This window comes from Granulicoccus phenolivorans DSM 17626 = NBRC 107789 = JCM 15570 (genome assembly GCF_000423085.1).
GTDB lineage: Bacteria > Actinomycetota > Actinomycetes > Propionibacteriales > Propionibacteriaceae > Granulicoccus > Granulicoccus phenolivorans.
This window is the reverse complement of the sequence record NZ_AUHH01000012.1, coordinates 1-57,671: the sequence shown is the minus strand read 5'-3', so window position 1 is coordinate 57,671 and position 57,671 is coordinate 1. Positions and strand designations below refer to the sequence as shown.

Here is a 57,671-nt window from a genome sequence, read left to right as displayed (position 1 = left end):
CGACGGAGCGGGCGGTGGCCGGCGTACTCACGGCTGGATCCCCTCGACGTGGGTGAGCTGCGGGGCGTACCCCCGGCGCAGCACCACCCCGATCGCGTCCAGCCGGATCCGGCCGTGGGCCTCGTGCTCGGCCAGCCATGCCGCGGCCAGCCGGCGCAGCCGGGTGAGTTTGGCGAAGGTGATCGCCTCCAGCGGTGGTCCATAGCCGAGACCGCTGCGGCACTTGACCTCGCAGAACACGATCAGCGGGTCGGGACCGGTCGAATCGGCGGCGATCAGGTCGATCTCGCCCCATCGGCAGCGCCAGTTGCGCTCCAGAATGGTCAGGCCCTTGCCGGTCAGCAGGTCCGCGGCCAGGTCCTCACCGCGGCTGCCCAGTTGTTGTCTCGTCGGTCGCACGCTCATGTGCGAAGGATGGCCCTGCGGGTCGATTCCGTACGCCGGGCCGCGCGCGCCTGTGGATCACGCTTCGGGGTCCCGCCGGGGTGTGGACAACTCACCCCACCAGCGGGTGTCAGGCCTCGTCGGGGACGGTCAGGTCGTTGTGCGCGATCTCCTCGATGGACACATCGCGGAAGGTGAGCACCTTGGCCGTCTTCACGAACCGGGCCGGGCGATACATGTCCCAGACCCACGCATCGCTCATCGACACCTCGTAGTAGACGTCGGTGCCCTCGGTGCGGACCTTCAGATCCACCGCATTGCACAGGTAGAACCGTCGCTCGGTCTCCACCGCGTAGGTGAAGATCCCCACCACCGACTTGTATTCCTTGTACAGCTGCAGTTCGAGGTCGGACTCGTACTGCTCAAGATCTTCAGCGCTCATCGGGGCCACTGTAGTTCATCGGTCACTGAGTTCAGCACTTCCTCCTGCGCCGGTCGTTGGTACGCCGCTTGCGCCCGGCGAACCGACGCGGATCGGGCCCGGTACTACAGGTATGCGCAGACCTGATCGGGGCGGCACGCGTCCGGTTCGAGGCGATCGGCGGCATCGCGGAGCTGGGCGAGGCTCCGGCGCAGTTCCTGCAACTCGGCGATCTGCTCGTCGATCTCGGCGGTGCGTTCGGTCAGCAGCCCGCGTACGTGCTCGCAGGGAGCCTGCCCGCGGTCACGGATCTGCAGGATCTGCCGGATCTGAGCCAGGGTGAGCCCGGCGGCCCGGCCCCGATGGATGAAGTCGATCCGCGCGAGCGCATCGGCACCGTAGTCGCGATAGCCCGCGGGGGTGCGCTCGGGGGGAGGGAGCAGCCCCTGCTCCTCGTAGAACCGCAGCGTCTTGGCGGTTGTGTCGGCCATTGCGGCGAATTCCCCGATCCGCATGCTGCCCTCCGAGCTCTCGGTTGCCCAGTTTTTGCTTGACCTTCCACTGCACTGGAAGGAACAGAATGACGTTACCAGGCGAGCTGACGAGCGCGGAGGAGACGGGGATGCAGACGACGTATGACCTTGCGGTGATCGGGTCCGGCGGAGCGGCGTTCGCTGCCGCCATCCGGGCGACATCCCTGGGCAGGTCGGTAGTGATGGTCGAGCGGGGCACCTTCGGTGGCACCTGCGTGAACACCGGGTGCGTACCCTCGAAAGCCCTCATCGCGGCGGCCGAGGCGCGCCACGTCGCCGCCGACGCCAGCACCCGGTACCCGGGAATCTCGACCATGGCCGGAGCCGTCGACATGCCCGACCTGATCGGGGGGAAGCAGGCGCTCGTCGAGCGGCTGCGCACCGAGAAGTACGTCGACATCGCCGACCATTACGGATGGCGCGTCGCACGGGGCGAGGCAACGTTCTCCGGTACGCCGGATGCCCCACTGGTGCGGATCACCGACGCCGCGGGAGGCGTCGAGGAAATCACGGCGCAGCACTATCTCATCGCCACCGGCGCTCAACCCTGGGTTCCGCCGATCGAGGGCCTGGCGCAGGCGGGGTATCTGACCTCGACCACGGCCATGGAACTGACCGAGGTGCCCGCCTCACTCATCGTCCTCGGCGGCGGCTACGTCGCACTCGAGCAGGCACAGCTGTTTGCCCGGCTCGGCACGAAGGTCACCCTCCTGGTCCGCTCCCGCCTGACGTCGAAGGAGGAGCCGGAGGTCTCCCGGGCGCTGCAGGAGGTCTTCGCCGACGAGGGCATTCGGGTGGTACGCCGCGCGGTTCCGACCAGGGTCACCCGGGACGCGCCCACCGGCGATGTCATGGTCACTGCGGACGTGTCCGGCGCAGAACAGCAGTTCCGGGCCGAACAGGTCCTCGTCGCGCTCGGCCGGCGCCCGGTCACCGAGGGGCTCGGGCTGACTGCGGTGGGAGTCTCCACCGGCGCGACCGGTCAGGTGGCGGTCACCGACCGGCTGCAGTCGACCAACCCGCGGATCTGGGCCGCCGGCGACGTGACCGGACACCCCGAGTTCGTCTACGTCGCAGCCGCGCACGGCACGCTCGTCGTCGAGAACGCCTTCGCCGGCGCGGACCGGCCGATCGATTACACCCGGCTGCCTCGGGTGACCTTCACCAGCCCCGCGATCGGTGCGGTCGGGATGACCGAGAAGCAGGTCATCGCTGCGGGCATCCCCTGCGACTGCCGCGTCCTGCCCCTGGAATACGTGCCGCGCGCCCTCGTCAACCGCGACACCCGCGGCTTCATCAAGATGGTCGCCAACGCCGAATCCGGAGAGATCCTCGGCATCACCGCCGTGGCCAAGGACGCCGGCGAGCTCGCCGCGGCCGGCGTACATGTGATCGGCAGATCAATCACCGAGGTCGCCGACGCCTGGGCCCCCTACCTGACCATGGCCGAAGGCATCCGCATCGTCGCCCGGGCCTTCACCACCGACATCCGGCTGCTGTCCTGCTGTGCCTGACCTCGCTCCGCCCGATGCTTGTTCGTACGCCTCCCGCACGGACGCGAATCGGCGCCGGTGCTCGACCGAGGGCCCGTATTCGCTCAGGCGCTCGCGGTGCAACCGGGTCTCATACCCCTTGTGCACCTCGAAGGCGTACTCGGGAAACTGCGGCGCGAGTTCGTGGGTCATGATCCGGTCCCGGGTGACCTTCGCGACCACCGACGCGGCGGCGACACAGGCCGCGACCCGGTCCCCCTTCCAGACCGCGAGCCCGGGCGAACCGGTGCCGTCGACGGGGAACCCGTCGGTGAGCACGAACGCCGGCGCCACCGACAGTCGCAGCAGCGCCCGCCGCAGCCCCTGGATGTCGGCCTCGTGCATGCCCAGCCGGTCACACTCGGCCGCTTCGATCCGGACCACCGACCAGGCAACCGCTTTGGTCATAATCTCGGCGTAACACCGTTCCCGGGTCGCTTCGGTCAACAGTTTGGAATCCTGCAGCCCGGCGATCCGGCGCGCCGGCGCATCGGACAGGATCACCGCGGCAGCCACCAGCGGCCCGGCGCTGGCCCCCCGGCCGGCCTCATCGGCGCCGGCCACCGGGGACAGCCCGGCCCGCCCGAGCGCCCGCTCATAGCCGTAGAGCCCCGCATCCCGCCGGACGATGAACCGTCCGGTCTTCACCTGCTCCGACACGCTCAGCACGCGCCGATCGGGTCGGTCACGACCGGTTCCGGCGGTGGCTGTTGCTGGGCCGCCGGGATCGCATCGAAGGTCGCCGGTCGGGCCAGGCGTTGGAATCGGTTGACCGGCAGCACGATCATGACCACCTTGCCGGTGACCCGACTGCGCGGGATGAACGCGGTGTTCCCCCGCGGCTGGCCCCCGTTGAGGTGGCAGCGGGAATCGCCGGAGGCATTGCGATGGTCCCCGAGGACGAACAGGCGATCCTCGGGGACGACCACCTCGAACGGAATCTGCCCGGCCGCGGGCTCCTCGGCGTAGGTGAAGGATTCATCCAGCGGATATCCGTTCACCTCGACGCGGCCGGCGACATCGCAGCAGGTGACCCGGTCCCCCGGCAGGCCGATCACCCGCTTCACCAGATGCCCCTGCCCGGAGTCCGCGGCGAGGCCGACTAACTCCAGCCCCTGCCGCAGCAGGTCCGGGTCCGGCGGCTTGTCGGCCGCCCCGTCGGCGAGCCAGCCGTGGGCGTCCTCGAAGACAACCACGTCACCGCGTTCGTACCCGCCGAACTTCTGGACCGCGATCTTGTCCCCGATCGCCAGGGTGAGCTCCATCGAACCCGACGGCACCTCGAAGACCTGGTACACGAAGCCCCGGAACAGCCCGGAGGCGATCAGGGCCAGAATCACCACGATGACGATCTCCTTGGCGGCACCGAGCACCTTCTGGCCCGCGGTTCGGGGCTCCTCCTCGGGCGTCTGGTCCTCGTGCTGGTTGAGCTTGTTGTCCCGGACCCGGCGGGCGACCCAGCCCTGCCAGCCGCTCAGGTCCTCCGCATGCACCGGCGCCGTCCCGGACGCAGCCGCCCCGGACGCAGCCGACCCGGCCGGGGCCGGCTCGGGCGGGGCCGGCTCGGGCGGCGGGGCCACCCGGCCGACCGGACGCGACGGGGCCGGTTGCCGGGGCGCCGCCGGCGGAGTCGGTTGCCGCGGCGCGGACAGCGGCGGAGGTGCCTCGACTCCGGCCGCGGAGGGGGCGCTGGCCGGCTGATCGGTGACCCGGGGCTCGTACCAGGTCGGCCGGGTGATCCCGGACGCCCCGGAATGCCAGCCACCACCAAGATCGGGTACGCCGTGCTCGGCGATCGGCGGTGCCCCCCGGACCACGGTCGGCGGCCCCGGATCGGGAATCTGCTGCCCCGGCGGTGCCCAGCCGGCGGTCGGATCGATCGGGGCGCCCCGGCCTGCCCCACGCTCGTCGGGTGGGACCGCAGTCCCCGGCTCGGCCGACCCCACTCCGGGCGGCGGCGGCAGGGTGGCGTCCGCCACTGTCCAGCCGGGCGCGGCATGCGGCAACCGGGTCCCAGCGGCCGGCAGCGTCCGGTCATCGGCGGGTTCCCGGACGAGGGTGGTCTCGGTGTCGCTCGGTGGCACCGGCGGCATCCCGCGAGCGTTGGTGATCTCCTCGTCCCGGGCCGTGGTCTGGTCGACTGCTTCGGGACGGAACGGGTGCGCGGCCCGGGGCTCCTGCGGCGACCCGGTGGACTCCGGCTGCGGCGTGTCCCACTCGCCGTATCCGGGCCAAGTGCCGTCCGACCGCTGGCTCACCCACACCCCTCTCGCGCACGACCACCCGGCAGGACCTCCGCCTGCATCGCCCGCCCATCATGCGTCATCGGGAGGTCTCGACAAAAGTCCTGCTCCCAGTCTGCCCGGGGAAGCTCCCGGGCCGGGCCGGTCTCGCGGCCCGAGTGGGCCGCCAGAGCCCGCTCGTCGCAGTCACGAATCCGCCCGGAAACGCAGCAGGGCCCCGCCGAAGCGGGGCCCTGGTGGGTTCGAGGCGCTCAGTTGAAGCGCTTCTCCTTGATCTTGGCAGCCTTGCCGTGCAGGCCACGCAGGTAGTACAGCTTCGCGCGACGCACGTCACCGTGGCGGTCGACCTCGATCTTGTCGATGATCGGGCTGTGCAGCGGGAAGGTACGCTCCACGCCGGTGCCGAAGCTGACCTTGCGGACGGTGAAGGATTCCTGGACACCGCCACCGGTACGCGAGATCACCACACCGGCGAAGACCTGGACACGGGAGCGGTTGCCCTCGATCACCTTGACGTGCACCTTGACGGAGTCGCCGACGCGGAACTCCGGGATGTCGCTGCGCAGGGAGGCCGCGTTCACGGCGTTGATCAGGTTGCTCATGATTCATCCTTGCCGGTGCCACAGGTCACCAGGTGAAAGTCTGTTCGGGAGTGCTCCGCGCGGACGATCCCCCCGTGGCAGGAGCCGCGGCAGAGCAACAGCTGAATATTTTGCCACAGCCGGCCGCCGATTGCGAAATGTGCCGGTTCCGCCCCGGGGCGCCCGCCGCGTACGCCGGACCCCGTACGCTCGGGCCATGCCGAACACACCGATGATCTCCCTCGCCGGGGCCGTGCTGATCGGCGCTGTCGCGCTGAGCGGATGCACCTCCGGGCCGAGCGGCCAGGATACGCCGCCGACCCCGGACCTGTCGCCGCACAGCGCCGAACCCAGCCCCGACCCGAGCACCGCACCCCCGCCCGGGGCGGTCTCGGCCCGGCAGTTGCCCACCGGGCAGCAACTGCCCGGCGGCGGCTGGCAGGACGGCGAGACCTTCGCCGGCTCCGGCTCTGCCCCGGTCTCGGCCTGCCAGCAGAACAAGTTCGAGTCCACTGGGGCGAACTCGATCCAGGTCCGCACCTTCACCAAGAACCGGGACACCGCGGCCGCGGTGGTCCTGAGCTTCTCCGATCCCACGGTCGCCGACATGGCGCAGCAGACCCTCGCCGGCTGGCTGGCCGACTGCGCCCAAACCCTGGAGAGCAACGGGATCAAGAACGCCACCCACAGTGTGAAGGCCCACCCGGTGACGATCCCCGAGGGCACCGCCACCGTGGACGACTGGGCCTGGACCGTCGAGGGTGCCACCCTGGAGTCCACCGCGGTGATCCGCAGCGGCGACCGACTCGCCTGGGTCACCACCCACACCAACGCCTCGCCGCTCCCCGACAACGATCAGCATCCGATGGTACGCGCGGTCCCCGGCCTGGCCACCCAACTGCGGTCCTGACCACCGACCCGCCCCACCGCGACGTCCGCGCCCGGAACAAACGCAACGGCCCGGCTCCCGAGACGGGAGCCGGGCCGCGGCGTGTGGCTAACGGATCACTTGACCTTGCGCAGGCCGGTGAGCAGGTCGCGGTTGAGCCGCGAGATGCTCTCCAGCGGGATGCCCTTCGGGCAGACCGCGGTGCACTCACCGATGTTGGTGCAGTTGCCGAAGCCCTCGTCATCGTGGGCGTCCACCATGCCGAGCACTCGGGTCCAGCGCTCCGGCTGGCCCTGCGGCAGGAGCCCCAGGTGCGAGACCTTGGCCGCGGTGAACAGCATCGCCGAACCGTTGGGGCACGCCGCGACGCAGGCGCCGCAGCCGATGCACACGGCGTTGTCGAACGCGATGTCCGCGTCGGCCTTGTTCACCGGGGTGGCGTGCGCGTCCGGCGCGGTCCCGGTCGGGGCGGAGATGTAGCCGCCGGCCTGGATGATCCGGTCGAACGCGGACCGGTCGACGACCAGGTCACGCAGCACCGGGAAGGGTTCGGCCTTCCACGGCTCGATGGTGATGGTGTCCCCGTCGCGGAACTCACGCATGTGCAGCTGACAGGTGGTCGTCTGGTAGGTGGTCTCACCACGCCCGTGCGGGACGCCGTTGATCACCACACCGCACATACCGCAGATGCCCTCGCGGCAATCGGAGTCGAACGCCACCGGATCGATGCCCTTGGCCGTCAGGTCCTCGTTCAGGACGTCCAGCATCTCCAGGAACGACATCTCCTGGGTGACACCGTCGATCACGTAGCTCTCCAGCTTGCCGACCGCATTGGAATTCTTCTGGCGCCAGATGCGCAGGGTCATCTTCACTTGTAATCCCTCTGCTTCAGTTCGATGTAGTGGTACTCCAGCGGCTCCTTGTGCAGCACGGGCTTGCCCGCGCCGCCGAACTCCCACGCCGCGGAGTAGAGGAACTGGTCGTCGTGACGCAGCGCCTCGCCGTCGGGGGTCTGCGACTCGGCCCGGAAGTGGCCGCCACAGGACTCCCGGCGGTGCAGGGCGTCGATGCACATGAGCTCACCGAGTTCCAGGAAGTCCGCCACGCGTCCGGCGCGCTCCAGCGCCTGGTTCAGCTCCTCGGCCTCCCCGGTGACGTTGACGTCGTTCCAGAACACCTCGCGCAGGTCCCGGATCATCCCGATCGCCTTGCGCAGGCCCTCCTCGGTGCGCTCCATGCCGCAGTACTCCCACATGATGTGGCCGAGTTCCTTGTGGATGGAGTCGACGGTACGCGAGCCCTTGATCGACAGCAGCTTGGTGACCCGATCCCGGACCTCCTGCTCGGCCGCGACGACCTCGGGGTGATCCGCGGCGACCTCGCTGTGCCCGACCTTGGCCAGGTAGTTCGGCAGCGTCGACGGCAGCACGAAGTAGCCGTCGGCCAGGCCCTGCATCAGCGCGGAGGCGCCCAGGCGGTTCGCGCCCTGGTCGGCGAAGTTCGCCTCACCGGCGACGAACAGCCCGTCCAGGTTGCTCATCAGCTCGTAGTCGACCCACAGCCCGCCCATGGTGTAGTGCACCGCCGGGTAGATCCGCATCGGGGAGGTGTAGGGGTCCTCCGCGGTGATCTGGGCGTACATGTCGAACAGGTTGCCGTACTTGGCCTCGACCGCCTTGCGACCCAGCCGCTGGATCGCCTCGGCGAAGTCCAGGTACACCCCGCGACGGCCCTGACCGGCGACCTCCGGACCAACACCGCGGCCCTCGTCACACATGTTCTTGGCCTGCCGGGACGCGATGTCGCGCGGCACCAGGTTGCCGAAGGACGGGTAGATCCGCTCCAGGTAGTAGTCGCGGTCCTCCTCGGGGATCGTGTTCGGATCCTTGTCGCAGTCCTCGGCCCGCTTGGGAACCCAGATCCGGCCGTCGTTGCGCAGCGACTCCGACATCAGGGTCAGCTTCGACTGATGCTCACCGTGCACCGGGATACAGGTGGGGTGGATCTGCGTGTAGCACGGGTTGCCGAAGTAGGCCCCCTTGCGGTGCGCGCGCCAGGCGGCGGTCGCGTTCGCGCCCACCGCGGAGGTGGACAGGAAGAACACGTTGCTGTAGCCACCGGAGGCCAGCACCACCGCGTCGGCGATGTGCGACTGGATCTTGCCGCTGACCATGTCCCGGGTGACGATGCCGCGGGCCCGACCCTCGACCAGGATCAGTTCGAGCATCTCGTGGCGGGTGTGCATGGTGACCGTGCCGGCCGCGATCTGCCGCTCCAGCGCCTGGTACGCACCGATCAGCAACTGCTGACCGGTCTGGCCCCGGGCGTAGAAGGTACGCGAGACCTGCACCCCACCGAAGGAGCGGTTGTCGAGCAGACCGCCGTACTCCCGGGCGAACGGGACGCCCTGGGCGACACACTGGTCGATGATGTTCGCCGACACCTCGGCCAGGCGGTACACGTTCGTCTCGCGCGAGCGGTAGTCGCCGCCCTTGACGGTGTCGTAGAACAGCCGGTGCACCGAGTCACCGTCGTTGCGGTAGTTCTTGGCGGCGTTGATGCCACCCTGCGCGGCGATCGAGTGGGCGCGGCGCGGGGAGTCCTGGTAGCAGAAGGACTCCACCTGGTAGCCCTGCTCACCCAGGGTCGCGGCGGCGGCGCCACCGGCCAGGCCGGTGCCGACGATGATCACCTTGATCTTGCGGCGGTTGGCCGGGTTGACCAGCTTGGCCGACGCCTTCCACTCGCTCCACTTGTCCTTGATGTGCGGCGCGGCGGGGGCGGTGTCATCGCGGAGGGAATCGCCCTCGGTGTACAACGCGTCGGCGTCCGGAGAAATGGTTTCGGTCATGTCAGATCACTCCCAGCAGAATCGCGACCGGCGGCACCATGAAGCCCACAACGATGACCAGGAGCACGATCCAGGCCACGATGTTCCAGTTGCGGCGCACGTTCGGGCTGGTGTTGGCCCCGAGGGTGGCGAAGGCGCTCCACACGCCGTGGCGCAGGTGCAGCCCAACCGCGATCAGCGCGAGGAAGTAGATCAGCACCAGCCACCACTGCTCGAAGCTGTTGTGCACCATCTGGTACGCGTTGGGGACCATCTCACCGGTGCTCAGGCGATACATCAGGTCGTAGTTGCCGGCGGTGTTGGCGATCGTCGGCGTCTGCGTCCGATCGCCGGCCTTGAAGGTGAAGTTGAACAGGTGGAAGATCACGAACAGGGCGATCGCGATGCCGCCCCAGCGCATGGTGAACGACGCACCGGTGCGCTGCACGTTCTTCTTCACGGCATAACGGGTGCCGCCGCCGACCGCCTTGCGGTCGCGGGCCCACAGGGTCATGCCGCAGTAGATATGGATCAGCACCGCCACCAGGAGGACCACGCGGATAATCCACAGCAGTCCCGACTCCGGCAGCAGCGGTTCGAGGATCACCCGCAGGTAGTGGGCGTAATGATTGAACGCCTCCGGCCCTGCGATGATCTTGAGGTTGCCGTACATATGCGCAAGCAAGTACAGGACCATGACCAGTCCGCTGCAAGCCATCCAGACTTTCAGCGCGACAGTCGAGCGGCCTGCTCGCTGCTTCACGGTAAGAGATGATGTCGCCACGGAGGACACCCTATGCCCCTGTACCGACGATTTCTGGAGACTGTTCGAATCTTGTGAGTGAGTTCACAGCCTGCGCCGGGCAATCGTGGTCCCACTGGGAGTCTTGTTGCCAAACCGTGACTTTGGCGGAAATGGGACGGGGTGTCGATGCTCCGGTTTCCCGAAGTATCGACACCCCGTCGTCGGCGTTTCCGCCGTCGTGGTCAGGCGGCGATCAGCCCTTGCAGGCGAAGCCGGTCTGCTTCTCCGCGGTGGTCAGGCAGTAGCCGTGCCCGGCCTCGTAGGTCCCGGAGTTCAGGCTGAGTTCGGACAGGGTGACCATCCGTACGCCCTTGTCCTTCATGCCCTTCACGATCGCCGGCACGGCGTCCACGGTGGTCGGGTGGATGTCGTGCATCAGCACGATCTCCCCGCCCTTGCTGCCGGCCCCCAGCGCCGAGGCCTCGGTCTTCGGGGTCGACTTGGTCTGCCAGTCGAGGGTGTCCACGCTCCACTGCATGACCGATGCACCGTCGTCGCCGATGACCTTGTCGACGCGGTCGTTGTGCGAGCCGAACGGCGGACGGACCAGCATCGGCTTGCGGCCGAAGATGTCATTCATCTGCGCGGAGGTCTTGGTGACCTCGGTGTTCAGCTTGTCCGGGGAGATCCGGGCCAGGTCGGGGTGGGTCCAGCTGTGCGCGGCCATCTCCATGCCCGAGCTGGCGGAGTTCTTGCCGATGGCCTTGTTGGCCTGCAGGCTCTGCCCGATCATGAAGAAGGTGGCGCCGGAGTTCTCCTTGACGAAGGCGTCGACCACCTTGGGCGTCCCGTCACCGGGGCCGTCGTCGAAGGTCAGGGCCACACACTTCACCTTGGTGCAGTCCACGCCGACCGCGGTCGACGGCCGCGGCACCTGGTTGGGGTCGCTGCTGGCGCCGCTGGCGGTGCTGGCCGGGGTCGGGCTGGCCGACTCGGCCGGCTTTGCGGTGCCGTTGAACGCCGACGGTCCGGTGGTGGCGTCCAGGGCCTGCTTGCCGTACGCCGACAGCACCGGCTGCACCTGCCGACCCGGGATCCGCAGGTCGACCGCTTCGGTCTTCAGCGCACCGGAGGGGAACCGGGCGATCATGTCGCCGTTGGAGTCGAACCCGAGCGCGGGCCCGTTGCCTTCCGGCGCGGCGTTGGAGTCCAGCGCCTGGGACAGCTTGGTCGGGTCGATCGACTTGTCCGACTCGGTCGCGTTGGCGACGATCTTCTTGAACGCGCCCCACTGCTTGGCATCGATCAGGATCGGCGAGGAGTAGACGCGCTTGGCCTCGGTGTCGTACCAGACGACCATCGGCATCTCGGTCTTGGCGCCGTCCTTGACGTAGGAGTACGTCACCTCCATCCCGACCGCGTTCGGGGAGGACGCGATGAGCTGCCAGCCGACGTTGGTCTCGGTGGCGCCCTCGTGGGCGGAGTTGCGCAGCGAACGCTCGCGCAGGACTTCCATGGCGCTGGTCAGCGTGCGCGCGGGGCCGATCTCGGGCACTTCCGCGCGAATCTTCTTCTCATCGTCGGTATACGTTACGGTGGTCAGACCGGAGACATTTCCCCCGTCGACCCGGGAGAACTCCGGCGGCGGGGGCGGGGCATCCTTGCTCTGACTGGGGTTGCTGCCCTTGGCGCCCTGACTGGGATCGGTGCCACATCCCGCCAGCGCGACGGCGGCCACCAGGGCGACCGCGGCCGTCTTGACGGTTCGGGAAAATGCCATGAATTCCTCCTGCTGACAGGCATGTACGCGCTACATGCTAGGCCGCCGCAAGGGCCAACAGAAATCGCCGAGCCGGTGTCCCCCGAACCGATGACAGAGGTAGGTGAACCTTAGTTCAACAGGTCCGGCCGGCGGTTGCGGGTGAGCTCCTCGGCCTGTTCCCGCCGCCACTCGGCGATCCGGGCGTGGTGCCCGGAGAACAGCACCTCGGGCACCTCGAGGCCGCGCCACAGTGGCGGTTTGGTGTACACGGGGTACTCCAGCAGGCCGTCCTGACCTGCCGAATGGGACTCCTCGGCCAGCGACTCCGGATTGCCGATAACCCCCGGAATCAGCCGCACCACCGCTTCCAGCATCGCCAGCACCGCGACCTCTCCCCCGTTCAGGACGTAGTCGCCGATGCTGATCTCCTCCACCGGCACCCGCTGGCGGGCGTACGCCGCCACCCGCGCGTCGATCCCCTCGTAGCGACCGCACGCGAACACCAGATGCTCCGCCTCGGCGAGTTCGTACGCCTTGGCCTGGCTGAAGGGAATCCCGCTCGGGGTCGGGATCACCAATCGAGACTGTGGTCTGATCAGCTCGTCCAGCGCCTCCCCCCACGGTTCGGGTTTCATCACCATTCCGGCACCACCGCCGTAGGGGGTATCGTCCACGGTCCGATGCCGATCGTGGGTCCAGGTGCGCAGGTCGTGCACCGCCACGTCGATCAGGCCGTTCTCGATGGCCTTGCCGACCAGGGACAACTGCAGCGGAGCGAAGTAGTCCGGGAAGATGGAGACGATATCGAACTTCATGCCGGCGCGTCCCCGTCCCCGGGCTCATCGGGTTCGTCGGCCAGCAGGCCGGGCAGGTCCGCGACGGTCACAGTGCCGGCGGCCAGGTCGACCTCGGGCACCAGCGCCGCCACGAACGGGACCAGCCGGGTCGCACCGTCGCTCATCCGGATCTCCAGCAGATCCTGCGCCTGGTGCAGCACCCCGGCGACGGTGCCGCGCGGCGTACCGGCACTGAGCACGGTGAGCCCGATCAGGTGCCGGTCGTAGTACTCCTCGGCGTCCTCGGGGGTCTGTTCGGCGGGCACCCGGGCCGCGACCCGGACCCCGCGCAGCGCCTCCGCCGCGGTGCGGTCGGCCACCTCGACCAGACTCACCACCAGTTTGCCGCTGTGCCAGCGGGAATCGCGGACCGTCCAGCTGCGCGGACCGCCGTCCTCGGTGAGTTTCTGCCCGGGCGCGAACCGCCGGTCGGGTTCGTCGGTCAACGGTTCGACCAGCAGGTCGCCGCGGATGCCGTGGGCCCGGCCGATCCGGCCGACGATCACGTCGATGTCGCTCATGGTTCTCCTCTGTGGTGCCCCGGGTTGCGCCCGCCGGTCGTGCAGACAGTGGTGGGCGCCACCGACCCGTTGGATCGATGACGCCCACTTTCCGCGGTTCAGATCAGCCGTGGCCACTGAGCCCTCGCCGCTGCGCAGAGCGGCTCACCGTCAGTAGCGGCGCTTGGTGGTCCGCTTGTCGACATCGACGAAGTCGACGCGGACCTGCTCCCGCCCGGCCAGGGCGGCGATCACCGTACGCAGGGCCCCGGCGGTGCGGCCCTGACGGCCGATCACCTTGCCGATGTCCTCCGGATGCACCCGTACCTCGAGCATCCGGCCGCGACGCAGGTCCTTGTCCTTGACCCGGACGTCCTCGGGATGGGTGACGATGCCTCGGACCAGGTGGTCCAGCGCGTCGGCCAACATGATCAGGCCTCGGTGGTGTCGTCGGCCGGGGCCTCAGCTTCGGCCGGAGCCTCGGCGGCAGCCTTGGCCTCCTCGGCCTTCTTCGAGGCGAAGGCGGCGACGGTCGGGTTCGAGCCGTCGTTGGCCAGCGCCTTGTTGAAGATCTCCAGCTTGTCGGCCTTCTCCGGCTGCGGGTCGATCCCGGAGGCGGAGGTGTCGCCGGTGAACTTCTGCCAGTCACCGGAGCGCTTGAAGATGGCGACGACGGCCTCGGTCGGCTGCGCGCCGACGCTGAGCCAGTACTGCGCCCGCTCGGAGTCGACCTGGATGACCGAGGGGTCGTTCTTCGGGTGGTACAGCCCGATCTCCTCGATGGCACGGCCGTCGCGCTTCTTGCGCGAGTCCATGACGACGATGCGGTAATGGGGCGACCGGATGGCGCCCATGCGCTTCAGACGAATCTTGACAGCCACGTTTGTGGATCTCCTATGGATTACCCCGAACGGTTCGGGGTGGACGGGTGAGCATCGGGTTCGCCGTGTGGGGCACAGCGATCGATCCTCGGATGGATTCGCGTTCCGGCGGGGTGAGAGGGCACCGCGAAACGTCGAATGCGCCCGCAATTGTGCCATGAACGACCCCCGGAAGGGAAACTCCGGGCGGCTTGCGAGGATGGAGCATGGCTCAGAACCCTGATACCCGTCCCCCGGAGAGCGACCCCCGGACCTTCGACATCGTCGTGATCGGCGCCGGGCCGGTCGGTGAGAACATCGCCCAGTATGCCACCGAGGGCACCGAACTCACGTCGGTGCTGATCGAGGCCGAACTGGTCGGCGGTGAGTGTTCCTACTGGGCGTGCATGCCCAGCAAGGCCCTGCTGCGCCCGGTCGACGTGGTGGAGACCGCGCACCATCTGCCGGGGGTGACCGGGGCCCAGTTGGATCGCGACGCGCTGCTGCGCCGCCGCGACTACTGGGTATCGGACTACAACGACGCGGGCCAGGTCGGGTGGGCCGAGGGCGCCGGGATCCCGGTGATCCGTGGTCACGGCCGGTTGAGCGGGGAGCGGCAGGTGACGGTGACGACCGCCGAGGGCGAGGTCTTGGTGACCGCCCGCCGGCATGTGGTGCTGGCGACCGGGAGCAGCCCGACCGTGCCCGAGTTGTACGCCGGGGTCGCGGCGTGGGGATCGCGGGACGCCACCGGCGTACGGGAGATTCCGGCTCGGCTGGTGATCATCGGCGGCGGCGTGGTCGCCTGCGAGGCGGCGACCTGGCTGCGGGCGCTCGGGTCGCGGGTGACCCTGCTGGTCCGCGGCGACCGGCTGCTGGATCGGGCCGAACCGGCCGCGGGCGAGCATGTGCGGCAGGCGCTGACCGAAGCTGGGGTGACGGTGCGGTTCGGCGCCGAGGTGACCGAGTGTGTCCGCGAGGAGGTCGCCGACACCGGCCTGGGCCGGATTCACGGCGGCCCGGTGACGGTACGCCTGGGGGCCGAGGAACTGGTCGCCGATGAGATCCTGGTGGCCACCGGCCGGCGGCCGCGGTTGGCCGACGTGGGTCTGCCCGAGGATGCCGGGGACGCGCCGGAGTGGTTGATCGCGGTCGGGGATGCCTCCGGGGAGGCGCCGTTGACGCACTGGGGCAAGTATCGCGCCCGGGTGATCGGCGAGCGGATCGCGGCCGCGGCGAGTGGGCGTACACCCCAGCCGGTACCGGAGCAGGTGCCGGTCCCGCAGGTGGTGTTCACCACCCCGCAGGTGGCCTGGGTCGGGCTGACCGAGCAGGCGGCCCGCGACGCCGGGCACGACGTCGAGGCGATCGAGGTGCCGTGGGGAGCGGCCAGCGGTGCCTCACTGCTGCGCGAGGACGCGCACGGGATGGCCAAGTTGGTCGTGGACCGGGCCACGCACCGGGTGCTGGGGGCGTCGTTCGTGGGTCCGGAGGCCGGGGAGTTGCTGCAGGCGGCGACGATCGCGATCGTCGGGCAGGTGCCGACCGAGGTCCTGCGGCATGCGGTGCCGAGTTATCCGACCGCGAGTGAACTGTGGTTGCGGTTGCTGGACGGGCTGCCGACCGAGTTCCGCTGGCCGGCCTGAGCCGCGACAGCTCCGGGTGGCCACTTCCCGCGACGGGAAAAACCGGGGGTGTCCTTCCCGCGACAGGTAAATCGGGGAGGCCCGTTCCCGCGACAGGTAAATCGGGGAGGCCCGTTCCCGCGACGGCTCCGGTCACCCAGCAGGCCCAAATGTTTCCCGCGACCGTTGCGACACCCCGCAGGAAGCTTTCGCTGTCGCTGGATGTCCGAAGCCATCGCCGGAGCGGCCAGCGCTGAGCTTCCTGTCGCGGGAACACCGAATACGCCGTCCCGGCCTCCGGTCCGGAGAGCACAGCCCGGCATCCGGTGTGGCTGGGCGGCCGGTCGAGTTCGGCCGGCCGGGATGAGTCGATCCGGCGGCCGCCCGGTCATCCAGCGTCCCGAAAGGCAAGGGAGCTTCGGTGCGCCGGGACGCCGGATGCCCCGGGGTGACGCTAGATGACCGGGGTGACGCTGGATGACCGGGGTGACGCTGGATGACCAGGGTGACGCTGGATGACCAGGGGGGTCGCGGGGTCAGAACAGCCGGATGAGCCAGTACGCCAGCCCGGCTCCCCCGCGACGCTGACAGGAAGGTGACGTCAGATCGTGAAAGGGGCCCAGAAAGTGGCCTGTGGCGCAACGAATGTCGCCTGCCTGTCACGAGCGGTCGCGGACCGCTCGCTCCGCCTAGACCTTGAGCAGAGCGAACAGCGCCAAAGCCCAACTGATACTCAGCAGCGTGCCCAAGACCCGGAAAGCGGGGATCCGGTGATCGTCCCTCGCCGCGTACACCCCCAAAGCCTTCACACCCACCAGGACCGCAGCCACATCGGTGAGGCCAAGGATCAGAGCGACGATGAAACTTCCACGCTCAACCATGCCGATGACTGCTGACCCTGGCAGGGACGGCTGCTCCTTGGCGTCCCCCTTCAAGCCTGAGATGCGCACCACTAGCACGACGAACGGGCCTCCACCGAACACAGCGGCCACGATCACGGCGAACACCAACCACAGTCTTAGGGGGCCGGTCAGGTTCGGGGCCAGGGCAGCCAGGATCAAGCAAACGGCGTACAGGATGATGCACGCGAGTCCATAGTCGCGAAGATGGCGGTCGCGACGCGCTCGGATCTGCGGACGACAACCGACAAGACCGGCGACCGCCAGGGCGCTCACCGCAATGCACAGCAACACACTCACTGGCGCCGGCCGCCGCTGGTGTGGTGCATACAGCGCTCCGACTTCATTGCTTCATCTTAAGGTGATTTCCTTAAGCACAGCCATCGCCAGCCACCGGGTCCCCAGAGCTACAGCAGCTTATTCACCAGATATTCCGCCATAGCTGCGGTGGAAGGGCCGAGGCGGTGTTCAGCCCGTTCGAGCCTCTGCGAAACCGCCGACTCAGAGACCTGCAGTCTGGCCGCGACGGCCGATTGATCCTTCAACTCCGCGAGTAGGTCCGTGACTTCCCAGCCTGTGGCCGAGCGACGCCCGTACAGGCCGCGCAGCAACTGCAGCCCGGTCTCGGCGTACCGGATCCGCGCCGGGTCCACGTCCGCGGCACCGCGCAGTGCGAGCCGGCCGGGCTGTCGTTCGGCCGCTTCGAGCGCTTCGCGCGCCGCCAGGTACGCCGACCCGCGCGCTGCCCGGGTCGAGGAGACGCCCGGATCCTCCACCGCCCCGATCCCGAACCCGATCCGCCACCCCGGTCCCCCGCCCACCACGGTGAGCCGAGCGACCGCCTCAATCACCAAGGCGGCGACAGTGGGGTCGTCGGCCAGCGCCTGCACCTCGTCCCCGGCGGTCCGTTCGAACCCGAGCCGTACGCCGATCCCCGCCAGCGCAACCAGCAGGTCGGGCACCCGATCCGCATCACGCCGACTCCGGCGCTGGTCGATGTTCACCACCAGCGAGGTTACGCTTTTCATCTTCATTGATCCAATATAGGATAATTACTTTCACCTGGGCCCGACACCTGGACTTAACCTGCTATTCCGAGCGGGCGAGCACCTCAAGGAACTCGTGGTTGACGAACAGCAACTCTCGGCCGATCTTGACCTCGCGGAGAAGTCCCGCCTCCACCAGCGCATGGAGCCACGACGACGCCGTCTGCCGAGACACCTCGCATCGCTCGACGACAGTGCCGATTCGGCAATATGGCTGCTCGAACAGCACATTGAGGAATTGGGCGTCGCGGCCGCCGGGCGTGGCGACGCGGGCTCGTTCCGCAATGTCGTCCTGACACGCCTTGATCGCTCCGATCTTCCGCGTCGTCGAGGAAGCGGACTCCTCGACGACCTCGAGCATGTATAGGATCCACTCGATCCAGGCAACCTCGGCAGTGACTGCGCGCAGGAGTCGGTAGTAGTCGTTCTTGCGGGCGATAATTCCACGAGACAGGTACAGGATCGGGTCGTGGAGCAGGCCGGCCTCGATCAACATCAAGATATTGATGACCCGACCGGTGCGGCCGTTGCCGTCATGGAACGGGTGAATCGCCTCGAATTGGTAGTGCGCCACTGACATCCGCACCAGCGGATCCAAGTCGTCCTGCGCGTGCACGAAGCGTTCCCAGTCCGCGAGTTTCTCCCGGATGAGACCTGCACCTTCCGGAGGTGCGTAGACGACCTCGCGCGTTGTCGGATTCGCGATCCTCGTGCCGGGGACTGCACGGACATCCATCTCGCGTCCCTGCAACTCGGAGCAGATGGCAGCCGCGGTCCTGGCCGTGAGAGGTCGGCTTCTGATGGACTCGACGCCCGCGAAGAGCGCGCTGCGATAACGCAGGGCTTCTTTCGTGGCGTGGTCACCTTCCCCGGTGTCGACGTGCTTGAAGAGCTCGTCGGCGGTGGTCACGATGTTCTCGATCTCCGAACTGGCCTGCGCCTCCAGAATCGGCACCGCATGGATCAGGACGTTCGGGTTGGGCAGCAACTGCCCGGCCTGGGCCAGCGTCGCCAGGGCAGTCCGGGCTTCCACCGTGGCCTTGAGGACGACCTTGGGCTCAAGATCGAGCCCCCGCGGCGGCAGCGGCGGAAGGTCATTGAAGGGAGTCCCGGCACTCCAGACCATCTGTCATCTCTTTCAACGCATCCAGCAAACGTGTTAAAAAATCCTGGAAAACTTAACACGTTTTCTGGATGTGTCAGGTCAGCTCACCTATTGAGGGTCCATCGCCGTCCGGCATCAGCAGGCTCGCCTCGCATCAACTCACCTCCGCAGGCAGGTTGCCGTACACCCCCACCGCTCGGCCAACATTTTCGTAATACGATTTGTTGATGGTCACCGAGGAACAGATTCAGCAGTGGGCCGACGAAGCCGAGGCCGGCTACGACGTGGAGGAGTTGAGGTCCCGTGGGCGGGGTCGGCCGGGTCGCGGAACCGAGCCGATGCAGGTGATTGCGGTACGGCTCACCGCTGAGGAGATCGCGGCCCTGGACGCCCTGGCCGAGCGTGAGCATCTGTCTCGTTCGGAGGCCATTCGCAGGGCCCTTGCGCACTTTGCCGCCTGAGGGTTCCGGCCATCACATCCTTGGCCGCCTGGTACTCGGTCAGCCGATCAGCCGACCGGGGGATTCTCCGGCATCAACGGGCTCGCCTCCCCCGCATAACTGACCACCAACTCATCCCGGGCCCGACTCGCCGCGACATACAGCAACGCCCGCTCCCGCAGCACCGCATCATCGAGCTCCTCCGCAGGCAGGTTCCCGTACACCTTGGGCAGGTTCTGCTTCGACACCCCCATCAGCAGCACCTTCGCGAACTCGGTCCCCTTCGCCCGATGCATGGTCAGCACCACCGGCTGCCCGTCCGGGATCCCCTGATTGTCCACCGCGCGTACGCCGACCCGCCGCTCGGCCAGGGCCGCCACCACCAGATCCCGCTGTCGCCGATCCCGGACCAGGATCCCGATCGTCTGCAGCGGCCGACCCTGCTCCTGGGTCTCCCGGATCCAGGCCCCGATCAGCTCCGCGGCCCGGTCGTACTCCTCGACCAGCGTCGCGGTGTGCACGATCCGCGGCTCCGGACCGTGCCGCACCGACCGATACCCCGAGGAATCCTCCGGCTGATCATCGGCGTCGACCCAGTCCGCGCCGACCAGCACCTGCTGGGCCAGGTTCAGGTTCTCCGCGGTGGTCCGGTAGTTCAGCCGCAACCGGCTGGACCGCCCGCGTACGGCGAACCCGAACTTCGACAGGGTCAGCCGCTGCCCATAGATCCGCTGATGGGCGTCCTCGGCCAGGAACACATCATCCGGCCCGGTCGCGACCAGGGCGCGCAGGAACATCAGATGCCCCGGACCGAGGTCCTGCCCCTCGTCGACCACGATGTGCTCGAACGACCGCCCTCCCCCGCCGGCGGCGATCCGGTCCAGGTGCACCGCGGCCAGGGCCGCCGCCTCGGCGTAGTCGAGGGTCCGGTCGGCCCGCGCCAGCGTCCGGTACGCCTGCACCACCTGCCAGATCGCCACCCGCTCCTTGCGGGACAGCCGCACCCCGCGGCCCGGCCGGGCGATCCGCAAATACTGCTGCACCTCGGTGATCCGGTTCGCCAGCACCACCGCGGCGTACTCCGCGGCCAGGAAGGCCGGTGACTTCAGCCGGTCGGGCAGATCCCGGCCCCCGGTGAGGATCGCGGCCTGCCAGGCCTCCTCGGCATTGGTCCGCCGGGACACGTCGGTGGTGCGGTAGCCGAACAGCTGCTCGGTGTCCTCGTCGATCCCGTCGGCCCGGGCCAGGATCGTGCTGACCAGCGAGTCGATGCCCTGCACCAGCACCCCCGGGTCACCGAACCGCTCCGCCACGACGCGCATGTCCAGGGTGGCCACCTGGCGACGCAGTTCCTGGGCCAGGTTGGTGGTGAAGGTGGTCGCCAGGATCCGCGCCTCGGGATTGTCCCGGGCCAGCCGGACCGCGCGGTGCACCAGCACGACCGTCTTCCCGGTCCCCGCCCCGCCGGCCAGCCGGTAGGAACCGTTGTAGTGCGCGTCGACCAGGCGGCGCTGCAGCGGATGCAGCCAGACCCGCCAGGCATCGAAGTCCTTGGCCTCGATCACGCGGCGCAGGTCGTCCTCCCCCTCGACATAGCTGAAGATCGCCCGGGCCGCCGGGTTCTCCCGGATCAGGGTGACCAGCTCCCGGTCGCTCACCGCAGGCCCGCCCGGGTGGTCGGCAACCGGCTCCGGGGTGCTGAGCCCGAACGTCTCGCGTACCTCCGCCATCGGGGTCCCGGTCGCCAGTTCGATCACCGCGTTGCCCTGCCACCCACCGAGGTCGGCGGCCGCGGCGAGCAGCGCGTCCTCGTCCGCGCAGTCGGCCAGCCGGAGCGCGGTCGCCTCGTCCAGCCCGAGGCCGGTGACCAGTTCGGCGGCGGTGTGGCCGAGATAGGTGCGCTTCTCCTGCGCCGCGCGGCTCGGCGCGAGCGGTGGTTCCGGGGTGTGGTCGACCCGGCGTACCTCGGGGATCCCGTTCAGCGGATTCCTTCGCAGGGCGACCGATTCGGCGATCCGGTTGGCTTCGTCGTGGTTCCAGATGCCGTGGATCACGTACGCCCGGCGCCCGTCGTCGTCCAACCGGAACATCACCGCCCGGTACTGGTCGTCGACCCGCCCGGTCCGCACCCGCGGGTCCACCGCCCCCTTGATCGGCTCGATGTGCAACCCCGGCAGCGCATCGTCGGTGGTCAGCTTCTGATAGAACGCGTACGCCTTGGCGCGGATCGCCTGTTCCAGCTCGGGGCCGCCGTGACTCATGATCAGGGTGCTCTGCGGCATCACAGTCCTCCGGGATTCGAGCCGGCCGCGGCCAGCGCATGGGTGATGGCATCGGGGCTCGGCTCGACCACGGTCCAGCCGGCCGCCCGCAACTGATCCATTTCCGCCGAGTCGGGGTCGATGACGACCGCGACGCGCTCCTCGGGCCAGGCCAGGTCGACCACGATCTGGTTCTCGTCCTCGGTCTCGTAGCCGAGTTCCCCGACCGGGACCGGCGTCCGGGACAGATCGACCACCAGCGCCCGGGTCCGATCGTCGACATACTCATCGAGCACCTCGGCCCAGGCCCCGAGGTCAACCGTCCCAACGGCCACCGCGGCGGGGACCGGCGGCGCCACCGGCGCCCGGCTGAGCAACTGCGTCGTGGTGATCGGATGCCCGGGATCGAAGCCGATCGCATTGGCCCAGGCGAGCCAGTCCTGCCAGGCCTCCTTGGCCCCGGGGTCGGCCAGCGCCGTCGGCCGGTCGTCGAGGATGGCACAGGTTTCGAACGTGCTGCCGGACAGCGGCCGGCTGAAGATCCCCACCCCGGGCCGGGACCACCAGCCGGCCCGATCCGGGCCGGGCGCGGTGCCGCCGCTGACCAGGCGGCGGGCCACCTCGGGGCCGGGGAGTCCGCCGGGGGCGGTGGTCTGATTGGCCGCCAGGACGCCGAGCGCGAGGGCATCGGCGAGGTCGTCCCCGCGGGCGGTGTCGGGGGTGGTGAGCCAGTGCCGCAGCCACCCGAACGGGCCCTGCGGGATGGTTGCGAGCGCCCCGGACAGGTGCGGAAAATGCTGGGTCAGCATCTCCCGGAAGCGAGGGTTCCACCAGCCGGGAATCCGCGCCGGGGTCCCGGCGGCCTGCGCGGCCACATCGTCGGCGGTCACTGCGAGCACCCGGTGGGTCAGTTCCGAGCGTTTGGCGGCGTCATCGGCGAGCCGGTTGTGCTGCACCGAGGCGTGGTAGGCGTACCCGTCGGTGAAGATCGCGACGTTCCCGCGCTGCGGGTCCGGGTGGGACAGCACGAAATCGGGCCGGGCCCGGCCGAGCAGCACCTGGGGTTCGAGCAGCCAGGCCCCCTCCTGGTTCGGCAGCCGGAACCGGATCCGGTTGCCGCTGGGTCCGGGCAGTTCGGTCAGGTCGGTCGGGCCGAGGGATTCGACCAGCTTGGTGAACTCGATCCGGAACCGCTGCTCCAGGTGCGATTCGGCGTCCACATCGAAGGCCTGCTGCTGGGTCGTCGTGGCCCATTGCTGCTGCCGGTCCGGTTCGGCGTCCGGATTCCCGGCGGTCAGGATCGCGCGCAGGTGGCGTTCGGCGACCATCCGGGAAACCAACTGGGCCTGGCCGGGTTCGGCGTACGGGAGCAGGCAGCGGTGACAGGCAAGTTGGCCCTCGTTGCGGCAGGGGCAGTCGCGGACCCGTTCCCAGGCGGTGTAGAGCAGGTCCCAGGCCCGATCCGGGGACGCCAGGTCGGCCAGGTAGCCGGTCCCGCCGGGCACCAGGTCGTGCAGCAGCAGCGCCTCCCGGGTCCCGGTGGCCGAGGGGGCCGGGCAGGTGAGCACCCCGAGGTGGTCCGGGTCGCCGCCGTAGGTCTCCCGCATCCCGAGCAGCAGCGCCGCGGTGAGGCTGGGGATGGCGAAGGTGTCGCCGTAGGTGACCCGGGGCGGCAGGGACAGCAGGACGCCCTGGGTGGTCAGCGTCCGGGACAGCGCGATGGTGGCGACGTGCTCTTCGTCGGGGTTCTTGCGGTAGCGGCACCAGGGCCGGTGTTCCTCGGGCCGGTTGGTGCCGGCGGCCCGGTCGAGGACGCCGCAGCCGGTACAGATCCGGAACAGCGGCGCCTTGTACTGCCGGCCGGCCAGATCGAGAGTGGCGCCGGAGCCGGTCCTGCCGAGGTTGAGCCAGCGTACGGTCAGTTTGTCGAGGTAGCGGGCGCCGAAGTCGTAGCCGTCGACGAACCATTCCCGGCCGACCCGGGCGGGGTCGATGTCGACCGCGGCGGCGACGGTGAAGCGGGTCCGGACGCGGTCCTCGGCCCGGTCCCCGATCCGGGCCTCCTCCCGGGAAGCGCGGGCGGAAACCCGGGTGAGTTCGGCGACCGGAAGGCGCTGCTCCATCCCGGCCGGACTGGGGCTGCCACACCGGGGACAGTGGGTCAACGGGGTGTCCGGGTCGGCGGTGGCCTCCTCCCGGGCCCAGCCGCACTCCGCGCAGAACCGCCACTCCCGGATCGCGTCGGCGTCCGGGCCGAGTTCGACACAGTCGATCTCGACCTCGAACCCCCGGGCGTAGAAGTGCGCACCGGGAGCGAACTCGTGCAGCGCCCGGGCCGAGGGGCGGGCCAGGGTGGTCTGTTCCTCCTGCCAGGCGTCGGTCTCCGGATCGCGCCAGGTCAGGGTGACATCCAGGGCGACCGAATCGTCGAGCAGGGTGTAGTTGGGCAGCAGCCCGGCCTCCTCCAGGGCCGCGACCCAGTGCTGGCTGCGGCGCTCCTTGAGCTGGCGGATCAGGTAGTTCAGCGCGCCCCGGGCGGTCTGGTACGCCGCCACGGACTCCCCGTCGGCGTGCGGTTCCTCCGCCCGGCGCTGCAGTTCGGGCAGCTCGGTCGCGATGGCCTGCCGCCGGTACTCCAGCGCCTCGCCGTGGCTGTTCCAGTCGTGCGCGGCGGCGTACACTTGACGGGCCAGGCCGCTGCTGCCGGGCTGCTCCCCCGCACTCGCCCAGCCGCGCAGGGCCCGGACACCGTCGGGCTGCAGGTCGGCGAAGGTGCCCAGGAAGGCGTCCAGCAGTTCGGCGGCATGGGTTTCGGCGTACGCGATCAGGTCCCCAAGAAAGGTGTCGGGTTCGGCGACGGCCAGCGCCTCGGTGGCGGTACGCGGGTGGCGCCGGCCGGGGTCCCCGGCGATCCGGTCGATCAGCGCGGCGAGGTACTGCCGACGCAGGATCTCCTCGGCCGACAGCCAGATCGCCGGCGGCCGGACGGCCCCGTTGAGGAGCTGGTCGGGGTCGTGCAGCCGGGGCAGTTCCTGCGGGCGGCCGGTGACGTAGGCCAGGTTGAGCGCGTTCCCGGTGAGCCGGCCGGCGCGCCCGACCCGCTGCAGGTAGGACGCGACGGTCCGCGGCAGCGCGGCGAGCAGGACGGTGGACAGGTCGCCGATGTCGATGCCGAGTTCGAGGGTCGGGGTCGCCACGAGCACGTTCGGGGCGCCCGGGGTGGTCTCGGCGCGCCGGAATTGGTCCTCGTACTCCAGCCGGACCTCGTCGGGCAGCAGGCTGGTGTGTTCCCGGGCGACCACCCGGCGCATGTCGGTGGAGGCGTACAGGTCGCGGTAGTAGTTGTCCCGGATCGGTTCGGGGTGCAGGTGGCCCGGGCAGCGCACGTACATACAGGGCCGGCCGGCCAACTGGGAGACCGTTTCCGGGTCGCCGGGATGCTGGGTGTGGCAGACGTCGCAGCGCAGCAGGTACTCCCCCGCGGCTGCCGGGGTGGTCGGGGTCGCCCGGACCAGGATCCGGGCCGGGTCGAGGGCGTACGCCGTGGCGTTGCTGTCGGTGGTCCGGGCCAGCAGCACCTCGGCGGTGGCGAGCTCGGCGAGCAGTTGCCGGGCAGCGACCGCGCCGACCGACGCCGGAACCCCGAGCGCCCGGACGGCCCATTGGGCGTGCCAGCTCTGCTCGCCGGTGACCGGCTCCAGCAGCATGTCGGCCCGGCGGTGCACCGGCGCCCCGACCCGGGGGAACTGCGGCGCGGACCGGCCGCGGGGGAAGGCGGGCATCCCGGCCGACCGGTTCCGCCCGCCCCAGATCAGCCACCGATTCCCATCGGACTCGATGAAGCGGTGCAACCAGCGATGATCGATCGCACCGTGACTGCGGAGGTGTTCCAGGACGCCGCGGACCCAGCCGATCACGTCCCGGTCGGTGGGTTCGGCCGTCAGCGCCGGCATCGTGGCCAGCGCGGCCCGGGCGACGGTGACCAGGTCGGCGGGCCGGCCGGCGTCGACCCCGGCGACCGCGCTGCCGGTGTTCTCCAGGGTGCGGCCGAAGCGGGAGTTGAGCCCGAACTCCAGGGCGAGGTCGAACGCCAGCCGGGTGCGGACCCGGTTGAGCACCGCGGGGGTGTGCCGGCCGGGATGCTTCCAGTAGTCGGCGAACTTCGGGGCGTCGGCCAGGTTCGGCGGCAGCAGCCGGTAGCGCCGGAACGGGTCGTCCCCGGCGCGCTCGATCATCCGGTCCGGCAGCTCCGCCAACGACACGACCGGCTCGGCAGCGTCGGGCTCAGCGCCGTCGGGGACGCTGAGCGCGTCGTGGATGGTGGAGCGCAGACTCAGCGTGTGCGACCGGGCCTGGACGAACCCGGCCCGGTGGGCGGCGTCCTGGACCGAGTCGGTGAACACCAGCGCCTTCTTCTCGCTCGCGTCGATCTCCTGGTCCCCGAACAGGGCCGACAGGGTCACCGACAGCAGGGTCGAGATGGCCGAGCCGAGCCAGCGGATGGCGTCGCGTTCGCCGCAGGAGGGGCAGGTTTCGGCGCCGGCCTGATCCTCCTGGGCGCGGGTGTGGGTGAGCACCGGCAGGATCTGGCCCTCCTGCAGTTTGGTGTCGAACTCATCGGGGGGGGCGCTCTCCAGCCGGCGGTCGCTGACGTGCCACCAGTGCAGTCCCTCGCTCGCCCGGTCCGGTGCTCCGGCATCGGTCGCCGCGGCGGCCTCGCTGGGGGCGTACAGCAGGGCGCGGAAGTACTTCTCCCCGGCGGCCCGGTGTCGGCGGATGTTCAGGTCGGTGCGGGCCAGGCCGGTCCCGGTCGGCTCCAGCACGATGCCCCAGCCGGAGCGGCCGCAATGCCGGCAGTACAGCGCGGGGTAGCCGGTCGCCGGCTCGGTCCCGGATTCGCCGGTGCGGATCCCGTCGTCGCCCCAGCGGTACCGTGGGACAGCGGAGGCGTCCCGGTCGATCCGGGTCACCTCGCGGATCCACAGGTGCGTCTCCACCGAGACGAAGCCGCGGCCCAGTTCGGCGCGCAGGTGGCTGAGCGCGGCGATCAGGTGGCCGACGAACCGGGCGGCGACCCCGCCGGCATCCGGGCGCGGGATCATCGCGCGGACCAGGTCGTCCAGGTCGCGGGCCGGCCCGGCGGTCTCGATCAGGTTCCGGACCTGCGGTGCGGCGAGCAGGACCCCGGCCAGGTCGGCGGCGGTCTCCGGCCGGTACGCCGTCTCCCCGGCCAGCGCCGGTTCCAGGAACACCTCGACCACGGCCCGGGTGAGCGCGGCCGGATCGCGCAGCGCATCCAGACCGGCGGCGGCATCGGCCATGTCGCCGAGATGCACTGTCCCGACCGTGCCCGCGGGCACGTGCGCGCTGAGCTCGTCGGCCCATTCGGTGAGATCGCGCCGGGTCTCGGTGATCACCGCGTCGGCGACGAACGGGACGCCGAAGACGGACTCGGCGAAGGAGCGCATCGCGGCGGTGTCCCCGGCGTCACCGAGGGTGGCCGAGGTCGCCACCGGAATGATCGGGCCCAGCGGCGCCCCGCCGGGCGCGGTCGGTTCGGCGCGGTAGCGGTCCAGGACCAGGCCGAGGCGGCGCAGCAGCATCGCGACATCGGTGCCCTGGGCGCCGTCGTAGGTGTGGAACTCATCGAGCACCAGGTAGCGCAGGCTGTCCGCGCTCGCCTGCCACAGCCGGTGGTCCTCCGGGCGCAGCAGCAGTTGGTCGAGCATCTTGTAGTTGGTCAGCAGCACGTCCGGCGGGGTGTCCCGGATCACGTTGCGGTCGGTGATCAGCCCGTCGGCGGAGACCCGGGTGCGGGTGGCGCCCTGTTCGCCGGTGTACAGGGCGGCGGTGACCCCGCGCAGCCGGGGGTCGGTGGTGAGCAGCCGGGTGATCCGGTCGGCCTGGTCGTTGGCCAGCGCGTTCATCGGGTACAGGATCAGCGCCTTGATCCCCGGATGCCCGAGCCGCCGGGCCCGCAGCACATGGTCGAGGACCGGATACAGGAAGGCCTCGGTCTTGCCCGAGCCGGTGCCGGTGGTGACCAGGGTGGGCTGTCCGGTACGCAGGTCCTCCCCCGGTCCCGGATGGGAGGTCAACCGGGCGAACGCGGCGGCCTGGTGGGCATAGGGCTCGAACCCGGTCGGCAGCCATTCCAGCGCATGCTGCCAGCCGTCGGCCGCGTGCGCGAACGGGAGCTTCAGCCGGACGTAGGGGCCGGTGAAGATCCCGTCGGCCTCGTCGTGCAGGAACTCCTCCAGCGCCCGCTGCGCGTCCGGATCGGTCAGCGCGAACGTGGTGGCCAGATAGTCGACCAGGGCCCGGCTGAGCTGCCGCGCCTGCTGGGTCGGCAGCAGCTCAGCCATCGCTCGGGCTCTCCCCGAGCCGTTGCTGGAACGCCGCGTAGGCGGTCCGCAGGTCGGCCTCCCGGTCATGGAACCGGAACGGCAGCTCGTAGGTGTAGGTGTTCCCGGCGGCATTGGTGTGCGTCCGGTCCTCGACGCTCAGCCGGTCCCCCTGCTTGCGCCACGGCGCCAGGACAGCGTTCGGCACCAGTCGACCGTTCGCGTCGTAGAGGTAAGTGTCCTTGTCGTAGCCGCGCAGCACCGCGAACTGGGTCCGGTACACCGTGCACAGCTCGTCGGCGGTGACACCCAGCATCAGCGCGACCAGTGCGTCGATCTCCACCTGCGCCTGCCGCCGATCCAGCGCCCGCCGCAGCGGGGTAGCCGGGGTCCACTCCGGCCCGACCGCACCCAGGTCGACCGTGGTGTCCCCCAGCACGAAGCTGTCCTGCATGTACGCCGGGTCCCAGCACTCCCGCCACAGGTCCCCGTACGCGGCCGTCACACAGTTGAGCCGCAGGGTGCGCAGTGCGGCCTGAGGCCAAAGGGGGTGCTCCAAGTCCGGTACTGCGAGCCTACTCACGGTCGACCCGTGGATATCGCCTTTGGGCGACGCCCGAACCGAGAAGTCAGCAAGCAGCGACCCAAGCATCGCTTGCAGTCGCACCAAATCGCCCACCGCGCTGACACCCGCAGAAGTCACGGGGTGCACATGCGCAGACCCCGGCGGGATCAGGGCCGGAATCAACGTCCGTTCACCTGTGTTGGCTGCCATCCGGCGCCACGCGACCCGGTAGTGATCCCGGGCGGGATCGCCGTCCCAGTGCGTGTAGGCGGCGTCATAGACCGCCTTGTCGCCCGCCGGCTTGTACGCCGTCACCGGCACCGCTGTAGGTGACAAAGACTCCAGATCCACCGCTGACCAATCCAAGTGGTTCTTCATCGTCGGATTGGGGATCTTGTAGATCGGATGGTTCCCGTAAATGTGGGGCCCTTGAAGAATGGCGTCAATCCACCGTCCGGGGTCCCCCCAACGCTGCTCGAATCGACCCTTCTTCCGGTCGATAGATTCGTCCCATCCTCGAGAAAAGCGCAGTCCTAACGTCCCCACACGGGGCGCAGCCGCTAGCGTGGCCAGTACATGTGCAACCTCGCTATTGACCGTATACAGCATCCGGGTCTGCCCGACAGGTACGGTTGATTCCTCCAGAACGTCCCGCCACACCTGCAGCACGCCGTCGGTGACGGTTACCACCCGCTCGGCATGCGGACGCAGGTCCCAGTGACCGTCGTCGTCCTTGAACCCGGGGGCCGCGCCTTCCCCTGAATGCCCCCTGGATCGTTCGACAGTCTCGGGGTGATAGAGCGCGGAAGCATTCAAAAAAGCCGTGCCTTGACATGGCTGGGCGTAGATGTTGACGCCATAGCTCTTCTGATGCTGGATTTCGAAGAGTTGCAGCTCGTTGATGAACTGCCAGTGTCGCCGAAGTCGACGATAGGTTTCCTGGCGCAGGAGCCCCGCCTTCTCGTCGGTGAAATGTGATTCGAGGTGGATCAAACCCGTCGTGCCAACTCGCGAGGCATGCGTCCACGTCTGCGCCATGAAGCACCGGTAGAAATCGGGCTGCAATCCGTTGAGCACTGGATAGCAGACCGGGCTCCCGACGTAAGCGGCTGTCGCCACGGTGTCGACAGAACCGTCGAGAACCAACTCCGCGGCCCCCGGATACTGCAGCGTCCGGTCCCGCCGCTCGCGGCGCTGCTGCTCGCTCGGTTTCTGCGCCAGTGCCCACCACGGGTCGAACTCGGCGAGCAGGGCATCGACGTCACCGCGCGGTCGAACCCAGGGCGGGTTCCCGACCTGCAGGTCGAAGCCACCGCGGCCGAAGACCGGCGCAAATTCGAGTTCCCAGTGGAAGAAGCCCTGCCGCGCCGCGACGTCCCGGACGACCGCGAGCCAGGGCTGCTCTTCCGCGATCCGACTGGTCGGTCGGGCGCCGGAGGCAGCCCGGTCCCATTGTTCGGCGGTCCCCAGGTCGGCCCAGTCGTGCCCGGTGAGTGGAGTCTGCCCCTGCCGCGCCAACTGCCGGTCCTTGGCGGACAGCTGGACGGTACCGAGGATGGCTTCCAGCGTGTCCAGCCATTGGTCCAGTGTCGGTGGCTGCACCGGCTCGCCGGGGTCACCGGTCGCCGGGTCCGGCTCGGCGGGCAGGGTGAGCGCCCAGAACCACAGCGCGCACCAGGCGTCCATCACGAGTTTGAGGCGTTGGTAGGAGCCGTCGGGGTCGGCGAGGGATTCCTCGATCTGTTCCCGGGTGACGATCTCGCCGCGCTCGGGTCCGGTCGGGAGCGGGTTCTCCCAGACGCCGACGTCGCGGGAGGTCTGCTGTTCGGCGATCCGGAGGCGTTGCGCGGCGTACTGCCAGAGCACCTCGACCCGTTCGGCCAGCCGCTTGAGCCGGGTCCGTTGGGTCGTGGTCGGGGCCTTCTGCAGCGACCGGGCCCAGGTCTTGACCGCTTTGACCCGTTCCGGAGCGAGCTTCTTCGCCTCGGCGGAGTCGGCGGTGGCGCCCCAGCCGTGGGCGGGCAGTAGGAAGTGGTGGATCCGGCTGCCGAGGCTCTCCCCGTCCCCGTCGAGACTGAGCGGCACGTCGGTGGGCGGGGTGGTCAGCCAGTGCCTCTTGGCCACGTCGTTGTCGGTGTAGACCGCGTGTTTGGCGCCGATCAGGGAGTTGCCGCGCTTGAGCCGCAGCCCGAACCAGGGCGCGTCCAGGCCGGCGGCCATGGTGTCCAGCCACAGCGAGATTTCGGCCAGTTCGACCGCGGTGGCGTTGAGGTCGACCCCGTGCACCTGGTGCAGCGCGATGTGGGCCTTGATCCGTTGCAGCACCTGCGGGCGTTCGTCGGGGTCGACCCGGCGGCCGAGTTCCTTCTCGCGGCGGGTCAGGTACTGCTCGGCGAGTTGGCGTACCGCCTCGATCGCGAACGCGCCAGAACCGAGGGCCGGCTCGCAGACGCTCAGGCCGAGGATTTCGGCGGCGGTCGTGGTGTGGCCATCCTGGTCGAGGAGTTCGGCCAGGGCCTGGGAGACGGTGAACCGGGTCAGTACCTCGGGGGTGTAGTAGGAGGCCGACTGTTGCCGTTCCCGGCCGGACAGCCGGAACACGAAGGTGCCGCGGCGGTGCAGCACCTTCTTCTGCTCGCCGGTGTCGGGGTCCTCGGTGAGCACGAAGTCGTTCTCGGCGATGTCGGCGGCCCGGTCCACCGGGAGCACCCAGGAGCCCTTCTCCGGGTTCCCGCCTGGCGCGACCTCGTACAGGTCATCGGTGGCGAACGAGCCGGTGTAGGACATCAGGCCCTCATAGACCGCGCCGAGTTGGTTGATCCCGAGGTCGACGTAGGAGATGAACCCGCGTTCGCCGCCGCGGCGTTCCCGGCTGAGCAGCAGGGTCCGCAGCACCTGTTGCAGGGCCTGGTTCGACAGCCGGGTCTCGCTCAGGTGGGCGATCGCGCGGGGGTGGAACAGGTCGGCGCGCAGGGCGTTGAAGGTGAGTCCGTCGGGTTCCCCGTCGACAGGGTCGGGTGGGCGGTGGCCGCGGTCGACCCGGGTGAACAGTACGTCCAGGGAGTCGTAGAAGTGGGTGCCCTGCCGGGCCTGCGGGGAGGTGAGTTCGACCAGGACGAGTTCGCGGAGCCGGTCCAGGGAGTAGCCCTGGTCGTAGTCGGGGGCGCCGACCGGGAGCACCTGCAGTTCCGGGGAGGCCTCGGCGAACAGCAGGAACAGGATCCGGTACAGGTAGCGCAGTGCCTGCAGCGCCAGCGGCTGGGCCCGGTCGGGCGGCAGAGGCGGCAGGCCCTGGGCGGCGCGGCGCTGGATCACGTCGTTGGCGATCACCTCGATGGACAGCCGCACCCCTTCGCGCAGGTCCTTGGAGACTCCGACGGTGTGCTTGACCGAGTCCTCCAGCGCGCCGGCCCACCAGATGTTCCCGTCGGCGTCCGGGGCGAGCGAGGCGGCCTCGACGCAGGTCAGCGCGGTGTCGAGCTCACCGCCCTTCTTGGTGTCGTTGCGTTCGGCGACCAGTTGGATGTCGACGCCGAGGCAGCGGCCCTCGGCCCAGCGGCCCTGTTCGCCGATGATCAGCCAGCGGCCGGCCAGCACGAGCACGTACGCGGGCGCGTCCTCGCCGGTGAACAGGGCCGAGACCGCGCGCGCGATCGAGGTGTACGCCTTCGCGCCGCTGCTCGGGTCGTCGCTCCCGTCGGGGCCGATCAGCGTTTCGGGCAGGGTCGGCTCGTCCTTGGCGAAGGCAGCGTCGATCTCCTCGATCGGGTGGGCCAGCACGACGGCGAGTTCGTCGGCGCCGCTCAGTCCGGGGGAGGCGTACCGGCGGATGGTGCCGGTGCCGGTGACCTGCCACGGGCCGGCGGTGAAGCCGAGGATGTCCAGCAGGCGCTGCTGCACCCTAGGGTTCAGATCCGGGTCGGGGTGTTCGTCGTACAGCTCGGCCAGCTCGAGTTCGAGCAGGTGCCGGGCGGCGCCGAACCGGGTGCGGACCGAGGACTCCTGGGTGTCCCAGTCCTTGCGGCGGGCCAGCACCCGGGCGTGGAAGGATTCCTTGGGCGCGTCGGTGGTGAAGTAGTGCTCGCTGATCCAGTCCTCGACCACGCGCAGGGCATCACTGGTTGCCATCGATCCCTCCCGGAACGACCATGAGCAGGGGCCGGACCAGGCGGCGGTCCGGGGCCAGGTCGGCCAGCAGGGCCTCCTCGTCACGGACGCCGAGGCGGCGCTGTTTGATCTCGCTGCGCTGGGCCAGCCGGTCCGCGGAATCCTGCCAGGACCGGGTGCGGTCCTGCCACCGGGCCAGCCGGTCGCGGGTGGCCTGTTCGGTGCCGGCGACCTGGGCGGCCAACTCCTGATCGGCGGCGGCGACCGCGCGGGCGACCAGGTGCTGCAGGGTGGTCCCGTCGATCGGGCCGGGGTTGCGGGCGGCGGAATCGAACCCGAGGGCAGCCAGCGCGGCCGGGACCGAGGCGTACATGTTGACCAGGTGGAAGTCGGGATTGTCCTCGGGCTGGGGGAACTCGATCCCGACGACCTGGGCGGCGATCACCTGGCCGCGCTTGTTGGTCAGTTGGCCCTGCAGCAGCAGCGTCGGGCTCAGCACGGTGCCGCGGACGGCGAAGATCTGGCCGCGGCCCAGGCTGGCCAGGCTGCGGTCGGCGGCCCATTCCAGGACCGGGTGCAGCGGCGCGAGGTAGTGCGCCTCGGGCCAGCTCGAGGTGGTCTGATCGCTGAGCGCGTCGCGCAGGGTCTGCTCACCGCGCTGCCGGGTGGTCGCCAGGACCAGATTCTGGGTGACCAAGCGGTCGGCCAGGTAGCTCTGCGGCAGCACCTCCAGCCGGGGTTTCAGGTCCGCCGGCGGGACGAACTCGACGGTGCCGTGCTGGGGGTGTTCCCGCCAGCCGATCCCGTTGGCGGTCGGGGCGGCTTCGGGGGTGACGAAGATTTCGGTGACCGCGTCGCGAAGGAAGTCCACGTCGGCCGGGTACAGCGAGTCCCGGCGGGTTTCGACGGTCGCGGCGGGGGCGGGCTGGTTGCCCCAGGCGGCGAGGAAGTCGGCGATCAGGTCGCGGCCTTCGATCTCGTCGAGTTCGGGGAGGACGTCGGCCTCGGCGCGGCGTCCGGCGAGGACGTCGCGGATGGCGTCCTCCTCGGCGCTGACCGATTCCTTGCCCATCAGCCAGGCGGCGTCCCCGAGGGCCTGGTGGGCCTCGTGTTCCTTCTCGATCACCCGGCTGAGTACCCGCAGGTCGCCGGCGAAGTTGTCGGCGTCCGGGTCGAGCAGCAGGGTGGTGATCCGCGGCGGGGTCTCCTGGCCGTACCGGTCGATGCGGCCGTTGCGCTGTTCCAGCCGGATCAGCGACCAGGGAATGTCGTAGTGGATCAGTTCGTGGCACTGCCGGTGCAGGTTGACGCCCTCGGAGGCGACGTCGCCGGTAACCAGGATCCGGATCGGGGAGGCGGCCTGTTTGAACGAGTCCACGATCCGCTGCTGTTCTTCATCGCTCAGGCCGCCGTGCAGGATCTCCACCTGGCCGGGCTTGAGTCGGAAGGTGGCGCACAGTTGGTCCTGCAGCCAGTGCAGGGTCGGGACGCGTTCGGAGAACACCACCGCCCGCTCGGTGTGCACGTCGATGCCGCGCAGCACGTCGACCAGGGCGGCGTACTTGCCGGAGTCGGCGCGGGTGGCGTCGTTCAGCTCGGCGAGCCGGTGCAGCGCTTGGGCTTCCCGCTGTGCGGCCGGGTTGGCCGGGTCGAGGCGGCGCAAGCGTTCGGTGATCGACTGGGCGAGCGCGGCCGGGGAGGACAGGAATGCCTTGGCCAGGGTCCAGCCGAACAGGTGGTTGCCGGTGCTGTGCGGACTCGCCCCGGAGGCCGGGTGCAGCCAGACCTCGTCCAGTTCCCGGGCCACGTCGTTCTCGGCCGGGTTGGCCGGGACCAGCAGGTTGTTCGGTTCGCGGCGTTCGGCCCAGCGGGCGCCGACCACCTGGGCGACCTCCGGGGAGTTGCGGTGCCGGCGGACGACGAGTTGTTCGAGCCGGTCGGTGTCGAGGTCGCCCGCGGGGCTCACCGCGGTCGGGTCGAGCAGGCGGATCAGTTCGCTGAAGGACTCCTTGCGGCCGTTGTGCGGGGTCGCCGAGGCCAGGATGAGCGCGTCGGTGTTCGGTGCCAGGGTGCGGGCGAGCCGGTTGTTCTGCGCGGCGACGTTGGTGACGTTGTGGGATTCGTCGATCACCACCGCGTCCCAGCGGTGCCGGCGCAGGTCGCGTTCGAAGCGGGCCTGCTTGAGGGTGTCCATCGAGATGATCACCCGTTTGTAGTAGGTGAACGGGTTGCGGGTGGCCGGGAGTTTCTGCTTCACCCGTTGGACGCCGGCGGAGTCGAGCCGGACGAACGGGAGCGCGAACCGGGTCCACAGTTCCTGCTGCATCTGTTCCAGCACGTGGCGCGGGCACACGATCAGGATCCGTTCGCCGCGGCCGCGGCGGACCAGTTCGGACAGGATCATCCCGATCTCGAGGGTTTTGCCCAGGCCGACCGCGTCGGCGAGCAGGATCCGGGGGCGCAGGTTCTGATCGCTGAGTGCGGTGCGGACCGCCGATTGCTGGTACGCCAGCGGGTCGGCCAGGGCCTCGGTGGAGACGGTCAGTGCGGTTTCGGCCAGGGGGAGGTGGGCCTTGCGTACGGTCGCCTCCAGCCAGAGCCGGGACCGCCGGTGGCCGGGGGAATCGTCACCGACCAGCCGGGTCTGCGCCGGATCCAGCGGAACGATGCGGTCCAGGGACCCGTAGAACGAGGCGGTCGTGCCGCGGACCAGTTCGGAGAGTCCCTGGACGCGCAGCAGGTCCCCGTCGGCGGTGTTCTCCACCCCGGTGACCAGCCATTCCTCGTCCCGGACGACCACCACCGAACCGGGCGCGACCTGCAGGGCCGACTCGGTCACGGCTGAATCCACCATCGCCTCCACTTTCCCACCGTTCGTGCCGAGGAAATCTCCGCCTTTGCGCAACGTATCACCGCGGCCCGGCCCGCGGTCGGGCTATCTCGTGCGCTGTCGGGCCGGAGATCGACCCGACAGCGCCGCGGAACAGACCCCCTCCCCCGCGACCTACAAAACTTGCAAACGTTAAGGAAAGGGTCGCCCCGGGTCAGCGGACCACGCGACCCCGCAGCACCACCCGACTCGGCGCCTGCAGTACGCCGATCTCGACCCGCGGATCGGCGTCGTAGATCACCAGGTCCGCCGGTGCCCCCTCCTCGATCCCGGGGAACCCGAGCCACTCCCGGGCCCGCCAGGACGCCGCCCCCAGCGCGAAGTCGGCGCCGCCCAGGTCGGCCAGCATCGCGATCTCGTCGGCGATCCGCCCGTGCATGATTGCCGAGCCGCCGTCGGTGCCGGCATAGATCGGTACGCCCGCCTCGACTGCCTTGCCGAAGGTCTCCCGACGCCGGGCGTACAGGTCGTTCATGTGCGCGGCGTACAGCGGGAACTTGTCCTCCCCGGCCGCGGCGATATCGGGGAAGGTCTCGATGTTGATCAGCGTCGGGACCAGGCTCACCTGGTGCTCGGCCATCAGCGCGATCGTGGCATCGCTGAGGCCGGTGCCGTGCTCGATCCCGTCGATCCCGGCGGCCAGCAGCACGTCCAGCCCGTCCTCGCCGAACTGGTGCGCGGTCACCCGCGCGCCCAACTCGTGCGCCCGGGCGATCGCCGCGGTCAGTTCGGCGGCCGGCCACAGCATCCGCAGATCCCCCACCGAGCGATCGATCCAGTCCCCGACCAGCTTGATCCAGCCGTCCCCGGCCGCGACCTGCCGCTCCACCGAGGCGACCAGGCCCTCCGGCTCGACCTCGTCGGCGAAGTTCTTCATGTACCGCTTGGGACGGGCAATGTGTCGCCCGGCCCGGATGATTTTCGGCAGGTCGTCGCGGTCGTCGATCCAGCGGGTATCGGTCGGCGCCCCGGCATCGCGCAGCAGCAGCGCCCCAGCGTCCCGCTCGGTGACCGCCTGTTCCTCGGCGACGTCATCAGTGGTCGGTCCGGTCGCGACCAGCCCGACATGACAGTGCGCATCGACCAGGCCGGGGAGGATCCAGCCGTGGGTCGCGATCGTGGTGGCGTCGGCGACCGGGGTCAGGCTCAGGTGCCCGTCGACGACCCACAGGTCACGCTGCTCCCCGTCCGGGAGGACGGTGCCGTGCAGGTGCAGTCGCGGGGCCGGGGAGTCCGGATCGACCGCGTCGTGCGGATGGGAGAAATGGGAATGGCGATGCAGGTGCCCCGGGCCGTGGCTGTGCCACCCCGAACCCTGCTCGTGGGCATCACTCATGAGGCCACTCTGCCATCGAAACACATGACACCGCCGCTGAAGCGGCGGACCGGGTATGCCCCGTCCCACTGGAAGCATTGCCCACGACCCACGAAGGAGTGCCCAGCGCCATGTCGATTGCCCTGACCCCCGAACCCAGCCTGACATTCGTTCCGCCGCCGGCCGGGTTCGTTCCACCGGAGCGGGTCACTGCCGCCCGGCGGCTGACCGAACGGATCCCGGCGCTGTATCCGCTGGCGGTTCGGGCCCACCAGCTGCGTCAGCACCTGCGCTGGCGCACCGACGACCGGGTGTACGCCCGGACCCACGCCACCGACCCCCTTGAACATCGGGTGAAACAGCACAACTCGCTGTTGCTGCGCGAACTCAGTGCCGACGAGATGCGGCTGCAGCACAACAAGGTGATCAATCTGCGGCTCGCGTCGGCCGAGACCGACGGGATCCTGATCCGACCCGGCGAGTCGTTCTCGTTCAACCGGACCGTCGGCAACTGCACCCGCGCCCGCGGGTTCGTCGAGGGAATGCGGCTCACCAACGGTCGTGCCATCGCCGGAGTCGGCGGCGGGATCTGCCAACTGGCGAACCTCATCCACTGGATGGTGCTGCACTCCCCGCTGACGGTCACCGCCCGCTCGGAGCACTCCTTCGACCCGTTCCCCGACAAGGGCCGCGTCCTGCCCTGGGGGGTCGGCTGCTCGATCGTGTGGAACTACGTGGACCTGGTCGTCAGTAATGACACCGACGCGACCTTCCGGTTGGCGACCGGGGTCGGTGAGCGCTACCTGGAGGGTGCGCTGACCGCCGACCGGGCGCTGCCGCACTCCTACAAGGTGTACGCCCGCGACGAACAGTTCATCCGGCATCGTGGCGAGCTGTTCCGCCGCAACGAGATCTGGCGCCGGGTGATCGACCGGCGTACCGGCAACACCGTCGGTGAGGAACTGATGAAACAGAACTGCGCCCTGGTCACCTACGAACCGCGAGGCGTCGAGGTGATCGACTGCGACGCCTGAGTGGCCGGGGCTGAGCGAACGCCGGCGCGTGGGGGCGTACACCCAGGCAGCGAAGCGTCATCCCGGGGAGCGAGGGTTGCAGCCCTCGCTCCTCACCACGACGCTTCGCTCCCTGAAGCGGTCGACGCTCCCCGGCACGGAGCTTCGCTCCCCCGAGCCAGCGCCTCGCGCGCCCGACCCACCCCACCAACAAGCGCCTTGCCTGCCCGAGCCACCCACCAACCAGCGAAGCCTCACCCCGAGCAGCGAGCTGAGCAGCCCTCGCTCCTCACCACGACGCTTCGCTGCCTGAAGCCGGTCGACGCTGCCCCGACACGAAGCATTGCTCCCCGACACGAAACACCGCCCGGCCGAGCCACCGCTACGCCCGCCCGAGCCACCCACCAACCAGCGCCTTGCCTGCCCGACCCACCCACCAACCAGCGACGCTTCACACTGGTTCGAGCGGCGGCCCGGTCATGGAGCGTCACGAAAGCCCATCAAGCTTCGGGGCGCCGTGACGCTGCCCAACCCGGATAGAAGCTCCCTGACCGGAATGACGCTGGATGACCCCGCGCCGGCGCTGGACCAGGCCGTCCGGAGCGACATGTCGACACGCGCCAGAGCCTTCACCCGATGCCGCACACCCCCTGGGGCCCAACCACCCACCAGCGAGGCTTCACGCTTGTTCGAGCGGCGACCCGGTCATGGAGCGTCACGAAAGGCCATCAAGCTTCGGGGCGCCGTGACGCTGCCCACCCCAGAGAGAAGCTCCCTGACCGGGATGACGCTGGATGACCCCGCGCCGGTGCTGGACCAGGCCCTCCGGAGCGACATGTCGACACGCGCCAGATTCTTCACCCGATGCCGTACGCCACCCCCGGGGAGCCAACCATCAACCAGCGAAGCTTCACGCCTGTTCAAGCGGCGACCCGGTCATGGAGCGTCACGAAAGGCCACCAAGCTTCGGGGCGCCGTGACGCTGCCCACCCCGGAGAGAAGCTCCCTGACCAGGATGACGCTGGATGACCCCGCGCCGGCGCTGAATCAGGCCCTCGGAGCGACATGTCGACACGCGCCAGATTCTTCACCCGGTGCCGTACGCCACCCCCGGGACCACCCAGCCCCAGCACCCAGCACCCAGCACCCAGCGAATCCTCACACTGGTTCGAGCGGCCCCCGGGTCATGGAGCGTCACGAAAGGTCATCAAGCTTCAGGGCGCCGTGACGCTGCCCACCCCGGAGCGAAGCTCCCTGACCAGGATGACGCTGGATGCCCCCGCACCGGCGCTGGACCAGGCCCCGAAGAGACATGTCGACACGCGTCAGATTCTTCACCCGATGCCGTACGCCACCCCCGGGACCACTCAGCACCCAGCACCCAGCACCCAGCACCCAGCGAGGCTTCACACTGGTTCGAGCGGCGGCCAGGTCATGGAGCGTCACGAAAGGCCACCAAGCTTCAGGGCGCCGTGACGCTGCCCACCCCTGAGCGAAGCTCCCTGACCGGGATGACGCTGGATGCCCCCGCACCCGGACTGAATCAGGCCCCGAAGCGACATATCGACACGCGCCAGAGCCTTCACCCGGTGCCGTACGCCACCCCTGGGGCCAACCACCAACCAGCGAAGCTCCACCCCGAGCAGCGAACGCAGCAGACCTCGCTCCCCTGCACGACGCTTCGCTGCCTGAAGCCGGTCGACGCTCCCCCGACCCCGACGACGCTCCCCCGACCCGAAGCATCCCTCCCGAGGACTCAGCCCTGGTTCTTCTTGAACATCTTCTGCAACTCCGGCGGCAACTCGAAGTCCCCACCGTTCTTCTCGAACTGCTTCGGATCGAACCCGGACCCGAATGCCTCCAACGGATTCGCGGCCGGGGCGGCGGGTTCGATCGGGGCCGCATTGCGCTTGGCCGGGTTCCCGGACACGCCCTTGCCACCCTTTTTCTTCTTCGGCGCCTGCCGGCCCGGACGCTTGGCGGCCGGCATCGGCGGCATCCCGGGCATGTTCGGCATCCCGGCCGGCATCTTCCCGTTCGCCAGCGAGGACATCATCTTCCGCGCGTCGAAGAACCGGTCGACCAGGTTGTTCACCTGGGACACCTCGGTCCCCGACCCCTTCGCGATCCGGGCGCGCCGCGACCCGTTGAGAATCTTCGGGTTGTCCCGCTCGGCCGGGGTCATCGACAGGATGATCGCCTCGATCCGGTCGATCTCCTTCTCATCGATCCCGGAGAGCTGATCCTTCATCTCCCCCATGCCGGGGAGCATGCCGAAGATCTTCGACAGCGGCCCCATCCGGCGTACCTGCTTCATCTGCTCGAGGAAGTCGCCCAGGCCGAACTCCGACCCACCCTTGCTGGCGATCTTGGCCGCGGCCTTGCGCGACTTCTCCTCGTCGAAGTTCTTCTCCGCCTGCTCGATCAGGGTGAGCATGTCGCCCATGTCGAGGATCCGCGAAGCCATCCGGTCGGGATGGAAGACGTCGAAGTCCTTCACGTTCTCGCCGCTGGAGGCGAACATGATCGGCTTGCCGATCACCCGCGCGATCGACAGTGCCGCACCACCGCGGGCATCACCGTCGAGCTTGGTCAGCACCACCCCGTCGAAACCGACCCCATCGGCGAACGCCTGCGCGGTGTTCACCGCATCCTGGCCGATCATCGCGTCCACGACGAACAGCACCTCGTCGGGATCGACCGCGGCCTTGATGTCGGCGGCCTGCTGCATCAGCGCCTGATCCACACCCAACCGGCCGGCGGTGTCGATGATGACCACGTCGTACAACTTGCGCTCGGCCTCGGCGATCGACGCCTTCGCCACCTGGATCGGATCCCCGACCCCGTTGCCCGGCTCGGGCGCGAAGCAGTGGACGCCGGCGCGCTGGGCGACGATCTTCAACTGGTCCACCGCGTTCGGACGCTGCAGGTCGGCGGCCACCAGCAGCGGCGAGTGCCCCTCCGACTTCAGCCAGTACGCCAGCTTGCCCGCCAGCGTCGTCTTACCGGCACCCTGCAGACCCGCGAGCATGATCACGGTCGGCGGCTTCTTCGCGAACCGGATGGTGCGGGTCTCGCCACCGAGGATGTTGACCAGTTCCTCGTTGACGATCTTGATGATCTGCTGGGCCGGATTGAGCGCCTCGGAGACCTCCGCGCTCTTGGCCCGCTCCTTGATCGCGGCGATGAATTCCTTGACGACCGCCAGGTTCACATCGGCTTCGAGCAGGGCGATCCGGATCTCGCGCGCGGTCGCGTCGATATCGGCGTCGCTGAGTTTGCCCTTGCCACGAAGGTTCTTGAACGTCGCGGCGAGCCGGTCCTGCAGTGTGTCGAACAAGTCGGGTCCTCGGATCTGACCGCCACGGGGCATACGGGCGGTCGGTGCGGATGAACTACTGGCCAAGGTTACCCAAAAAGCCCTGTTTCCCCACAAAGCGGTACGCCCGGCAGCACGACCCGAGCCCCCGGTGGTGTCTGCGAGGTTAACGAAAACTCCCCCACCGTTCACCTCGCGGCCCCGCGTCGAGGGTTCTGGCGTTCACGCGGCGATCCCTAGAGTCACCGCCATGACGTCGACCATCCCCGGAACGTCAGTTCCGGATCCGGACCTCGAACTACCCCGGCGCAAGTCCGGGTGGTCGCTGCAGCAGATCTTGCTCGCGGCCGCTCTCATCCTCCCGAACATGATCCTGTTGATCCTGTTCACCTATCGCCCGCTGGTGGACAACTTCCGCATCTCGTTCTTCCAGTGGAACCTGAGCTCGACCCGCCCGCCGCTGTTCGTGGGCTTCCGCAACTATGCCGACTGGTTCTCCGATCCGGGCACCCCGACGATCGTGATGAACACCGTCATCTTCACCGTGGCCGCGGTCGCCGGGTCGATGATCCTCGGCCTGGCGCTGGCGCTGCTGCTCGACCAGAAGCTGTTCGGTCGCGCGGCGGTCCGCTCGATGATCTTCGCCCCGTACGTGATCTCCGGCGCGGCGATCGGTGTGGCGTTCCAGTTCGTCTTCGACCCGCAGTTCGGCCTGATCCAGGACCTGCTGCGCCGGATCGGGGTGGAGTCACCGAACTTCTACCAGGATCCGAAGTGGGCCCTGTTCATGGTGACGGTCACCTACATCTGGAAGAACCTCGGCTACGTCTTCGTGATCTACCTGGCCGCCCTGCAGGGCCGGCGCAAGGACCTCGACGAGGCCGCCGAGATCGACGACACCTCCCCGGTCCGTCGGCTGTTCCGGGTGGTCCTGCCGCAGTTGCGCCAGACCACCTTCTTCCTGTCGGTCACCGTGCTGCTCAGCTCGTTCCAGGTGTTCGACCTGATCCAGGTGATGACCCGGGGCGGGCCCCTGGGCAACGGCACGATGACGATGGTCTACCAGGTCTACGAAGAGTCGTTCAACAACAACCGCGCCGGCTACGGCGCCGCGGTCGCCTCGATCATGTTCCTGATCGTGCTGGTGATCACGGTGATCCAGGTCCGGCTCCAGGACAGGCAGGACTGACATGGCCCAGCAGACCGACGTCCCCCCGCAGACCGATCCGGCCCCTGCTCCCGAGAAGGCCGAGATCCCCCGGCGGAAGCACCGCGATCCGAACGAGGCCGGCCTCGGGGTGAAGATCCTCGGCTACGTGGCGCTGCTGATCGTCGTGGCGATGGTCATGGTGCCGCTGTACTTCATCCTGATCACCTCGCTGAAGACCCATCCCGACATCTACTCCGACCCGATCACCTGGTGGCCGAACCCGTTCGCGCCCGGCAACTACTCCTACGCCGTCAGCCAGGTGAACTTCGTCGGCTTCCTGCGCAACTCGGTGATCATCACCGGTGGCCTGACGGTGTTCAAGGTTGCCCTCGGCGTGATCAGTGCGTACGCCTTCGCGTACCTGCGCTTCCCCGGGCGGGGGCTGCTGTTCCTGCTGGTGATCGCGGCGCTGATGGTGCCCGACCAGATCACGATCATCTCCAACTACGCCCTGGTCGCGGGTTGGGGCTGGCGCAACACGTTCCAGGGCATCATGCTCCCGCTGGCCGGGACCGCCTTCGGCACCTTCCTGATGCGCAACCACTTCCTGTCCCTGCCCCGGGAGATCCTCGAGGCGGCGCGCCTGGACGGCACCGGCTTCGGGCGCACCCTGTTCCGGGTGGTCCTGCCGATGTCGTGGCCGACGATCGTGGCGTTCACCCTGATCACCATCGTCACCGAGTGGAACCAGTACCTGTGGCCGTTCCTGATCGCCGATACCGACCGGGTCGCCCCGCTGCCGGTCGGTCTGACCCAGCTCCAGCAGAACGAGGGTCTGACCAACTGGGGCCCGGTGATGGCGGCCACCGTCCTCACCGCGATCCCGATTCTGATCGTGTTCCTGCTCCTGCAGAAGCAGATGATCAAGGGCCTCACCGCCGGCGCCGTCAAGGGCTGACGCCCCGTCCCCCGTTCACTCATTCACCCAGTCTTTGCAACGTTCTATGAAAGGTAAGTCATGATCGGTCGTCGTGGATTCCTCGCTCTCGCTGGCCTGAGCGCCGCAGCAGCCACCGTTGGTCTGTCCGCCTGCGCCGGCGGCACCGGCAGCACCGCCGGGGATGGGCAGAAGGGCAATGGCACCCTGCAGTTCTGGTCCAACCACCCCGGTTCCTCCAAGGCCCTGGAGGAGCAGCTGATCGCCGAGTGGACCAAGCAGCACCCGGATGTTCCGGTGCAGCTGGTCGACGGTGGTTCCTCCTACGAGGACCTGGCCACCAAGTTCAACGCCGCGCTGGCCGGCGGCGACCTGCCCGACGTGATCGTCGCCTCCGACGTCACCTGGTTCAACTTCGCCCTGAACCAGGCCACCGCCCCGCTGGACGACCTGTGGAAGGAAGCCGGCGTCGACGCGAACAGCTACGTCGACACCCTGCGCGAGGACTACGCCTTCGGCGGCAAGCACTACGGCATGCCGTACTCGCGCTCCACCACCCTGATGTACTGGAACTCCGACGTGCTGGCCCAGGCCGGGCTGGAGAAGCGCGGCCCGCAGACCTGGCAGGAGTTCGCCGACTGGGCGCCCAAGCTGGTCCAGGCCATGGGCGGCAAGCCGGCCCTGGTGATCCCGGACGGCTCGAACTACCTGGACTGGTATTTCCAGGGCATGATCTGGACCTTCGGCGGCAAGTACTCCAACGAGTGGACGCCCACCTTCAACGACCCGAAGTCGATCGAGGCCGGCAAGTTCCTGCAGGACCAGTACAAGGCCGGCCACATCGGCATCGAGAAGGACGCCAACAACACCTTCGGCATCGGCGGTGCCGCGGGGCTGCTGCAGTCCACCGGCTCGCTGACCGGGCTGACCAAGGCCGCCAAGTTCCCGTTCATCACCACCTACCTCCCCGGCCCGAAGCCGGGCGCGACCACCGGTGGTGCGGGTCTGGCCGTTCCCAACGGCATCTCCCACGAGCGCAAGATCAACGCGGTGAAGTTCATCGACTTCCTCACCAACATGCAGAACACGATCACCTTCTCCCAGGGCACCGGCTACGTCCCGGTCCGCAAGGGTGCGGAGAACGAGGCTGCGATGAAGACCTACCTGGAGCAGAACCCGAACGCCTTCACCGCGATCAAGCAGATGGCCGACGGCAACACCGCGCCGCAGGACTACGCCCGGGTCTTCGTCCCCGGCGGCGGCAAGCGGATCGGTGGCGGTCTGGACAAGATCACCCTCGGTGGGGAGGACGTGGCCACCGTGTTCGCGTCGATGCAGCAGGAAACCCAGCAGTCCTACGACCGCGACATCAAGCCGCTGCTGTGAGCCCGGCTCACTGACGCTGCCCCTCTCTTCGAACGCTTCTCTGAACTAGGAGTACCGACCATGTCCACGGTCGAGTTTCGCAACGCCTCCCGCATCTACGACAACACCCGTCCGCCGGCGGTGAACCGGATCAACCTGTCCATCGCCGATGGTGAGTTCCTGGTGCTGGTGGGCCCGTCCGGGTGTGGCAAGTCCACCACCCTCCGCATGCTCGCGGGCCTGGAGCCGATCGATGAGGGCTCGATCTTCATCGACGACGTCGATGTCAGCGAGGTCCCGGCGCGCAAGCGCGACACGGCCATGGTTTTCCAGAGCTACGCGCTGTACCCGAATATGACCGCCCGGCAGAACATGGCCTTCGCCCTGGAGAACGCCAAGGTCCCCAAGGCCGAGATCGCCCAGAAGGTCGAGAATGCGGCCAAGATGCTCGAACTCGGTCCGCTGCTCGACGTCAAGCCGGGCAATATGTCCGGTGGGCAGCGGCAGCGGGTGGCGATGGGCCGGGCCATCGTCCGCAGCCCCAAGGTGTTCTGCATGGACGAGCCGCTGTCCAACCTGGACGCCAAGCTGCGGGTGGCCACCCGCGGCCAGATCGCCGCGCTGCAGCGCAGCCTGGGCGTCACCACGGTCTACGTCACCCACGACCAGACCGAGGCGATGACCATGGGCGATCGGGTCTGTGTGCTGAAGGACGGGGTGATCCAGCAGGTCGATGAACCGACGCACCTGTACGAGCACCCGGGCAACACCTTCGTCGCCGGCTTCATCGGTTCGCCGTCGATCACCCTGATGGACGGGGTGTCCCTGGAAGAGGGTCGCGCCGTCATCGGGGAGGGACACACCGTCGATCTGGGCATCGAGCGCGAGCTCGCCACCCGGGCGAAGGGTCCCCGGGTGACCGTCGGCGTACGCCCGGAGGCCTGGGACATCGTCGGCAGCTCGGCGAATCCGGTCCCCGACGCGCTCCCCCTGCGCGCCGGGCTGATCGAGCACCTGGGCTCGGAGGCGTTCGTCTACTGCGATGCGATCATGACGCCCGACAGCCCGGTCACCGTCCGGGGACAGCGGGTCGTGCTGCGCGCGGACAAGCGGCAACCGATCACCACCGGAGAGACCCTGTACGCCCGCCCGCGGTTCGGCGAGTGCTACTTCTTCGATCCGGAGTCCGAGACCAACCTGGAGTACGTGGCCTGATTCGGGTAGCTGGGGCCCGGTGTCGACACTGTCGGCACCGGGCCCCGTGCTGTTCAGAGGCCGAGCTGACCCATCCAGGTCAACGCCTGGTCGAAGGTGCGGGAGTAGACCTGCCAGCCGTGGCCGCCCTTCTCCAGCAGCAGGACGCCGACCCCGGGCCAGTTCTGCACGGTGTCGATCATGTCCTTCGAATCGCCCTCGTGGGCCTTGCCGCCGTTGTAGGAGTGCTCGTCGGCGGTGACCGACACGATCAGCAGCCGCAGCGACTTCGGGTTGCTGGTGTTCTTCGCCTGCCAGATCGGGGAGTTGGCCTCGTACAGCTTCTGGTCCCCGTTGAACATGTCCTTCCCCTCGATGAAGGGATGGAAGTAGCCGCCGATGCTCGCCGCGGCACCGAACCGGTCGGGATGGCGCATCAGATAGTTCGCCGCGCACAGGCCGCCGGTGCTGTAGCCGGCCAGGAAGTTCAGCTTCGGGTCGGTGCTGACCCGAAACGTCCGCTGGACGGCGTCGGGCACCTCCTTGGCGAGATAGGTCTCCGACTTCGCGTCCGGCAGGTCGACGCACTCGGTGTCGCGCGGGCCGTGGGTCATGATCGACGGCATCACGATCACGAACGGGCGGACGCCGTTCTTCGTGATCGCCTGGCTGGCGCGCTTGTCGACCTCGAACTGGTCGTAGATGGACTGCGGCGAGCCGGGGAACCCGGAATACAGGTAGAGCACCGGCAGGGACTGGGCCTTCAGCGGATCCTGTTCGTAGCCCGGGGGCAGCCACACCCACGCGTCGGCGTTCACCCCGGAGGTGTCGCCGCGCACGGTCATCTTGGCCAGTTGCGCGCCGGACGGGGTGGGCGTGGTGGTGTACGGCAGCGGATGCTGCGGATCGGCGGCCGGGGTGGGGGTCGGGACGGTCGGCGCGGGACCGGGGGCGGTGCGGATGTGCCCGGTCGCGCCACCACCGACCAGGTCACCCCAGGTCAGGTAGAAGTGCAGGCTGTTGTTGACCAGCAGCAGCATCGCCAGGATCGCGGCTGCCTGGGCGAGCACGATCCGGATCCAGCGGCCGGCGGTGCCGGCGGGGCCGGGCCGGTTCCGGCGTCCGAACCGCAGGCGCTTCTTGCCGTTGACCTCCACCCGGGAGAATCCGAACAGCACGCTGAACGGCAGCAGGATCGCCGCCGCGACCACCACGCCGGCCAGAAAGGGGCTGGTCAGCCCAACTAGTTTCAACATCGTCCGCCCGAGGATCAGGATTCGAGGAGCGCGTCCACGAAGTCCTCGGCCACAAAGGGGGCCAGGTCGTCGGGTCCCTCGCCGAGACCGACGAGTTTCACCGGTACGCCGAGTTCACGCTGTACTTGAACGATGATGCCACCCTTGGCCGAACCATCAAGTTTCGACAGCACGACGCCGGAGACATCGACGACCTCACGGAAGATCCGGGCCTGGACCAGGCCGTTCTGACCGGTGGTCGCGTCGATCACCAGCAGCACCTCGGTGACCGGCGCCTTCTTCTCGATCACCCGCTTGACCTTGCCGAGCTCGTCCATCAGGCCGGTCTTGGTGTGCAGTCGGCCGGCGGTGTCGATCAGGACACAGTCGACCTCCTGTTCCACGCCCTGGCTGACGGCCTCGTAGGCGACACTGGCCGGGTCGGCGCCCTCGTGGCTGCGTACGGTCGGGACCCCGACGCGCTCGCCCCAGGTCGCGAGCTGTTCGGCCGCGGCGGCGCGGAAGGTGTCGGCGGCCCCGAGCAGCACGTCCTTGTCCTCGGCCACCAGCAGCCGGGCGAGCTTGCCGACGGTGGTGGTCTTGCCGGTGCCGTTGACCCCGACCATCATCACCACGGCCGGGTTGCCGTCCTTGCGGTCCAGGTTCAGCGAGCGATCCAGCGTCGGGTCGACCAGGCGGACCAGTTCCTCGCGCAGGATCGCCCGGGCCTGGTCGGTGTCGCGAACGTCCTCGACCTTGAACCGGGTGCGCAGCTTGTCGATCAGTTCGGTGGTCGGCCCGACCCCGAGGTCGGAGGTGATCAGGGCGGCCTCGAAGTCCTCCCAGGTCTCCTCGTCGATGTGATCGGCCGAGAGCAGGTTCAGCAGGCCGCGGGCGAGTGGATTGTTCGTACCGGCAAGACGGGCGCGCAGCCGCTGCAGCCGGGTGCCGGCCGCCTCGGGCCGCTCGGCGAGGGCGGTTCCGGCGCCCGGGTCGGTCGGAGCTTCGAGGGTGTCGGTACCGCCCCCGGGCGTCGCGGTTTCGCCGTCGGGTCGGGTCGGGGACACCTCGCCCTTGGTCGGGGGCTTCGGCAGTTCCCGATTGCGGCGGGCGTACCAAATGCCGCCGCCGATCAGCCCGGCAAGGACGAGTACGCCGACGACAGCAAGGACAATCAAAGTGACCGGATCCACGCGGCCATCCTAGTGGTCAGTAGCCTTTGGGCCGGGATCGTCGCGGTGGCGTCGGGTGGGCTGGTTGGTGGGTCCGGGATCGTCGGTTCGGGCATCCAGCGTCACCCCGGGCAACCCAGCGTCGGGGCGCCCCGACGCTGCCCACCCAACCCCGAAGCTGGATGCCCAACCAGACGCTGGGTCACACCGGTCCGGCGAAGCGGCCGGGTGGGGCGCGATCAGGGTCAGCCGTACGGTCCGGCCCGACGGCCAGGCGGCAGAGCACGCGACGATTTCGGCCCGGACAGCGTCGCCCCGGTCACCCAGCGTCACCCCGGGCAACCCAGCGTCGGGGCGCCCCGACGCTGCCCACCCAACCCCGAAGCTGGGTGCCCAACCAGACGCTGGGTCCCCGCGCCCGCCTGGAGCCGGGTGCGTCCCGAGACAGGTAATGCTCGGACGCGGCTTCCCGCGAAGGATACTGTCCGACCTTGCCTTCCTGCGACAGGTAATTCCCCACCCCGGGTTCCCGCGATGGCAAGTACACTCCGGCGACGCCACGCGGGTACCCGCAGGCGTTGCAGCAGATGCAGGAAACAGGGCGCATCGCGGCAACACAGTTCGCGATGCGGCATGGGCCGAGCCGGGTGCACCGAGCCGCACCGTCGCACCGAACCGGGGCCTCAGGTCACCCCAGAGCCGGGTGCGCCGGGCCAGTGTTGCCTGCTCGCGACCATGCCCACCGCGTACGCAGGGTCCCACAGACTGCTTGAACCGCCCGCCGGCCCGTCCCGCGACGGTAGAGACCGCCATGCGATACCAGCCACGTCCCGCACCCGCTGCAGACGCACGCGAGGGCGTACGCCGTCGCTGCGACACCGGTGGCATCGCGGCAAGCCCCGCGCGGAAGAAGCCATCGCGCACAGCCCCGCCCCGACAGAAACCATCGCGCAAAGCCCTCGCCCCACGGCTGCCCGGTCCGGACATGGTTCGGGCCCGGGGTGTGATCACCCCGGGCCCGAGTCAGTGGGTTGCGGCTCCGTCAGGCGCGCAGACGCAGGGCCCGCGGCAAGTCGTCCTCACCGTTCAGGGCCCGGGCAGTGCGACGGAACATCAGCGCCAGGCGCGGATGCTCGTCACGACCCTTGTGCTGCATCCCGACGGCCACCACACCGATCAGGAACACTGACAGCAGGAAGCACGCCGCCATCAGCAAATAGATCATGCTCATGAGATGTCCTTCGTTTGCGACCACCAGCAAGCTGGTTCCGAGGGGAAGATGTCGATTCGGCCGCAGAACCGACTGATCCAGTGTGACACCTGTGACTAATGAGACCCAAGGGGCAGAAGTCACGGTTGAATCACACGTGTGCGGGCTCCTGTGAGCCCGTTGACAGACTCCTGGGAAACTCCTCGGACCGCATCCCGCGAACGATCAGCGTGAGCGCGAAGGAGATCTCGAAGACGAAGACCGGGATCGCCAGCAGCCCGGCCACCCCCACCGCCGCCCGGTCCGCGACCCCGACAAACTGCAACACATTTCCCACCAGCACCAGGACCCCGCCGACCACCGCCAGCCACCCGATCCAGCGCGCGACCGCGCCGCTGCGCAGAATCAGTGCCCCCAGCACCACGGTGTTCACACTGATGATCAGCCCCTGCCCCACCAGGAATGCCGCCTCGTGCAGCGCCCACACCGCCGACTCCCCCACCAGCCCCGGACCGGCCACCAGGACCAGCACCGGCAGCGTACCCACCGCGATCACCGCCCCCTCCAGCAGCCGCAGCGCAGCAAAGGTGTACGCCAACATCGGCGCCCGGCGCTGCACCAGCGCGACCAGGCCGGTCCCGGTGGCAATGACCGCCCCGGCCAGGATCAACTCGAGCGCCACCCCCAACCGCAGACCACCCGCCGCCACGCCCGACCGCAGCAACGGCACCGCCGCCACCGACGTGACATGGCTGACCAGATAGAGCACCCCGACCACCGCGGCGAGCCGCCGCGCCCCCTCGGCCGAACCACCGGAAACAGACATCGAAACCCCTCCCCCGAAACGAGGTTTACGGCGTAAACCTCGACTGCTTCCAGGCTAGGTCTACGCTGTAAACCATGTCAATGCCGACCGACGCCCCACTCTCCCGGACCCGGATCATCCAGACTGCGATCGCCCTGGCCGATCGGATCGGCCTGGCCGAGATGTCCATGCGCCGACTCGGCGACGAACTCGGTGTCTCGGCGATGGCCCTGTATCGCCACCTGGCCAACCGGGACGAGCTGATCACCGCCATGGTCGACACCGCGATCGAGCCCCCGCCGGCCACGGCTCTCCCCGAGGTCACCGCCCCCTGGCGCGACCGGCTGCGCGCCCGGATCCTGGTCTCCCGCGCCCGGATGCTCGAGCACCCCTGGCTGCCGGATGCGATCCGCGACCAACGCACCGCCAGCCCCGCCGCGCTGCGCTACCTGGACGAGCTCATCGCCATCCTGATCGACGGCGGGCTGCCACCACCGGTCGTGCACAACGGGATGCATGCCCTCAGCACCCGAATGTGGGGCTTCACCATTGAGGTCTTCCCCACCCCCGCCCTCCCCGCGGAACAACCCGCGCTGGACCGCTCCCTGGCCGAGTACGCCGCGGCGTACCCGGCCATGATCGCGATGGCCACCCAGGTGCACCACGACGGGGGCTGCGATGCCGACGCCGAGTTCGCCTTCGCCCTCGACATCCTGCTGGCCGGGATCGAGCGCGCCGCGAACCCCTGAGGCCGGGCCGGACCCTATTCGTGCATCCGCTGGGAGATCACCGTGGAGACCCCGTCCCCGCGCATGGTCACCCCGTACAGCGCGTCGGCGATCTCCATCGTCCGCTTCTGGTGGGTGATCACCAACAGCTGGGAGTTCTCCCGCAACTGCTCGTAGATCTCCAGCAGCCGCCCCAGATTCACATCGTCCAGCGCCGCCTCGACCTCGTCGAGGATGTAGAACGGGCTCGGCCGGGCGATGAACAACGACACCAGGAACGCCACCGCCACCAGCGAGCGTTCCCCGCCCGACAGCAGCGACAGCCGCTTCACCTTCTTCCCGGGCGGGCGGGCCTCGACGTCGACGCCGGTGGTCAGCCACTGCCCCGGTTCGGTCAGCACCAACCGGCCCTCGCCGCCGGGAAACAGCGTCGCGAACACGCCGGCGAACGCCTTCTCCACGTCCGCGTACGCCTCGGCGAAGACCTGCTCGACCCGGTTGTCGACCTCGGTGATGATGTCGGCCAAGTCCTTGCGGGTACGCCGCAGGTCCTCCAACTGCTCGGCGAGGAAGGCGTGCCGTTCGGTCATCGCGTCGAACTCCTCCAGCGCGAGCGGGTTCACCCGGCCCAGCACCTTGAGGTCCTTCTCCGCCCTGCGCAGCCGCTTCTCCTGCTCGGCCCGGACGAACGGGACCGGCTCGGGCGCCTCGTCCTCGGCGTACCTGGTCCCGTCGCGGGCCACCAGGACCGGGACCGGCACGTCCGGCCCGAACTCATCGGTCAGAATCTCCGGGGCCAGGCCGAGTTCCTCCAGCGCCTTGGCCTGCAGCGCCTCGACCCGCATCCGCTGCCCGGTCCGGGCCAGCTCGTCGCGATGCACCGAATCGGTGAGCTGTTGCAGTTCCTCCGACAGGGCCCGGACCCGCTGCCGGGCGGCGGTGAGCCGCTGCTCGGCGCCGGCCCGGGCGGCCTCGGCCGCGGCCCGTTCGGCCCCGGCCAGGTCGGCGGAGGCCTCGACGCGGCCCAGCAGCCACCGCGCTGCGTCGCGGACCGCGGTGGCCACGCCGGCCTCGCGTCGCTGCTGTTCGCGGCGTTCGGCGGCCTGGGTGCGGGCCAGCCGCTCGGCGGCCGCGGCGCGGCGCAGTTGGTCGGCCTTCCCGGCGACCGAGCGGGCCCGTTCCTCGGTGGTGCGCAGGGCGAGTTTGGCGTCGGTCTCGGCGGCGCGGGCCTGCCGGGCGGCTTCGGCTAGCCGGTTGCGCTCGGTCGGGTCGGCGGTTTCGTCGGGGTCGCCCTCGGCGGAGGCGCGCTCCAGTCGGGCGGTCAGCTCGGCCAGACCGGCGGCGTGCTTGTCCCGGGCGGTTTCGGCGGCGCCGATCGCCGTGCCGAGCCGGTCGGCCTCGCCGCGGGCCGATCGGGCGGTCGCGGCGAGCCGGCCGAGTTCCTCGGCCACCGCCTCCATCGCCGCGTCGGACTCGTGCAGCCGGGCCAGGGTCGCCGCCACCTGCTCCTTCGCGACCGCCTGCCGGTCCCGGATCCCCTCGGCGGCGAAGCGCAGCCGCTCCAACTCCGCGGTGGCGTCGGTCAGGGCCTGTTCGGCCTCATGCACCATCGCGGTGAGTTCCAGCAGCGATTGCGCCTTGGCCGCGCCGCCGGTGGCGTACCAGCCCGAGAGCAGGTCGCCGTCGCGGGTGACCGCGATCAGGTCGGGCCGCTCCGCGATCAGGTCCCGGGCCGCGGCCAGGTCGGCCACCACGACCATGTCCTGCAGCGCCCGGCGTACCGCGGGGGCCAGGTCGGCCGGTGCGGTGACCCGGTCGGCGACCGCGCTCGCGTACGCCGGGAGCCCCGCGGGAGCGCCCGGGGCCACCGGTCCCCCACCCACCAGCAGGGTGGCCCGGCCGAGATCCTCGCTGCGCAACCGGTCGAAGGCGGCCAGGGCGGTGCCCACGTCGGTGACCACGACCGCTTCGGCGGCCTGCCCCAGCGCCGCGGCGACCGCGGTCTCGTAGCCCGGGTCGACCCGGAGCAGGTCGGAGACCGACCCCAGCAGGCCGTCGCCCCCGGCGGCCAGCAGCGCGGCCGAGGCGTCCTTGCGGTCCAGGCCCAGCCGCAGCGCGTCCACCCGGGCGGCCGCGGCGGCCCGGGCCGAACCGGCCTGCTGTTCGGTGGTACGCAGGTCCCGGGCGGCCCGGTTCGCCTCTTCCAGGGCGGCCTCGGCCTCCTCGTGGGCGACATCGAGGTAACCCTCGCCGGCATCCAGGCCCGCGACCCGGGTCTCCACCGCGACGAACTCCTGTTCGGCCTGCGCGGCGCGCTGTTCGGCGGCGGTCCGGGCCGCGGTGAGCCGCCCGATCTCCTCGACCGAGGCGGCGGCGCGGCTGCGCAGGGAGTCCACCTGGCCGGTCAGCCGGGCGAGTCCCTCCCGGCGGTCGGCGATCGCCCGGACCAGGTCGCTGTAACGCTTCTCCGCCGCCGCGGCGGCCGCTTCGGCGTCGGCCCGGTGGCTGCCGGCGGTGGCGAGGGCCGCGGTGTCGTGGCGTACCGCCTCGGCCAGTTCGGCCTCGGTCGTCGCGGCGCGGTCGGCGTCGGCCTCGTAGTCCTCCGGGCGCGGGCCCCGACGCTCCTCGGCCGGCCGGGCCTGCAACTGGCGCAGTCGCTCGGCGGCGATCGACTCGGTCGAGGCCACCCGCTCCCGCAGCCCGGTCAGGGCGTACCAGGTCTCCTGGGCCCGGGTCAGCCGGGGCTGGTCGGCGGCGGTGGCGGCCTCGGCCGCGGTCTCCTCGGCCCGGGCCTGGGTCAGTTCCTGCTCCACCTCGGCGCGGCGGCGGCGCAGTTCGGCCTCGGCGGCGGCGTCGGATTCCAGTTCCAGGGTGGCCATGACCAGATCGTCGGCGAGCAGCCGGGCGCGCGCGTCGCGTACCTCGGCCTGGATCACCGCGGCCTTGCGGGCGACCTGGGCCTGCCGGCCCAGCGGCTTGAGCTGGCGGCGCAACTCCCCGATCAGGTCGTTGAGCCGGTGCAGGTTGCCCTCGGTGGACTCCAGTTTGCGCAGCGCCTTCTCCTTGCGCCGGCGATGTTTCAGTACGCCGGCGGCCTCCTCGATGAAACCGCGGCGGCCCTCGGGGGTGGCCTGCAGGATCGAATCGAGCTGGCCCTGGCCGACGATGACGTGCATTTCCCGCCCGATGCCGGAGTCCGACAGCAGTTCCTGGACGTCCAGCAGTCGGGCGGTGGCGCCGTTGATCGAATACTCCGACCCGCCGTTGCGGAACATGGTCCGCGCGATGGTGACCTCGGTGTACTCGATCGGCAGGGCGCCGTCGGTGTTGTCGATGGTGAGCGCAACCTCGGCGCGGCCCAGCGGGGCGCGCTGCGAGGTGCCGGCGAAGATGACGTCCTCCATCTTGCCGCCGCGCAGGGATTTGGCGGCCTGGGCGCCCATCACCCAGGCGAGCGCGTCGACCACATTGGACTTGCCGGAGCCGTTGGGGCCCACCACGCAGGTGATGCCGGGCTCGAACTGCAGGGTTGTCGCGGACGCGAAGGACTTGAACCCACGCAGCGTCAGGCTCTTCAGGTACACCGTCGGGCCCGCCCGGTCACCGGTCCGCGGGCAGGGGCTCGCCGTCCTCGTCCACGCGTTCGGGAGCAACCACGGGAGCGGCCATCGGAAGCTCGTCGGTGGGATGGGAGCGCTTGTGCCGCACGGCCCGGAACGTCCACAGCTTGTTGACGACGAAGTTGATCGGCATGGTGATGATGATCTGGATCAGCTGGGCCCAGTACAGCGGAGTGCGCAGGCCGGTGGAGCCGTCGAAGACGTCGCGCGGCAACGCGATCGGCGAGCCCGACTTCAGCAGCAGGGTCTGGATGACCAGGCCCACCGCGAAGGCGACCAGCCCGGTGGCCAGGAAGGGGAAGAACTCCCGGAGCCAGCTCGCGTGGTGCTTCGATTTGAAGGTCCACATCCGGTTCAGCTGGTAGTTCCAGGTGTTGGCGACCAGGAACGCGATCGCGTTGAACACGTGGTACCAGCGGATGTTGAAGTCGGTGACCGGCAGCGGGGTCGCGACCTGCTCCCAGACGCCGGGGAAGATCTTGTTCAGCGCGATCATCACCAGCATGTTCACGAGCACGCCGGAACCGCCGACCAGCCCGAACCGGAACAATTGGACCCAGTTGTGGCGGTGGCGGACGAAGACGTAGTGCGCGACCTTTTTCACGATTTGACCAATCTAACCCCCACGGCGCGGCAAACCGGCACCGAGATCGGGGAGTGTTCCGGGCGACTCGAATTCCATCCCGTGGTCTGAGGCAGTGGCCCGGTCATCGCGCCACCACGGTCCGACCGGCCGCCCGCGGGGCGCGCTGGCAGCGCGGACACCGAAACGAGGAGCGATTCATGAACGCCTCCCGGCGGATCGGGGTACCGCAGCGCGGGCACGGTTCGTCCTCGCGGCCGTACGCATTCAGCGACCGGTCGAAGTAGCCGGACGAGCCGTTGACGTTCACATAGAGCGCGTCGAAGGAGGTGCCGCCGACCGCCAGGGCCTCGCTCATCACCTGCTGGGCCGCGCCGAGCAGACCCAGGGCCTGGCCGCGCGAGAGAGTGTCGGCCGGCTTGGCGTAGTGCAGCCGGGCCAGCCACAGCGACTCATCGGCGTAGATGTTGCCGACCCCGGCAATCAGGGTCTGGTCCAGCAGGGCTCGCTTGACCCCGGTGTGCTTGCGGCGCAGCGCGCGGCCGGTCGCTTCGGGGTCGAACTCGGGATCGAACGGATCGCGCGCGATGTGGGCGATCTCGGTCGGCAGCTCGGCCCCGCCGGGCGACAGGGACAGCCCGCCGAACATCCGCTGGTCGACGAAGCGCACCTCGGACCCGCCGTCGGTGAACCGGAACCGGACCCGGGTGTGCCGCTGATCCGGGGTGCCGGGTTCATCGACCCGGAACTGGCCGCTCATCCCGAGATGGGCCAGGATCGCGTCCCCGTCGGTCAGCGGCAGCCACAGATACTTGCCGCGTCGGCGGGGTTCGGCGAAGGTCCGCCCGATCAGGGTGCGGGCGAAATCCTCGGGGCCGAGCAGGTGCCGGCGTACCGGTCGGGGATGCAGCACCTCCACCGCGGCGATCGTACGCCCGGTCACCGCGGGCACCAGGCCGCGCCGGACGACCTCGACCTCGGGCAATTCGGGCACGGCTCAGTCCTCGTTCGCCGGCTGCTCGGCGCTCAGGGTGGACACCGCCTGCCGGGCGGCGGCCAGTTCGGCGTCCCGCTTGGAACTGCCGGCGCCGGTGCCGCGGGCCCGGTCGGCGACGGTCACCGTCGCCTCGAACCACTTGCGATGGTCCGGGCCGGAAGCGACATAGGTATAGCTCGGCAGGCCGAGCCCGAGCGAGGCGGTGAGTTCCTGCAGCCGGGTCTTCCAGTCCAACTGCTTGCCCTTGCCGGCCGCGGCCTCGGTGATCAGCGGGACGAACAGGTGCTGGACGAACCGGGTGGAGGCCTCATGGCCGGCGCTCAGGTGGACCGCGGCGATCACCGACTCCATCACATCGGCCAGGATCGAGGGCTTCTCCGCTCCGTGGGTGCGGATCTCGCCCTTGCCCAGCCGGATCATCGGCCCCAGTTCGAGGTCGCGGGCGACGTCGGCGAGCGCGTGGGCGTTCACCACGGCCGCACGCAGCTTGGCCAGCTTGCCCTCCGGCAGGTCTGGGTAGGTCCGGTAGAGGTATTCGGTGGTGGCCACGCCGAGCACCGAATCGCCCAGGAACTCCAGCCGTTCATTGTTCGGCTCGTCATGCTCGTAGGCGTACGAGCGATGGGTCAGGGCAAGCACAAAAAGCTGGGGATCCAGAGGGATCCCCAGCTGTGCACACAGCTTCTCGACCGGGGACTGCCCCGGGGCCGATGCGGTCTGCGTGATGATCAGTTGGCCGCGTCGGTCACCTGGCGACGCTCGCCCTTGGGGCCGTACTGGCCACAGGTCGGGCAAGCGGTGTGCGGCAGGTGCTGCGCGCGGCACTGCGGGTTGACGCAGGTCACCAGCGACGGGGCCTGGGTCTTCCACTGCGAACGGCGGTGCCGGGTGTTGCTGCGGGACATCTTCCGCTTGGGAACTGCCACGATGATCTCCTCGGTTGTGCCCTGAATCACGGCGATTCAGGCTGGTCGGTCGGCTCTGGGTTCAGTTGTCGCGCTGCTCGAGCTCGGTTCGCAGCGCGGCGAGATCGCCCCAGCGTGGGTCGACCGGGTCGCCATGGCTGTGCTCCGGATCGTCGTTCAGATCGGCCCCGCACTGGGGACACAACCCGGCGCAATCCGGCCGGCACAGCGGCATGAACGGAAGCTCCAGCACCACCTGGTCGCGAACCAGCGGCTCCAGGTCGAGCTGCTCGGCCACGATGCGGCTGGCCTCCTCGTCGTCGAGCTCGGTGTCGGGGTAGAGGAACAGTTCCTGCAGGTCGATCTCGAGGTCATCCTCGATCGGCCGCAGACACCGTCCGCATTCCCCGGTCAGCTGCGCTCGCGCGACTCCGGTGACCAGCACGCCCTCGACCACGGCCTCGAGCCGGAGGTCGAGTTCGATGGGCGAGTTCGGTGGTACGCCGATTACGTCGTTGCCAAGGCCTTCCGGGGCTTCCACGGTGGTGACCACCTCGCGCATCGAGCCCGCGCGGCGGCCCAGATCATGGGTGTCCAGCACCAAGCCGGATCGATCCGCTGAACGGCGTGAGGTCGTCATTACGAATCCCTTCTGCCCCGGACGGCATGACTACGTCATAACCGACGACCAACTGTACCTACTTGCCCCACCGGTGGCAAAAACG

The 57,671-nt window shown here is 69.4% G+C and carries 43 protein-coding genes and 1 pseudogene (1 of these 44 running past the window's edge); 10 read left to right on the top strand and 34 right to left on the bottom strand.

Features of this window, described 5'->3' with window-relative positions:
* The 4 genes from G531_RS0106455 to G531_RS0106440 all read right to left on the bottom strand — a co-directional run.
* Positions 1 to 31, bottom strand: partial view of a YifB family Mg chelatase-like AAA ATPase gene (locus G531_RS0106455; RefSeq protein WP_026926618.1) — the beginning only. The gene continues 1,508 nt to the left of window position 1, outside the view; the window shows 31 of its 1,539 coding nt (coding positions 1-31); its start codon is at positions 29 to 31; its stop codon lies beyond the left edge, outside the window.
* Positions 28 to 405: a YraN family protein gene (locus tag G531_RS0106450; RefSeq protein WP_026926617.1), complete on the bottom strand. Its 378-nt coding sequence runs from the start codon at positions 403 to 405 to the stop codon at positions 28 to 30. The genes G531_RS0106455 and G531_RS0106450 overlap by 4 nt, the downstream gene beginning before the upstream one ends.
* Positions 406 to 514: 109 nt before the next feature.
* Complete coding sequence (locus G531_RS0106445; protein WP_026926616.1) at positions 515 to 826, bottom strand: DUF2469 domain-containing protein; 312 nt, start codon at positions 824 to 826, stop codon at positions 515 to 517.
* Between the two features lie 104 nt (positions 827 to 930).
* Positions 931 to 1,320, bottom strand: a complete 390-nt coding sequence (locus tag G531_RS0106440) for a heavy metal-responsive transcriptional regulator (RefSeq protein WP_026926615.1) — start codon at positions 1,318 to 1,320, stop codon at positions 931 to 933.
* A 107-nt stretch (positions 1,321 to 1,427) separates the two neighbouring features.
* Here G531_RS0106440 and merA point away from each other — a divergent pair, with 107 nt between their 5' ends.
* Positions 1,428 to 2,852: a mercury(II) reductase gene (gene merA, locus G531_RS0106435; RefSeq protein ID WP_026926614.1), complete on the top strand. Its 1,425-nt coding sequence runs from the start codon at positions 1,428 to 1,430 to the stop codon at positions 2,850 to 2,852.
* A 27-nt stretch (positions 2,853 to 2,879) separates the two neighbouring features.
* Here the strand turns inward: merA and G531_RS20920 are convergent.
* The 3 genes and pseudogenes from G531_RS20920 to rplS form a co-directional block, all read right to left on the bottom strand.
* Positions 2,880 to 3,500, bottom strand: a pseudogene (locus tag G531_RS20920) (ribonuclease HII); the annotation flags it as partial.
* 32 nt (positions 3,501 to 3,532) lie between these two features.
* Positions 3,533 to 5,128: a signal peptidase I gene (lepB, locus tag G531_RS26410; protein WP_245630517.1), complete on the bottom strand. Its 1,596-nt coding sequence runs from the start codon at positions 5,126 to 5,128 to the stop codon at positions 3,533 to 3,535.
* 236 nt (positions 5,129 to 5,364) lie between these two features.
* Complete coding sequence (rplS, locus tag G531_RS0106420; protein WP_026926613.1) at positions 5,365 to 5,715, bottom strand: 50S ribosomal protein L19; 351 nt, start codon at positions 5,713 to 5,715, stop codon at positions 5,365 to 5,367.
* A gap of 196 nt (positions 5,716 to 5,911) precedes the next feature.
* On the opposite strand from rplS, the gene G531_RS0106415 reads away from it, so the two are divergent.
* Positions 5,912 to 6,604, top strand: a complete 693-nt coding sequence (locus tag G531_RS0106415; protein ID WP_060930022.1) for a hypothetical protein — start codon at positions 5,912 to 5,914, stop codon at positions 6,602 to 6,604.
* A gap of 95 nt (positions 6,605 to 6,699) precedes the next feature.
* On the opposite strand, the gene G531_RS0106410 is transcribed toward G531_RS0106415, so the two are convergent.
* The 8 genes from G531_RS0106410 to rpsP all read right to left on the bottom strand — a co-directional run bounded on the left by G531_RS0106410 (position 6,700) and on the right by rpsP (position 14,137).
* Positions 6,700 to 7,455 carry a succinate dehydrogenase/fumarate reductase iron-sulfur subunit gene (locus G531_RS0106410; RefSeq protein ID WP_026926611.1) on the bottom strand — a complete coding sequence of 252 codons (756 nt, stop codon included), beginning with the start codon at positions 7,453 to 7,455 and terminating at the stop codon, positions 6,700 to 6,702.
* Positions 7,452 to 9,434, bottom strand: a complete 1,983-nt coding sequence (locus G531_RS0106405) for a fumarate reductase/succinate dehydrogenase flavoprotein subunit (RefSeq protein WP_026926610.1) — start codon at positions 9,432 to 9,434, stop codon at positions 7,452 to 7,454. The genes G531_RS0106410 and G531_RS0106405 overlap by 4 nt, the downstream gene beginning before the upstream one ends.
* 1 nt (position 9,435) lies before the next feature.
* Positions 9,436 to 10,176 (bottom strand): succinate dehydrogenase cytochrome b subunit, encoded by a 741-nt coding sequence (locus G531_RS0106400; protein WP_282705472.1) that lies wholly within the window; start codon positions 10,174 to 10,176, stop codon positions 9,436 to 9,438.
* Positions 10,177 to 10,411: 235 nt separating this feature from the next.
* Positions 10,412 to 11,938: a polysaccharide deacetylase family protein gene (locus G531_RS0106395; RefSeq protein WP_026926608.1), complete on the bottom strand. Its 1,527-nt coding sequence runs from the start codon at positions 11,936 to 11,938 to the stop codon at positions 10,412 to 10,414.
* Between the two features lie 110 nt (positions 11,939 to 12,048).
* Positions 12,049 to 12,735 carry a tRNA (guanosine(37)-N1)-methyltransferase TrmD gene (trmD, locus tag G531_RS0106390; RefSeq protein WP_026926607.1) on the bottom strand — a complete coding sequence of 229 codons (687 nt, stop codon included), beginning with the start codon at positions 12,733 to 12,735 and terminating at the stop codon, positions 12,049 to 12,051.
* On the bottom strand, positions 12,732 to 13,277 hold the full coding sequence (gene rimM / locus G531_RS0106385) for a ribosome maturation factor RimM (protein ID WP_026926606.1): 546 nt from the start codon (positions 13,275 to 13,277) through the stop codon (positions 12,732 to 12,734). Before rimM ends, trmD begins: the two co-directional genes overlap by 4 nt.
* Positions 13,278 to 13,427: 150 nt before the next feature.
* Complete coding sequence (locus G531_RS0106380; RefSeq protein ID WP_026926605.1) at positions 13,428 to 13,685, bottom strand: RNA-binding protein; 258 nt, start codon at positions 13,683 to 13,685, stop codon at positions 13,428 to 13,430.
* A gap of 2 nt (positions 13,686 to 13,687) precedes the next feature.
* Positions 13,688 to 14,137, bottom strand: a complete 450-nt coding sequence (gene rpsP, locus G531_RS0106375) for a 30S ribosomal protein S16 (RefSeq protein ID WP_026926604.1) — start codon at positions 14,135 to 14,137, stop codon at positions 13,688 to 13,690.
* A gap of 206 nt (positions 14,138 to 14,343) precedes the next feature.
* Here rpsP and G531_RS0106370 point away from each other — a divergent pair, with 206 nt between their 5' ends.
* A complete protein-coding gene (locus tag G531_RS0106370) occupies positions 14,344 to 15,762 on the top strand; it encodes a dihydrolipoyl dehydrogenase family protein (RefSeq protein ID WP_026926603.1) in 1,419 nt (472 codons plus the stop codon).
* 668 nt (positions 15,763 to 16,430) lie between these two features.
* Here G531_RS0106370 and G531_RS0106365 read toward each other — a convergent pair.
* The 3 genes from G531_RS0106365 to G531_RS0106355 form a co-directional block, all read right to left on the bottom strand.
* On the bottom strand, positions 16,431 to 16,940 hold the full coding sequence (locus G531_RS0106365; protein WP_145978748.1) for a hypothetical protein: 510 nt from the start codon (positions 16,938 to 16,940) through the stop codon (positions 16,431 to 16,433).
* A 107-nt stretch (positions 16,941 to 17,047) separates the two neighbouring features.
* The gene (locus G531_RS20910; RefSeq protein WP_145978749.1) at positions 17,048 to 17,674 is read right to left on the bottom strand and encodes a hypothetical protein; all 627 of its coding nucleotides are present in this window, start codon (positions 17,672 to 17,674) and stop codon (positions 17,048 to 17,050) included.
* Between the two features lie 55 nt (positions 17,675 to 17,729).
* Positions 17,730 to 18,812, bottom strand: coding sequence for a Fic family protein (locus G531_RS0106355; protein ID WP_026926601.1), 1,083 nt, complete (start codon positions 18,810 to 18,812; stop codon positions 17,730 to 17,732).
* 206 nt (positions 18,813 to 19,018) lie between these two features.
* Here G531_RS0106355 and G531_RS0106350 point away from each other — a divergent pair, with 206 nt between their 5' ends.
* Entirely contained in the window at positions 19,019 to 19,252 is a 234-nt protein-coding gene (locus G531_RS0106350) for a ribbon-helix-helix domain-containing protein (RefSeq protein WP_026926600.1), read from the top strand.
* Positions 19,253 to 19,299: 47 nt separating this feature from the next.
* Here G531_RS0106350 and G531_RS0106345 read toward each other — a convergent pair whose 3' ends face one another.
* The 5 genes from G531_RS0106345 to G531_RS0106325 all read right to left on the bottom strand — a co-directional run bounded on the left by G531_RS0106345 (position 19,300) and on the right by G531_RS0106325 (position 36,734).
* On the bottom strand, positions 19,300 to 21,513 hold the full coding sequence (locus G531_RS0106345; protein WP_026926599.1) for a 3'-5' exonuclease: 2,214 nt from the start codon (positions 21,511 to 21,513) through the stop codon (positions 19,300 to 19,302).
* Positions 21,513 to 27,857 carry a DEAD/DEAH box helicase gene (locus G531_RS26895; RefSeq protein WP_026926598.1) on the bottom strand — a complete coding sequence of 2,115 codons (6,345 nt, stop codon included), beginning with the start codon at positions 27,855 to 27,857 and terminating at the stop codon, positions 21,513 to 21,515. Before G531_RS26895 ends, G531_RS0106345 begins: the two co-directional genes overlap by 1 nt.
* The gene (locus G531_RS0106335; RefSeq protein ID WP_026926597.1) at positions 27,850 to 32,529 is read right to left on the bottom strand and encodes a hypothetical protein; all 4,680 of its coding nucleotides are present in this window, start codon (positions 32,527 to 32,529) and stop codon (positions 27,850 to 27,852) included. Before G531_RS0106335 ends, G531_RS26895 begins: the two co-directional genes overlap by 8 nt.
* Positions 32,516 to 35,362, bottom strand: coding sequence for a helicase-related protein (locus G531_RS26970; RefSeq protein WP_211221786.1), 2,847 nt, complete (start codon positions 35,360 to 35,362; stop codon positions 32,516 to 32,518). Before G531_RS26970 ends, G531_RS0106335 begins: the two co-directional genes overlap by 14 nt.
* Before the next feature lie 190 nt (positions 35,363 to 35,552).
* Positions 35,553 to 36,734, bottom strand: coding sequence for an amidohydrolase family protein (locus G531_RS0106325; protein ID WP_051215144.1), 1,182 nt, complete (start codon positions 36,732 to 36,734; stop codon positions 35,553 to 35,555).
* A gap of 110 nt (positions 36,735 to 36,844) precedes the next feature.
* On the opposite strand from G531_RS0106325, the gene G531_RS0106320 reads away from it, so the two are divergent.
* Positions 36,845 to 37,747: a VanW family protein gene (locus G531_RS0106320; RefSeq protein ID WP_081683885.1), complete on the top strand. Its 903-nt coding sequence runs from the start codon at positions 36,845 to 36,847 to the stop codon at positions 37,745 to 37,747.
* Between the two features lie 1,735 nt (positions 37,748 to 39,482).
* Here the strand turns inward: G531_RS0106320 and ffh are convergent.
* Positions 39,483 to 41,066 (bottom strand): signal recognition particle protein, encoded by a 1,584-nt coding sequence (gene ffh / locus G531_RS0106315; protein WP_026926593.1) that lies wholly within the window; start codon positions 41,064 to 41,066, stop codon positions 39,483 to 39,485.
* A gap of 229 nt (positions 41,067 to 41,295) precedes the next feature.
* Here ffh and G531_RS0106310 point away from each other — a divergent pair, with 229 nt between their 5' ends.
* Genes G531_RS0106310 through G531_RS0106295 form a run of 4 tightly spaced genes read left to right on the top strand, consistent with a single transcriptional unit; the run spans position 41,296 to position 45,712 of the window.
* Positions 41,296 to 42,234 carry a carbohydrate ABC transporter permease gene (locus G531_RS0106310; RefSeq protein WP_026926592.1) on the top strand — a complete coding sequence of 313 codons (939 nt, stop codon included), beginning with the start codon at positions 41,296 to 41,298 and terminating at the stop codon, positions 42,232 to 42,234.
* Between the two features lies 1 nt (position 42,235).
* Positions 42,236 to 43,153 carry a carbohydrate ABC transporter permease gene (locus tag G531_RS0106305; RefSeq protein WP_081683884.1) on the top strand — a complete coding sequence of 306 codons (918 nt, stop codon included), beginning with the start codon at positions 42,236 to 42,238 and terminating at the stop codon, positions 43,151 to 43,153.
* Between the two features lie 60 nt (positions 43,154 to 43,213).
* The gene (locus G531_RS0106300; RefSeq protein ID WP_026926590.1) at positions 43,214 to 44,518 is read left to right on the top strand and encodes an ABC transporter substrate-binding protein; all 1,305 of its coding nucleotides are present in this window, start codon (positions 43,214 to 43,216) and stop codon (positions 44,516 to 44,518) included.
* Positions 44,519 to 44,578: 60 nt separating this feature from the next.
* Complete coding sequence (locus G531_RS0106295; RefSeq protein ID WP_026926589.1) at positions 44,579 to 45,712, top strand: ABC transporter ATP-binding protein; 1,134 nt, start codon at positions 44,579 to 44,581, stop codon at positions 45,710 to 45,712.
* 53 nt (positions 45,713 to 45,765) lie between these two features.
* Here G531_RS0106295 and G531_RS0106290 read toward each other — a convergent pair whose 3' ends face one another.
* The 4 genes from G531_RS0106290 to G531_RS20905 form a co-directional block, all read right to left on the bottom strand.
* Entirely contained in the window at positions 45,766 to 46,947 is a 1,182-nt protein-coding gene (locus G531_RS0106290; RefSeq protein ID WP_081683883.1) for an alpha/beta hydrolase, read from the bottom strand.
* 14 nt (positions 46,948 to 46,961) lie between these two features.
* Complete coding sequence (gene ftsY / locus G531_RS0106285) at positions 46,962 to 48,119, bottom strand: signal recognition particle-docking protein FtsY (RefSeq protein ID WP_026926587.1); 1,158 nt, start codon at positions 48,117 to 48,119, stop codon at positions 46,962 to 46,964.
* Positions 48,120 to 49,140: 1,021 nt separating this feature from the next.
* A complete protein-coding gene (locus tag G531_RS0106280; protein ID WP_026926586.1) occupies positions 49,141 to 49,329 on the bottom strand; it encodes a hypothetical protein in 189 nt (62 codons plus the stop codon).
* Positions 49,330 to 49,459: 130 nt separating this feature from the next.
* The gene (locus tag G531_RS20905; protein ID WP_051215143.1) at positions 49,460 to 50,134 is read right to left on the bottom strand and encodes a DUF4386 domain-containing protein; all 675 of its coding nucleotides are present in this window, start codon (positions 50,132 to 50,134) and stop codon (positions 49,460 to 49,462) included.
* Positions 50,135 to 50,208: 74 nt separating this feature from the next.
* Between G531_RS20905 and G531_RS0106270 the strand changes: the two genes are divergently transcribed.
* Complete coding sequence (locus tag G531_RS0106270) at positions 50,209 to 50,862, top strand: TetR/AcrR family transcriptional regulator (RefSeq protein WP_026926585.1); 654 nt, start codon at positions 50,209 to 50,211, stop codon at positions 50,860 to 50,862.
* 14 nt (positions 50,863 to 50,876) lie between these two features.
* Here the strand turns inward: G531_RS0106270 and smc are convergent, their stop codons facing one another.
* The 6 genes from smc to G531_RS0106240 form a co-directional block, all read right to left on the bottom strand.
* A complete protein-coding gene (smc, locus tag G531_RS0106265; RefSeq protein ID WP_026926584.1) occupies positions 50,877 to 54,425 on the bottom strand; it encodes a chromosome segregation protein SMC in 3,549 nt (1,182 codons plus the stop codon).
* Between the two features lie 16 nt (positions 54,426 to 54,441).
* On the bottom strand, positions 54,442 to 55,065 hold the full coding sequence (locus tag G531_RS20900) for a GtrA family protein (protein ID WP_051215142.1): 624 nt from the start codon (positions 55,063 to 55,065) through the stop codon (positions 54,442 to 54,444).
* 103 nt (positions 55,066 to 55,168) lie between these two features.
* Positions 55,169 to 56,038 carry a bifunctional DNA-formamidopyrimidine glycosylase/DNA-(apurinic or apyrimidinic site) lyase gene (mutM, locus tag G531_RS0106255; protein ID WP_026926583.1) on the bottom strand — a complete coding sequence of 290 codons (870 nt, stop codon included), beginning with the start codon at positions 56,036 to 56,038 and terminating at the stop codon, positions 55,169 to 55,171.
* 3 nt (positions 56,039 to 56,041) lie between these two features.
* Positions 56,042 to 56,680: a ribonuclease III gene (gene rnc / locus G531_RS0106250; RefSeq protein WP_245630519.1), complete on the bottom strand. Its 639-nt coding sequence runs from the start codon at positions 56,678 to 56,680 to the stop codon at positions 56,042 to 56,044.
* An 89-nt stretch (positions 56,681 to 56,769) separates the two neighbouring features.
* Positions 56,770 to 56,967: a 50S ribosomal protein L32 gene (rpmF, locus tag G531_RS0106245; RefSeq protein WP_026926581.1), complete on the bottom strand. Its 198-nt coding sequence runs from the start codon at positions 56,965 to 56,967 to the stop codon at positions 56,770 to 56,772.
* Positions 56,968 to 57,028: 61 nt separating this feature from the next.
* The gene (locus G531_RS0106240; protein WP_026926580.1) at positions 57,029 to 57,586 is read right to left on the bottom strand and encodes a YceD family protein; all 558 of its coding nucleotides are present in this window, start codon (positions 57,584 to 57,586) and stop codon (positions 57,029 to 57,031) included.
* Positions 57,587 to 57,671 lie beyond the last annotated feature (85 nt).

What these genes read in the sequence shown, in the direction of transcription:
- G531_RS0106450 (WP_026926617.1), bottom strand. Translation starts at nt 405, where the DNA reads ATGAGCGTGCGACCGACGAGACAACAACTGGGCAGCCGCGGTGAGGAC.
- G531_RS0106445 (WP_026926616.1), bottom strand. Translation starts at nt 826, where the DNA reads ATGAGCGCTGAAGATCTTGAGCAGTACGAGTCCGACCTCGAACTGCAG.
- G531_RS0106440 (WP_026926615.1), bottom strand. Translation starts at nt 1,320, where the DNA reads ATGCGGATCGGGGAATTCGCCGCAATGGCCGACACAACCGCCAAGACG.
- merA (WP_026926614.1), top strand. Translation starts at nt 1,428, where the DNA reads ATGCAGACGACGTATGACCTTGCGGTGATCGGGTCCGGCGGAGCGGCG.
- rplS (WP_026926613.1), bottom strand. Translation starts at nt 5,715, where the DNA reads ATGAGCAACCTGATCAACGCCGTGAACGCGGCCTCCCTGCGCAGCGAC.
- G531_RS0106415 (WP_060930022.1), top strand. Translation starts at nt 5,912, where the DNA reads ATGCCGAACACACCGATGATCTCCCTCGCCGGGGCCGTGCTGATCGGC.
- G531_RS0106405 (WP_026926610.1), bottom strand. Translation starts at nt 9,434, where the DNA reads ATGACCGAAACCATTTCTCCGGACGCCGACGCGTTGTACACCGAGGGC.
- G531_RS0106395 (WP_026926608.1), bottom strand. Translation starts at nt 11,938, where the DNA reads ATGGCATTTTCCCGAACCGTCAAGACGGCCGCGGTCGCCCTGGTGGCC.
- trmD (WP_026926607.1), bottom strand. Translation starts at nt 12,735, where the DNA reads ATGAAGTTCGATATCGTCTCCATCTTCCCGGACTACTTCGCTCCGCTG.
- rimM (WP_026926606.1), bottom strand. Translation starts at nt 13,277, where the DNA reads ATGAGCGACATCGACGTGATCGTCGGCCGGATCGGCCGGGCCCACGGC.
- G531_RS0106380 (WP_026926605.1), bottom strand. Translation starts at nt 13,685, where the DNA reads ATGTTGGCCGACGCGCTGGACCACCTGGTCCGAGGCATCGTCACCCAT.
- G531_RS0106370 (WP_026926603.1), top strand. Translation starts at nt 14,344, where the DNA reads ATGGCTCAGAACCCTGATACCCGTCCCCCGGAGAGCGACCCCCGGACC.
- G531_RS20910 (WP_145978749.1), bottom strand. Translation starts at nt 17,674, where the DNA reads ATGAAGATGAAAAGCGTAACCTCGCTGGTGGTGAACATCGACCAGCGC.
- G531_RS0106355 (WP_026926601.1), bottom strand. Translation starts at nt 18,812, where the DNA reads ATGGTCTGGAGTGCCGGGACTCCCTTCAATGACCTTCCGCCGCTGCCG.
- G531_RS0106350 (WP_026926600.1), top strand. Translation starts at nt 19,019, where the DNA reads ATGGTCACCGAGGAACAGATTCAGCAGTGGGCCGACGAAGCCGAGGCC.
- G531_RS0106345 (WP_026926599.1), bottom strand. Translation starts at nt 21,513, where the DNA reads ATGCCGCAGAGCACCCTGATCATGAGTCACGGCGGCCCCGAGCTGGAA.
- G531_RS26895 (WP_026926598.1), bottom strand. Translation starts at nt 27,857, where the DNA reads ATGGCTGAGCTGCTGCCGACCCAGCAGGCGCGGCAGCTCAGCCGGGCC.
- G531_RS0106335 (WP_026926597.1), bottom strand. Translation starts at nt 32,529, where the DNA reads ATGGCAACCAGTGATGCCCTGCGCGTGGTCGAGGACTGGATCAGCGAG.
- G531_RS26970 (WP_211221786.1), bottom strand. Translation starts at nt 35,362, where the DNA reads ATGGTGGATTCAGCCGTGACCGAGTCGGCCCTGCAGGTCGCGCCCGGT.
- G531_RS0106325 (WP_051215144.1), bottom strand. Translation starts at nt 36,734, where the DNA reads ATGAGTGATGCCCACGAGCAGGGTTCGGGGTGGCACAGCCACGGCCCG.
- G531_RS0106320 (WP_081683885.1), top strand. Translation starts at nt 36,845, where the DNA reads ATGTCGATTGCCCTGACCCCCGAACCCAGCCTGACATTCGTTCCGCCG.
- G531_RS0106310 (WP_026926592.1), top strand. Translation starts at nt 41,296, where the DNA reads ATGACGTCGACCATCCCCGGAACGTCAGTTCCGGATCCGGACCTCGAA.
- G531_RS0106305 (WP_081683884.1), top strand. Translation starts at nt 42,236, where the DNA reads ATGGCCCAGCAGACCGACGTCCCCCCGCAGACCGATCCGGCCCCTGCT.
- G531_RS0106300 (WP_026926590.1), top strand. Translation starts at nt 43,214, where the DNA reads ATGATCGGTCGTCGTGGATTCCTCGCTCTCGCTGGCCTGAGCGCCGCA.
- G531_RS0106295 (WP_026926589.1), top strand. Translation starts at nt 44,579, where the DNA reads ATGTCCACGGTCGAGTTTCGCAACGCCTCCCGCATCTACGACAACACC.
- G531_RS0106290 (WP_081683883.1), bottom strand. Translation starts at nt 46,947, where the DNA reads ATGTTGAAACTAGTTGGGCTGACCAGCCCCTTTCTGGCCGGCGTGGTG.
- G531_RS0106280 (WP_026926586.1), bottom strand. Translation starts at nt 49,329, where the DNA reads ATGAGCATGATCTATTTGCTGATGGCGGCGTGCTTCCTGCTGTCAGTG.
- G531_RS20905 (WP_051215143.1), bottom strand. Translation starts at nt 50,134, where the DNA reads ATGTCTGTTTCCGGTGGTTCGGCCGAGGGGGCGCGGCGGCTCGCCGCG.
- G531_RS0106270 (WP_026926585.1), top strand. Translation starts at nt 50,209, where the DNA reads ATGTCAATGCCGACCGACGCCCCACTCTCCCGGACCCGGATCATCCAG.
- G531_RS0106240 (WP_026926580.1), bottom strand. Translation starts at nt 57,586, where the DNA reads ATGACGACCTCACGCCGTTCAGCGGATCGATCCGGCTTGGTGCTGGAC.